General features: G+C 68.9%; 53 protein-coding genes and 1 tRNA gene (2 of these 54 only partly in view). 32 read left to right on the forward strand and 22 right to left on the reverse strand.

The genetic code is table 11. The features are described 5' to 3' along the window. From ACYQZ5_RS05325 to ACYQZ5_RS05335, 3 genes are all read left to right on the forward strand, one after another. Positions 1 to 679 carry the 3' portion of an ABC transporter ATP-binding protein gene (locus ACYQZ5_RS05325; protein WP_459845400.1) on the forward strand. 263 nt of this gene lie to the left of the window's left edge, so only the last 679 of its 942 coding nucleotides appear in the window; the start codon falls outside the window, past its left edge; it ends in the stop codon at positions 677 to 679. Then, positions 676 to 1,467, forward strand: coding sequence for an ABC transporter permease (locus tag ACYQZ5_RS05330; RefSeq protein ID WP_379730819.1), 792 nt, complete (start codon positions 676 to 678; stop codon positions 1,465 to 1,467). The genes ACYQZ5_RS05325 and ACYQZ5_RS05330 overlap by 4 nt, the downstream gene beginning before the upstream one ends. Positions 1,468 to 1,556: 89 nt before the next feature. Beyond that, a complete protein-coding gene (locus tag ACYQZ5_RS05335) occupies positions 1,557 to 1,934 on the forward strand; it encodes a VOC family protein (RefSeq protein WP_379730820.1) in 378 nt (125 codons plus the stop codon). Positions 1,935 to 2,000: 66 nt separating this feature from the next. Here the strand turns inward: ACYQZ5_RS05335 and ACYQZ5_RS05340 are convergent, their stop codons facing one another. The 3 genes from ACYQZ5_RS05340 to ACYQZ5_RS05350 form a co-directional block, all read right to left on the reverse strand. Further along, entirely contained in the window at positions 2,001 to 2,705 is a 705-nt protein-coding gene (locus tag ACYQZ5_RS05340; protein WP_379730821.1) for a DnaJ domain-containing protein, read from the reverse strand. Beyond that, positions 2,702 to 3,841, reverse strand: coding sequence for an HNH endonuclease (locus ACYQZ5_RS05345; RefSeq protein ID WP_379730822.1), 1,140 nt, complete (start codon positions 3,839 to 3,841; stop codon positions 2,702 to 2,704). Before ACYQZ5_RS05345 ends, ACYQZ5_RS05340 begins: the two co-directional genes overlap by 4 nt. A gap of 117 nt (positions 3,842 to 3,958) precedes the next feature. Next, positions 3,959 to 4,714, reverse strand: coding sequence for a YqjF family protein (locus ACYQZ5_RS05350; RefSeq protein ID WP_379730823.1), 756 nt, complete (start codon positions 4,712 to 4,714; stop codon positions 3,959 to 3,961). A 148-nt stretch (positions 4,715 to 4,862) separates the two neighbouring features. Here ACYQZ5_RS05350 and hpt point away from each other — a divergent pair, with 148 nt between their 5' ends. Both hpt and ACYQZ5_RS05360 read left to right on the forward strand, forming a co-directional pair. After that, on the forward strand, positions 4,863 to 5,426 hold the full coding sequence (gene hpt, locus ACYQZ5_RS05355) for a hypoxanthine/guanine phosphoribosyltransferase (RefSeq protein WP_379730824.1): 564 nt from the start codon (positions 4,863 to 4,865) through the stop codon (positions 5,424 to 5,426). Positions 5,427 to 5,469: 43 nt separating this feature from the next. Continuing rightward, positions 5,470 to 5,913, forward strand: coding sequence for a hypothetical protein (locus ACYQZ5_RS05360; RefSeq protein ID WP_459845405.1), 444 nt, complete (start codon positions 5,470 to 5,472; stop codon positions 5,911 to 5,913). 1 nt (position 5,914) lies between these two features. On the opposite strand, the gene ACYQZ5_RS05365 is transcribed toward ACYQZ5_RS05360, so the two are convergent. The 5 genes from ACYQZ5_RS05365 to ACYQZ5_RS05385 form a co-directional block, all read right to left on the reverse strand. Beyond that, positions 5,915 to 6,109 (reverse strand): DUF8145 family protein, encoded by a 195-nt coding sequence (locus ACYQZ5_RS05365; protein WP_379730826.1) that lies wholly within the window; start codon positions 6,107 to 6,109, stop codon positions 5,915 to 5,917. 31 nt (positions 6,110 to 6,140) lie between these two features. Next, entirely contained in the window at positions 6,141 to 8,279 is a 2,139-nt protein-coding gene (locus ACYQZ5_RS05370; protein ID WP_379730827.1) for an alpha/beta hydrolase family protein, read from the reverse strand. Positions 8,280 to 8,336: 57 nt separating this feature from the next. Beyond that, positions 8,337 to 9,272: a DUF4349 domain-containing protein gene (locus ACYQZ5_RS05375; RefSeq protein ID WP_379730828.1), complete on the reverse strand. Its 936-nt coding sequence runs from the start codon at positions 9,270 to 9,272 to the stop codon at positions 8,337 to 8,339. 165 nt (positions 9,273 to 9,437) lie between these two features. Beyond that, entirely contained in the window at positions 9,438 to 10,229 is a 792-nt protein-coding gene (locus ACYQZ5_RS05380; protein ID WP_379730829.1) for an NAD(P)/FAD-dependent oxidoreductase, read from the reverse strand. A gap of 25 nt (positions 10,230 to 10,254) precedes the next feature. Beyond that, positions 10,255 to 10,545: a hypothetical protein gene (locus ACYQZ5_RS05385; RefSeq protein WP_379730830.1), complete on the reverse strand. Its 291-nt coding sequence runs from the start codon at positions 10,543 to 10,545 to the stop codon at positions 10,255 to 10,257. Positions 10,546 to 10,860: 315 nt separating this feature from the next. Here ACYQZ5_RS05385 and ACYQZ5_RS05390 point away from each other — a divergent pair, with 315 nt between their 5' ends. Continuing rightward, positions 10,861 to 11,553: a DUF1028 domain-containing protein gene (locus tag ACYQZ5_RS05390; RefSeq protein ID WP_459845408.1), complete on the forward strand. Its 693-nt coding sequence runs from the start codon at positions 10,861 to 10,863 to the stop codon at positions 11,551 to 11,553. Positions 11,554 to 11,559: 6 nt separating this feature from the next. On the opposite strand, the gene ACYQZ5_RS05395 is transcribed toward ACYQZ5_RS05390, so the two are convergent. The 7 genes from ACYQZ5_RS05395 to ACYQZ5_RS05425 form a co-directional block, all read right to left on the reverse strand. Beyond that, entirely contained in the window at positions 11,560 to 12,771 is a 1,212-nt protein-coding gene (locus tag ACYQZ5_RS05395; RefSeq protein ID WP_379730644.1) for a M24 family metallopeptidase, read from the reverse strand. A gap of 120 nt (positions 12,772 to 12,891) precedes the next feature. Further along, entirely contained in the window at positions 12,892 to 13,905 is a 1,014-nt protein-coding gene (locus tag ACYQZ5_RS05400) for an ABC transporter ATP-binding protein (protein WP_379730645.1), read from the reverse strand. Continuing rightward, positions 13,902 to 15,029: an ABC transporter ATP-binding protein gene (locus ACYQZ5_RS05405; RefSeq protein WP_459845410.1), complete on the reverse strand. Its 1,128-nt coding sequence runs from the start codon at positions 15,027 to 15,029 to the stop codon at positions 13,902 to 13,904. The genes ACYQZ5_RS05400 and ACYQZ5_RS05405 overlap by 4 nt, the downstream gene beginning before the upstream one ends. Positions 15,030 to 15,031: 2 nt before the next feature. Continuing rightward, complete coding sequence (locus tag ACYQZ5_RS05410) at positions 15,032 to 15,988, reverse strand: ABC transporter permease (protein ID WP_379730647.1); 957 nt, start codon at positions 15,986 to 15,988, stop codon at positions 15,032 to 15,034. A gap of 3 nt (positions 15,989 to 15,991) precedes the next feature. Beyond that, positions 15,992 to 16,933: an ABC transporter permease gene (locus ACYQZ5_RS05415; protein WP_379730648.1), complete on the reverse strand. Its 942-nt coding sequence runs from the start codon at positions 16,931 to 16,933 to the stop codon at positions 15,992 to 15,994. A gap of 19 nt (positions 16,934 to 16,952) precedes the next feature. Then, positions 16,953 to 18,644: an ABC transporter substrate-binding protein gene (locus ACYQZ5_RS05420; protein WP_379730649.1), complete on the reverse strand. Its 1,692-nt coding sequence runs from the start codon at positions 18,642 to 18,644 to the stop codon at positions 16,953 to 16,955. A 193-nt stretch (positions 18,645 to 18,837) separates the two neighbouring features. Then, a complete protein-coding gene (locus tag ACYQZ5_RS05425) occupies positions 18,838 to 20,787 on the reverse strand; it encodes an ABC transporter ATP-binding protein (protein ID WP_379730650.1) in 1,950 nt (649 codons plus the stop codon). Positions 20,788 to 20,957: 170 nt separating this feature from the next. Between ACYQZ5_RS05425 and ACYQZ5_RS05430 the strand changes: the two genes are divergently transcribed. The 3 genes from ACYQZ5_RS05430 (at position 20,958) to ACYQZ5_RS05440 (ending at position 24,585) form a co-directional block, all read left to right on the forward strand. Next, positions 20,958 to 21,521, forward strand: coding sequence for an SRPBCC family protein (locus ACYQZ5_RS05430; protein WP_379730651.1), 564 nt, complete (start codon positions 20,958 to 20,960; stop codon positions 21,519 to 21,521). A 45-nt stretch (positions 21,522 to 21,566) separates the two neighbouring features. Continuing rightward, on the forward strand, positions 21,567 to 22,901 hold the full coding sequence (gene trkA / locus ACYQZ5_RS05435; protein WP_379730652.1) for a Trk system potassium transporter TrkA: 1,335 nt from the start codon (positions 21,567 to 21,569) through the stop codon (positions 22,899 to 22,901). Between the two features lie 79 nt (positions 22,902 to 22,980). Next, on the forward strand, positions 22,981 to 24,585 hold the full coding sequence (locus ACYQZ5_RS05440; protein ID WP_379730653.1) for a TrkH family potassium uptake protein: 1,605 nt from the start codon (positions 22,981 to 22,983) through the stop codon (positions 24,583 to 24,585). A gap of 6 nt (positions 24,586 to 24,591) precedes the next feature. Here the strand turns inward: ACYQZ5_RS05440 and ACYQZ5_RS05445 are convergent, their stop codons facing one another. Both ACYQZ5_RS05445 and ACYQZ5_RS05450 read right to left on the reverse strand, forming a co-directional pair. After that, positions 24,592 to 26,268: a YegP family protein gene (locus tag ACYQZ5_RS05445; RefSeq protein ID WP_459845420.1), complete on the reverse strand. Its 1,677-nt coding sequence runs from the start codon at positions 26,266 to 26,268 to the stop codon at positions 24,592 to 24,594. A gap of 153 nt (positions 26,269 to 26,421) precedes the next feature. Beyond that, positions 26,422 to 26,832, reverse strand: coding sequence for a CBS domain-containing protein (locus ACYQZ5_RS05450; protein ID WP_379730656.1), 411 nt, complete (start codon positions 26,830 to 26,832; stop codon positions 26,422 to 26,424). A 123-nt stretch (positions 26,833 to 26,955) separates the two neighbouring features. Between ACYQZ5_RS05450 and ACYQZ5_RS05455 the strand changes: the two genes are divergently transcribed. From ACYQZ5_RS05455 to ACYQZ5_RS05465, 3 genes are read left to right on the forward strand one after another with little or no spacing between them, the layout of a single operon-like run. Then, complete coding sequence (locus ACYQZ5_RS05455; RefSeq protein ID WP_459845422.1) at positions 26,956 to 27,720, forward strand: ABC transporter ATP-binding protein; 765 nt, start codon at positions 26,956 to 26,958, stop codon at positions 27,718 to 27,720. Then, positions 27,713 to 29,461: a hypothetical protein gene (locus ACYQZ5_RS05460; RefSeq protein WP_459845424.1), complete on the forward strand. Its 1,749-nt coding sequence runs from the start codon at positions 27,713 to 27,715 to the stop codon at positions 29,459 to 29,461. The genes ACYQZ5_RS05455 and ACYQZ5_RS05460 overlap by 8 nt, the downstream gene beginning before the upstream one ends. Further along, positions 29,461 to 30,747, forward strand: coding sequence for a DUF6498-containing protein (locus ACYQZ5_RS05465; RefSeq protein WP_379818470.1), 1,287 nt, complete (start codon positions 29,461 to 29,463; stop codon positions 30,745 to 30,747). The genes ACYQZ5_RS05460 and ACYQZ5_RS05465 overlap by 1 nt, the downstream gene beginning before the upstream one ends. Positions 30,748 to 30,836: 89 nt before the next feature. On the opposite strand, the gene ACYQZ5_RS05470 is transcribed toward ACYQZ5_RS05465, so the two are convergent. Beyond that, the gene (locus tag ACYQZ5_RS05470) at positions 30,837 to 31,802 is read right to left on the reverse strand and encodes a metallophosphoesterase family protein (RefSeq protein ID WP_379731070.1); all 966 of its coding nucleotides are present in this window, start codon (positions 31,800 to 31,802) and stop codon (positions 30,837 to 30,839) included. Positions 31,803 to 31,973: 171 nt separating this feature from the next. On the opposite strand from ACYQZ5_RS05470, the gene ACYQZ5_RS05475 reads away from it, so the two are divergent. From ACYQZ5_RS05475 to ACYQZ5_RS05500, 6 genes are all read left to right on the forward strand, one after another. Then, positions 31,974 to 33,878, forward strand: coding sequence for an ABC transporter substrate-binding protein (locus tag ACYQZ5_RS05475; protein ID WP_379731071.1), 1,905 nt, complete (start codon positions 31,974 to 31,976; stop codon positions 33,876 to 33,878). A 126-nt stretch (positions 33,879 to 34,004) separates the two neighbouring features. Continuing rightward, on the forward strand, positions 34,005 to 35,051 hold the full coding sequence (locus tag ACYQZ5_RS05480) for an ABC transporter permease (RefSeq protein ID WP_379731072.1): 1,047 nt from the start codon (positions 34,005 to 34,007) through the stop codon (positions 35,049 to 35,051). 1 nt (position 35,052) lies between these two features. Further along, complete coding sequence (locus ACYQZ5_RS05485) at positions 35,053 to 36,477, forward strand: ABC transporter permease (RefSeq protein WP_379731073.1); 1,425 nt, start codon at positions 35,053 to 35,055, stop codon at positions 36,475 to 36,477. Then, on the forward strand, positions 36,474 to 37,496 hold the full coding sequence (locus ACYQZ5_RS05490) for an ABC transporter ATP-binding protein (RefSeq protein WP_379731074.1): 1,023 nt from the start codon (positions 36,474 to 36,476) through the stop codon (positions 37,494 to 37,496). The genes ACYQZ5_RS05485 and ACYQZ5_RS05490 overlap by 4 nt, the downstream gene beginning before the upstream one ends. A gap of 74 nt (positions 37,497 to 37,570) precedes the next feature. Continuing rightward, positions 37,571 to 38,998 (forward strand): ABC transporter ATP-binding protein, encoded by a 1,428-nt coding sequence (locus tag ACYQZ5_RS05495; protein ID WP_459846594.1) that lies wholly within the window; start codon positions 37,571 to 37,573, stop codon positions 38,996 to 38,998. A gap of 51 nt (positions 38,999 to 39,049) precedes the next feature. Next, positions 39,050 to 41,383: a heavy metal translocating P-type ATPase gene (locus tag ACYQZ5_RS05500; protein ID WP_459845428.1), complete on the forward strand. Its 2,334-nt coding sequence runs from the start codon at positions 39,050 to 39,052 to the stop codon at positions 41,381 to 41,383. On the opposite strand, the gene ACYQZ5_RS05505 is transcribed toward ACYQZ5_RS05500, so the two are convergent. Beyond that, entirely contained in the window at positions 41,380 to 41,562 is a 183-nt protein-coding gene (locus ACYQZ5_RS05505; RefSeq protein WP_379732371.1) for a hypothetical protein, read from the reverse strand. The genes ACYQZ5_RS05500 and ACYQZ5_RS05505 overlap by 4 nt on opposite strands. An 88-nt stretch (positions 41,563 to 41,650) precedes the next feature. Here ACYQZ5_RS05505 and ACYQZ5_RS05510 point away from each other — a divergent pair, with 88 nt between their 5' ends. The 5 genes from ACYQZ5_RS05510 to ACYQZ5_RS05530 all read left to right on the forward strand — a co-directional run bounded on the left by ACYQZ5_RS05510 (position 41,651) and on the right by ACYQZ5_RS05530 (position 47,034). Further along, positions 41,651 to 42,790, forward strand: a complete 1,140-nt coding sequence (locus ACYQZ5_RS05510) for an LEA/WHy family protein (RefSeq protein ID WP_379732370.1) — start codon at positions 41,651 to 41,653, stop codon at positions 42,788 to 42,790. Between the two features lie 167 nt (positions 42,791 to 42,957). Next, positions 42,958 to 43,302, forward strand: a complete 345-nt coding sequence (locus ACYQZ5_RS05515) for a DUF7528 family protein (protein ID WP_459077189.1) — start codon at positions 42,958 to 42,960, stop codon at positions 43,300 to 43,302. 48 nt (positions 43,303 to 43,350) lie between these two features. Next, positions 43,351 to 44,370, forward strand: a complete 1,020-nt coding sequence (locus ACYQZ5_RS05520; protein WP_459845431.1) for an AIR synthase family protein — start codon at positions 43,351 to 43,353, stop codon at positions 44,368 to 44,370. Positions 44,371 to 44,438: 68 nt separating this feature from the next. Beyond that, positions 44,439 to 45,779: a kynureninase gene (gene kynU, locus ACYQZ5_RS05525; RefSeq protein WP_379732435.1), complete on the forward strand. Its 1,341-nt coding sequence runs from the start codon at positions 44,439 to 44,441 to the stop codon at positions 45,777 to 45,779. A 64-nt stretch (positions 45,780 to 45,843) separates the two neighbouring features. Next, a complete protein-coding gene (locus ACYQZ5_RS05530; protein WP_459845433.1) occupies positions 45,844 to 47,034 on the forward strand; it encodes an NAD(P)/FAD-dependent oxidoreductase in 1,191 nt (396 codons plus the stop codon). A 63-nt stretch (positions 47,035 to 47,097) separates the two neighbouring features. Here ACYQZ5_RS05530 and ACYQZ5_RS05535 read toward each other — a convergent pair whose 3' ends face one another. Then, positions 47,098 to 47,280 (reverse strand): DUF5786 family protein, encoded by a 183-nt coding sequence (locus ACYQZ5_RS05535; RefSeq protein ID WP_379731125.1) that lies wholly within the window; start codon positions 47,278 to 47,280, stop codon positions 47,098 to 47,100. A 125-nt stretch (positions 47,281 to 47,405) separates the two neighbouring features. Between ACYQZ5_RS05535 and ACYQZ5_RS05540 the strand changes: the two genes are divergently transcribed. Together ACYQZ5_RS05540 and ACYQZ5_RS05545 are read left to right on the forward strand one after the other, a co-directional pair. After that, complete coding sequence (locus ACYQZ5_RS05540) at positions 47,406 to 47,630, forward strand: DUF5795 family protein (RefSeq protein WP_379731124.1); 225 nt, start codon at positions 47,406 to 47,408, stop codon at positions 47,628 to 47,630. A 48-nt stretch (positions 47,631 to 47,678) separates the two neighbouring features. Next, positions 47,679 to 47,855 (forward strand) — tRNA-Trp (locus ACYQZ5_RS05545). A 128-nt stretch (positions 47,856 to 47,983) separates the two neighbouring features. Here ACYQZ5_RS05545 and fdhF read toward each other — a convergent pair. Continuing rightward, on the reverse strand, positions 47,984 to 50,116 hold the full coding sequence (fdhF, locus tag ACYQZ5_RS05550; RefSeq protein WP_379731123.1) for a formate dehydrogenase subunit alpha: 2,133 nt from the start codon (positions 50,114 to 50,116) through the stop codon (positions 47,984 to 47,986). Positions 50,117 to 50,232: 116 nt separating this feature from the next. On the opposite strand from fdhF, the gene ACYQZ5_RS05555 reads away from it, so the two are divergent. Continuing rightward, entirely contained in the window at positions 50,233 to 50,466 is a 234-nt protein-coding gene (locus ACYQZ5_RS05555) for a hypothetical protein (protein WP_379731121.1), read from the forward strand. 107 nt (positions 50,467 to 50,573) lie between these two features. Beyond that, positions 50,574 to 50,846 carry a DUF2249 domain-containing protein gene (locus ACYQZ5_RS05560; protein ID WP_379731120.1) on the forward strand — a complete coding sequence of 91 codons (273 nt, stop codon included), beginning with the start codon at positions 50,574 to 50,576 and terminating at the stop codon, positions 50,844 to 50,846. Between the two features lies 1 nt (position 50,847). Here ACYQZ5_RS05560 and ACYQZ5_RS05565 read toward each other — a convergent pair whose 3' ends face one another. After that, complete coding sequence (locus ACYQZ5_RS05565; RefSeq protein ID WP_379731118.1) at positions 50,848 to 51,063, reverse strand: DUF2249 domain-containing protein; 216 nt, start codon at positions 51,061 to 51,063, stop codon at positions 50,848 to 50,850. Between the two features lie 143 nt (positions 51,064 to 51,206). Here ACYQZ5_RS05565 and ACYQZ5_RS05570 point away from each other — a divergent pair, with 143 nt between their 5' ends. The 5 genes from ACYQZ5_RS05570 to nosD form a co-directional block, all read left to right on the forward strand. Further along, positions 51,207 to 51,866 carry a helix-turn-helix domain-containing protein gene (locus tag ACYQZ5_RS05570; protein WP_379731117.1) on the forward strand — a complete coding sequence of 220 codons (660 nt, stop codon included), beginning with the start codon at positions 51,207 to 51,209 and terminating at the stop codon, positions 51,864 to 51,866. A gap of 212 nt (positions 51,867 to 52,078) precedes the next feature. Further along, on the forward strand, positions 52,079 to 52,561 hold the full coding sequence (locus tag ACYQZ5_RS05575; protein ID WP_379731115.1) for a plastocyanin/azurin family copper-binding protein: 483 nt from the start codon (positions 52,079 to 52,081) through the stop codon (positions 52,559 to 52,561). A gap of 1 nt (position 52,562) precedes the next feature. After that, positions 52,563 to 54,587, forward strand: coding sequence for a TAT-dependent nitrous-oxide reductase (gene nosZ / locus ACYQZ5_RS05580; protein ID WP_379731114.1), 2,025 nt, complete (start codon positions 52,563 to 52,565; stop codon positions 54,585 to 54,587). A 4-nt stretch (positions 54,588 to 54,591) separates the two neighbouring features. Then, positions 54,592 to 55,311, forward strand: coding sequence for a hypothetical protein (locus ACYQZ5_RS05585; RefSeq protein WP_379818186.1), 720 nt, complete (start codon positions 54,592 to 54,594; stop codon positions 55,309 to 55,311). Continuing rightward, positions 55,311 to 56,317, forward strand: the 5' portion of a protein-coding gene (gene nosD, locus ACYQZ5_RS05590; protein WP_459845438.1) for a nitrous oxide reductase family maturation protein NosD. It continues 376 nt past the right edge of the window; the window shows 1,007 of its 1,383 coding nt (coding positions 1-1,007); its start codon is at positions 55,311 to 55,313; the stop codon falls past the right edge of the window. The genes ACYQZ5_RS05585 and nosD overlap by 1 nt, the downstream gene beginning before the upstream one ends.

Genomic DNA, 56,317 nt, shown 5'->3' on the forward strand with positions numbered 1-56,317 from the left:
CACCGTCCGGGAGCTGCTGGGCTACTACGCCGAGCTCTACGACGAGGCCCGCGACGTGTCGTCGGTAATCGCCGAGGTCGGCCTCGAGGACTCGGCGGACACGTGGTACGAGGAGCTCTCCGGCGGCCAGCAGCGCCGGGCCTGCGTGGGGATCACGCTCGTCAACGACCCGGACGTGCTGTTCCTCGACGAGCCGACCACCGGGATCGACCCCGCGGGCCGCCGGGACCTGTGGACGCTGATCGAGAAGCTCGCGGCGGCGGGGACGACGGTCGTCCTCACCAGTCACTCGATGGACGAGGTCGAACGGCTCGCCGACCGGGTGGCGATGCTGGCCGACGGCGAAGTCGTGGCCGAGGGGTCGCCGGCCGCGCTGATCGCGGAACACGGCGGCGAGTCGCGGCTCGAGATCCGGACCGAGGCCGACGCCGACCTGCTCGCGGATCGCGGATTCCGCGTCGAGGCCTCCGCCGGCCGGCTCACCCTCCACGACGTGGACGCCGCGGATATCGACGACGCGGTCGACGCGCTCGCGGCCGCTGGGATCGCCTACGAGTCGTTCACCTGGACGGAACCGACGCTGGAGGACGTGTACCTCGAACTCACGGGCGAGTCGTTCCGTGAGAGCGGCGTCGCAGGCCCCACGAAGGCGCCCGCCGACGCGGAGGTGGAGCGATGAGCCGCCTCGGTCGGATCGGCAGCGAGTGCCGCGCGGGTGCAAAGGCGTTCCTGCGTCGACGGACGGCCGTCTTCTTCACGTTCTTCTTCCCGGTGATCATCGTGCTGATCTTCGGCGTGCTCGTGGGCACCCAGCCTACCGGCGGCGGACTGTTCGCGGAGCCGCCGGGCTACTACCTCCCCGGCTACCTCGCCGTCGTCGTGCTGTTCACGCCGCTGTCGCGGGTCGGCAGCGAGTTCGCGCGCCACCGCGAGGGGAGCCGCTTCGAGAAGCTGGCGACGACGCCGCTGCGCCGCTGGGAGTGGCTGCTCGCGCACACCCTCGTGAACGTGTTCGTGATCGGCGCCGCCTCGCTGCTGATCTTCGGGCTCGTGGTCGCGCTCGTCGACGCCGAGATCGCCGTCGGCCCGCACCTGCTGCTGCTGATCCCGTTCGTCGCGCTCGGCGTGGCGCTGTTCTGCGGGCTGGGGGCGATCCTCGGCCGGCTGGCGGACTCACAGGACGGCGTCATCGCCGCGAGCAACTCCGTGGCACTCCCGCTGCTGTTCCTCTCGGAGACGTTCGTCACCCCGGAGCTACTGCCGGCGTGGTTCCGGCCGATCACAAACCTCTCGCCGCTGACGTACTTCGCCCGCGGCGTGCGCTATCTGACCTACGAGCGCGTCTCGATCCCCGTCGTGGGCGCGACCGATCCGACGACGCTCGCCCTGGTGAATCTGGGCGTTCTCGCGGTGCTCGCGGCGGTGTTCTTCCTCCTCGGCGCGTACGCGGTGCCGCGCGGCGACTGACAGTTGTCGCTGGCACCGCACCCCCCGCGGGGACTGACTCCCTCGGCGACGCCGCCCGGATTTATGCCCCGCCGGCGAGCAGTCGGGGTATGGCCGACGCTGATCCTCCCGAGGGAACCGGCGGCATCGTCTTCTTCCGAACCGAGAACCGCGAAACGGTCGTCGACTGGTACCGTGAGGTCGTCGGCGCCGAGACGTGGCTCGAACAGCCGGGCTGTACGATCCTGTCTTTCGAGGGGTTCCGCTTTGGCTTCTGTGACGGTGAGGAGACGGAGTCAGAGGGGATCCTGACGTTCGTCTACGACACGACCGAGGCTGTCGACGAACTCCATCAGCGACTCGGGGAGGCGACGCGCGAGACGCCCCGCGAGAACGAACAGTATCGGATTTACCAGTTCTTTGCTGACGATCCCGACGGCCGGACTGTGGAGGTTCAGTCGTTCCTCCACGAGACACCGTCGGTGTAGCCGACGGGCTGTCGTCGGCAGTGCTGTCGCCGGTGCGGTCGAAGTTTCTCTGTCCGTCCCCGCTCCTCACTCGCTTCCACTCACCGACGACCACCCGCTCCGGAGCCACGCCGCGCAGTTGGTACCGAACTCGGAGATGCTCTCCCAGAGACGGCGCTCCGTGTCGAGCAGCCGTTCGGAGACGATCACGGCGAGCAGCGAGAGCGGGAGCACTGCGATCAGGAGGAGGTCCCCCGTCACACCGACGCTCGCGAGGTACTCCGTGGTGCCTCCCTCCGCGCCGAAGAAGAGGATGTAGGTCAGCACCGCCGGAACGCCGAAGGAGAGCCCGTACGCGGCGACGCGCTCCGAGGTCTCGGCGTCCGAGGTGTCGTGCGGCGGCGCTGTGTCCGCCGTCGGACCGGAGCCCGGTTCCCAGACGTGCTCTGCGGCCTCGTGTCCGCGCGTGTTGGCTCGCCAGTCGACGCCCCCTTCGTTTCCGGATCGATCCGACGACCGATCGCGCTGATACGCTTCCTCGGTTTCGGAGGACGACTCGTGGCCGCTCTCGCCGACGAACGCGTCGTGGCCTAACTCGTCGTATCGCTGGCGCGTTTCGGGGTCCGAGAGGGCTTCGTACGCCTCCTTCAGTCGAATGAACTGCTGTTGGGCGTCGGGATCGTCGCTCTGGTCGGGGTGTTTCTCCTTGACGGCGCGTTTCCACGCCGCCTCGATCTCTTCCTGTGTCGCCGTCTCGTCGATCCCGAGTCGGTCGTAGTAGTTCGTCGTCATTGGTTCGAGAATTTTCGTCCGTGTCTCGCCTCGTGACACCCGCGACAGAGCGTCCGGAGGTTCTTCGGGTGGTCCGCGCCGCCCCTGCTCCGGGGCATCGCGTGGTCGACGTGCAGTTCGGCCGAGCCACCGCGGGGACCACCGAGGGCGCCGCAGTTGCGGCACTCGTAGCCGTCGCGCTGTCGGACCGACCGGGCGATCGCGCCCCAGTTATCCGGCAGCGGCGGCGTTTGTGTCGTCCGATCGACTTTCGTCGGCGTCCTCCCGACGAACCAGGGGAGCAGCCCCGTCGGCGTCGCGATCGGTGACCGACGGACGTACAGCTGCGCCCGCTGAATCGGTGTGAGAAGCGTCACGTGCTTCAGGTGCCCGTACGCGGTCCGCAGCGTCAGCGCGATCAGCCTCCCGACGGACGTGTACTTGTTCACCCCGAGCCATCGGAAGTACTTGAGCGCGCGGTAGACCCAGAAGAACACCGACGCGATCGCGAGCGGGACCCACAGGAGGCCCGTGAGCGCGGCGCGGGCCGGCTTGCTGATCTTCGTCCGCAGCCCTGTCGGCGCGAGGTCGTCCTCGAGCACCCGGCTCGGCATGTCGCCCCCTTCGAGCGCCTGGATCGCGCCGTCGAAGATCTCCGAATCGCCGTGGGACATCTCGACCTCGTCGATGTTCTCGACCGCGATTCGCATCTCGAGGTACTCTTTGGCTTCCTCCCGCGGCGTGACCAGATCGGGCCGGTAGTACGCGATCTTCGACAGCGCCGACCCCGCGGCGACCCGTTCGTCGAACTGGTCGGCGTTGAGCGATTCGACCATCAGGTCCGTCCCGTCCCCGAAGTCCTGCGGAAACCACGTGGCCAGATTCGAGATGGTGAGGAGGATGTTCTGTCTCACGAGCGTGTGCTCGTCGTCGAGCCGTGCGAGTATCGCGTCGCTGATGCTGCGTAGCTGTTCGGGGTAGTCGATGCTGAGGGGAACGAGCACGCGCGTCGCGTCGACTCTCGTTTCCACGTCGTCGGCGACAAGCAGGGGCGGGAGATCGGGTAAGTGGGTCACCGCGCTCGCCGGATCGGTTTCGGCGAGCTGCGCCAACCGCTTCGCCTGTTCGCGCCCGTCCGTCGTCGAGCTGTCTGGCATCTCTTCGCAAACATCACGTGAAGCACCTTTTGTCTACCGGATGTCACAGATGCGGCCGATATATCGAGTATCGGCGTGTCTACCGAATGAACCTCGGAGTTACAGATATTTCGCTTATCAGTCAACTTTCCTGATCCGGTCGGCCCGCACCGGGACGCCCGGCGAGTAGTGCGCCAGCGGCTCGGTGTCGGGGCGCTCGAACCCGTTTGCCTCGAAGAAGTTCGTCGAGCGGAGGTCGAGGTCCGCCTCGTAGACGTCCCACGGCGGGTGGGAAACGTCGCCGTAGAAGAGGCTCGGATCGGTTCCGTCCCCGCGCTCGCCCACGTCTCCCTCGGCGAGGTAGAACCGGTAGTTCTCGACGAGGAACTGTTCGAGCGTCCCCTCCTCGGGGCGGAACCGTTCGCCCGCGGGACCGTAGGTAGCGTCGAGGTAGGCGTCCGGAACGCCGGTGTGGGCGCGGTGGCTGGTCAAATCGACCGTTCGCTCGTGGGGGCCGGTTTCGCCGGGGAACTCGCCCCTCCGGTCGATCTCCATGTGGGCGGTGTAGTAGGGGAGCTGGTAGAACTGTCGGGCGATCCCGACGCTCAGCCGGTCGGCGGCGTCGAGGTTGAAGAAGTAGATCCCCTCCCCGCCCTCGGGCCTCTCGACGTACGTCCGGAGGTTCGCCTCGCCGAAGGTGAGCCCGAGCGGTGCCGGGACCCCCCGTGGCCGGATGTCCTCCATCACGAACGCGATGATCCCCAGCCACGCGCTGCCGTCGTGGGTCCGGGCGGTGATCCCGGCCGGGAGCCGGTCGTCGACGACCCCGGCGTCGACGGGCCAGTGAGCGAACAGCGCGTCCCGCCAGCCCATCGAGAGGTAGTGACGCTCCATACTCGGCGTTCGGCGGCCACCCCCTTCCCGGTGTCGGCCGTCGGCGTGCGACCGGTACGCCGGCCTGTGGCGGCCCAGACCGTGCAACTCGCCCCCACCCCCCGTCGCAGACCGCCACGTTTTACCGGCCACCTGCGGAACGGGCGACATGGATCAACTCCGCCGGTCGCTTCTGGAAGCGCCGATCATCGAGAAAGGCGAGTACCAGTACTTCGTCCACCCGATCAGCGACGGCGTTCCGACGCTGAAGCCGGGGCTGCTCCGAGAGATCGTGATCAAGATCTGCCGGAAGGTCGAACTCGAGGACGTGGACAAGATCGTCACCCCCGCGGCGATGGGGATCCACATCTCCACCGCGCTCTCGCTGATGACCGACGTGCCGATCGTGGTGATCCGCAAGCGCGAGTACGGGCTGGACGGCGAGGTGTCGCTCTCCCAGCAGACCGGCTACTCGGAGTCGGAGATGTACATCAACGACGTACAGCCCGGCGACTCCGTGCTGGTGATCGACGACGTGCTCTCGACGGGCGGTACGCTCTCGGCGATCTGCGAGGCGCTCGACGGCATCGGCGCCGACGTGACCGACGTGGTGGCAGTGATCAAGAAGGCCGGCGAGAACGAACTCGACGGGCGGATCGACTACAAGACGCTCATCAACGTCCGCGTCGAGGACGGCGAGGTCGTGATCGTCGACGAGAATGGCGACGGGTAGAACGACAGTCACGCTTTAGGCGCTGCTCGCCCAGCACTCCGACGTGTCGAGAGCCCCCGACTGGGCGGATCGCTGGCTGACCGTCGAGCGGCCGGTGACCTACTGGTCGTTCTGGGCGGCGCTCCTGCGGCTCGTCCCGTTTCTGGGGATCCTCTTCGTGCTCGTGCTGCTCGCGACGAGCCTCTCCTTCGCGCTCCGTTCGTTCGCGCCGCTGCCGTTCGTGTTCGTGGCCGCGACGTTCGGCTACGCCGTGCGCGCGTTCGACGGCGTCGGCGCCCTGATCTCCGCGCTCTCTGCCGCCGTGTACGGTTTCCTCCTCGCGCTCGACGGGATCGGCGCGACGCTGCTGCGTCAGCCGACGCCGCTGCTCTCGGTGCTCGCGGTGCTGACGTTCCTCGCGCTGCTCGCGGGCTTCGGCTCGCCGACGCTGCACGGCCAGCGCGGCGACGACGAACTCGCGGCCGCCCGGCGCCGCCGGAACAACTGAGTCAGGCCTGTTCGTGGGTGTGGTGGTAGAAGTCGATCCGGGCCTCGCCGTCGACCGTCACGGGATCGAAGCAGACCCGCCCGTAGCGTTCGGTCTCCTGCAGCGACACCATCAGCCCCTCGGCGTGCCGGGAGACCGAGTCGTACGCCGCGGCACAGACCGGACAGTTCTCGGGAGCGTCGTCGGGAACCTCCACGGCCCCTGTTCGGGGCCCCGGCTACTTCGCTCTACTCCTCGGATTCCCGGCCGTGGGGGTCGTCGGCGTCGGGGTCGGTGACCTCGGGGTCGTGTCGTCGGTACCACGCCGTGATCTCCTCCAGTCGGTGGATCGCACGATCGGGGTCGCCGATGTTGTGGTGTTCGTCCTCGTAGACGACCAGTCGACACTCCGCGCCGGCCTGCTGGGCGGCGACGTAGAGCTGTTCGGACTGGGACGGCGGGCAGCGCCAGTCCTGCCCGCCTGCGGCGACGAGCAGCGGCGTCTCGACGTTCCCGATGTCCGTGATCGCGGAGGAGGCGTCGATCGCCTCGGCGTTCTCCCACGGGTAGCCGTACTCGTTCTCCATCCAGATGTGGGAGTCGTCCGTGCCGTACGCCGAGCGCAGGTCGTAGATGCCGTGCTCGGGCGCTGCGGCGGTGAGCAGGTCGGGGTACTGCGTCACCAGATACCCCTGTGCGATCCCGCCGTAGGAGAAGCCGTAGCCGAACACGCGATCGGGGTCGGTCCAGCCGCGGTCGACCAGCGACTCGATCCCGGCCGCGATGTCGCTGGCCTCGACGGTGCCCCACTGGCCGTGGAGCGTCTCGCAGAACTTCCGACCGAACGAGGAGCCGCCGCGGTAGTTCGGCCGGAACACCAGGTAGCCGCGGGAGGTGAGCGCCGCGTGGGCGAAGCTGAACGTGGGCTCGTCGTAGGACACCGGCCCGCCGTGGATCGCACACACCGTCGGCGCCGGATCTGACTCGCCGGGCTCGTACTCCGGCGGGTGGTACAGCACGCCCGAGATCTCCCAGCCGTCGTTCTCGAACGTCACGCGACGGACCTCGGGCATCTCGTACTCGTCGGTGAGTTCGGCGTTCACCTCGGCCAGCCGCGTGAGCGAGTCGGGTTCCTCGTCGGCCGCGAGGTCGTCGACGGGCAGCGCGTAGGGATCGTGCCCCTTGCTGGGGTGAGCGAACCCCATCGCCGCCGTGTCACCGCCGATAGCCAGCCCCGTCACGGCGCGGTCGTCGCCCTGTGCCTCGAAGGTTCGTTCCCAGTCGGCGTCGGCGGCGTCGCACCGAACCAGTCGCGTCCGGGCTTCGTCGCCGACCAGCGTGTAGAAGGTCTCGTCGTCGACCCACTCGAACGACGCGCCGCGAGCGAGCGTGCGGTCGAGGTCGCCCGTGACCGAGACGTGCTCCTCGCCCTCCCACACGCGGGCTTCGGTCGGGATACACCAGTTCTCGTCGTCGCCCGCCGAGAACGCGAGCCGTTCCCCGCTGGGGGACCACGTCGGACTGTTGCAGTTCAGGCCGCCCTCGGTGACCGCAGTCGCGTCACCTCCATCCGGCGATACCGTGAACACGTCGGTCTCGAGCGTGCTGTCTGGGTCGTCCCCGCGGTAGGAGACGAACGCGATCTCGCCGCTTTCGCCCCAGTCGGGCTGAAGCCCGCTCAGCCCCTCGAACGCGCCGCGGCCGTAGGCGTCCTCGAGCTTCCGTGCGGAGTCGGTATCCGCGGCGTCGTCGCCGAGTACCGCGTCCTCGCCCACCACGAACAGGTAGCTGGTGACGGTGTCGAGGTAGCCGGCGCCGTCGAGTTTGTGCTGGATGCGCTCGGTCTCGACGGGACCGCCGTCGCGGCGCTCCTCGAGGTAGGCCGACTCGGCGTCGGTCGGGTCGCGCGCGGTGACGACGACGCGCTCGCCGTCGGGCGCCCAGTCGAACTCGCGGACGCCCTCCGCGAAGTCGGTGACTTGCCGGGCGTCGCCGCCGAGCGCGAGGTCGAACACCCATACTTGGGACTTCGGCTCCTCGTCACCGTTGCCGCCTGCCCCGTTCGGTCCGGCTTCCTCGTCGTCTTCCTCCTCTTCCTCGTCTTCGTCGCGGCCGACCCGGAGGTCGCTGTCCTCGTCGCGGGCCGCAAGGAAGCCGAGGCGGTCGCCGTCGGGCGACCACGTCGGTGAACTGGCGCCGGAGACGCGGGTCAGTCGGTGGGGATCGCGGCTGCCGTCGGTGGGGACGACGAACAGCGACGACACCGACTCGTCGGCGTCGGGGTCGGACTCGTTGGTGGTGAACGCGGCGCGGTCGCCGTCGGGAGAGACGGCGATCTCGCCGATCTGCGTGAGGTCGTAGTACGCGTCGAGCGGGAGCTCGCTCATCACCCGCGAGGTTTCCCGGCACTGCGAAAAGCGTTCGGCAAGCGGAAGTGCGGGCGGCTACTCTTCGGCGTCGCCCGGCGATTCGTCGCCTTCCTCGACCGGTGGTTCCCTGCCGCCGCCACGTATCGACCTGTCACCGACGACGTAGCGCTTGAACACCAGCCCGAGGCCGAACAGCGGCACGCCGAACGCGATGAGGTACGGCAGGGCGTACGCGATCCCGACCACCGCGGCCCGGAGCGCGACGACCGCGCCGTCGACCGATTCGAGGAACGCGGCGACGACACCGGTGTCGTACCAGTGGTCCTCCTCGACCGGATCGTCGGGGCGCTCCTCGCGGAGTTCGACGGTCACCGTGGCGTAGGCCACGCGGTTCTCCAGCGACTCCAGCCGGGCCTCGATCGACTCGATCTCGCCTTGCACGTCCGAGAGTTCGCGCTGGACCGCCAGCACGTCCTCGGTGTCGTTGGCCTGCTCGTACAGTTCGCGGAGGCGTTCACGCTCCGCACGGAGGTTCGAGAGCCGGGCTTCGAGGTCGGCGTGCTGCCCGGTCACGTCGTCGACGTTCTCCTCCTCGCGGAGGACGGCGCCCTCGCTCCGAACGGTCTGGAGGAACTCGGTGTAGTTCTCCGCGGGCACCCGGTAGGTGAACTGCCCGTTGCGGTAGGTCGTGTTGTCGAACTCGTTCGCCGTGATCTCCGAGTTCCCCACGTAGCCGCCGTGGGACTCGACGGCGGCCGAGAGGTTCGACCGGCTCGGCTCGAACTCGTCGACGCGGACGGTGAGGCGGGCGGTGTAGATCCGCATCCGCTCGCCTGTCGTGCTCCCGTCGTCGGCCTCCGCGGGCGTTCCGGTGGCCTGTTCGTACTCGGGTTCGTCGCCGCTCAGCGCCGCCTGCGTGGCGCCGTCGCCGGCGTTCCCCCCGCCCGCACAGCCCGCGAGCACGAGCAGGAGCGCGATCCCGACTGCGACGAGCGGTCGGTTCCTTCGCATACCCGTCTCTCTCGGCGGAACTCGGTAAAGGGTTGGCTAGCCACAAAGAGCCGTTTGAGTTATCCACGACGGCTCGTATGCCGTCGACTGGGCTCTACACGATCACGGCATTGGCTCCGTGCGACCGACATAGCGTCGGTCGCCGGTCACCCGCCGTGATCGGTATTACTTCCCGTCGAGCCGCCCCTTCTCGTCGTCGACGAGGCTCGGGTGGGTCCGCTGGCGTTCCTCGTGCTCTTCGGCGAAGTACTCCCGCATCGCCGCGCGGGACTCGGCCCGCCGAGCCGCGCGCTCGGTCTCGTCGATCTCCTCACAGCCCGGCGGGACCTCGCGGCCGCGGTCGGTGAAGTACCCCTCCGGCGTGACCCAGTCGTGGTAGAACGGCGTGTCGGAGTCGTGGATCAGCGTGATCGCCGTCCGGGCGCCGTCGCCGGCCGCGACGACTGCCTGGTGGTAGCGCTCGGCGAGCCGGCCCGCCGCGTAGAGCCCGTCGACGCTGGTCCGGCCGTCCTCGTCGTCCTCGAGGAACTGCTTGCTGCCGGCCGAGCGGATCTCGGGGTCGACCGGGTCGAGGTAGTCGGTGTTCGACCACGAGGCCGCGATCACCCTGTCGGCGCGAACCTCGTCGCCGTCCTCGGCGACCGCGACGAACCCGTCGTCTTCGGCCTCTCTGAGCTCCGTGATCCGGCCGGCGACCAGATCGACGCCGTTTCGCGTCGCCTGTGCGTGGAGCATGTCGGCGAACAGTCGGGGGTTGACGCCCGCGGGGAACCCCGGGAAGTTCTCCAAGTGGGCGTTCCGGCGCAGGATCGACTCGCCGCCGTCGTACACCAACGTGTCAAGCCCCGCGCGGGCGGTAAACAGCGCGGCGGTCAGGCCGGCGATCCCGCCGCCGACGATCAGCACTTCACGGCGCTGTGTCTCCTCGTCGCTCGCCGTCTCGGTCGAATCGGACATGCCCGCTCAGAGCCTCCACACGGGGTTAGGAACTTCGGAGTTCCGGGAGGCCGTTCCGCCCGAGCCAGAGCACGACGTTCGCGCCGACCAGCGCGTGGATGAGGTAGCCGTCGCTCAGGAGACCCATGCAGACTAGCGCCCCGGCCACCAGCACCGGGAACGCGGAGAGACTCCCGTCGCGGCTGTGTGTGATGGCGGCCCAGACCACCGTTGCGGCCGCGACGGCGCCCAGAACCGGCTTGTCGAGGACCACCACGCTCGGTAGGAAGATGGCGAGCGCGGCGGCCGCGACGAGCCACTTGGTCGTGGTCTCCACTGCCACGACGTACCGGATTCGCGGAGGTAAGGGTTCCTACTCACCTCCCCGGTAGCGAACAGGGGGTGCTTTCCACCCGGAGCGACACACCCCACGACCGCTCAACGCTCCGGGCCAGTGTCAGACCACGGGACGGGTGGTCGCCCGATCGTACTTGAAAAGGAGGCTCGCCGGGCTGGCGAGATCGGTCGCCTCGGCCGGCCGATCGTCGCCGGCCCAGCCAGTCGTCGAGGTCGATACTGCCGGACCAAAGAGTGATACGCGCCCGACCGAACTCCGGGGTATGGTACCAGCCGCCTACAGAGGGGGAGCGTCGTGACGTTCTCGATCACCGCCGCCGACCCGTCGACCGGTGCCACCGGCGTCGCTATCGCGTCGGTGTTCCCCTCGGTCGGCGCCGTCTGCCCGTGGGCGAGCGAACACGTCGCGCTGGCGACGCAGGCGTGGGACTCCGGCGCCGATTACGGGGAGCCGCTGTTGGAGATGGCGGCACGGGACATCGGACTGGAGAGCGCCGCGAGGGCGGTGCTGGAGAACCGCCCCGGCAGCCGCGGGACCCAGCTCCACGGCACGGAAGCCGACGGGGAGACGTACGCCTACACCGGCGAGAAGGCGACCGACTGGGCGGGCCACGTCGTCGGCGATGCCCACACCGCGGCGGGGAACACGCTGGCCGGCGAGGCCGTGGTGACCGAGATGCACGACGCGTACGTCGACGCCGAGGGGCCGCTGACCGAGCGGCTCCTGACCGCCTTGACCGCCGGGGAGGACGCGGGCGGCGACAAGCGCGGCGACAACCTCAGCGCGGCGGTGCTGGTCAACGCGCCCGAGTCGGCGCTGTCTCACAACATGCGCGTTGATCAGCCCGGCGACCCCATCGAGGGGCTGTGGGACGCCTACGAGGCGGCCCGGGAGCACGCCGACGCGACCGCCGACACCGACGAGTTCGCGGCGGAGTGGGGCGAGGGGTTCGACGAGGCGATCGTCGACTTCGGGATCAAGTACTGACGCCGGCTACCAGCGGATGATGTTCGACTCCAGATCCCGCGGGTAGTAGGTGATCTGCTCGACGCCGTCCTCGGTGATCAGGATGGTGTCGGAGTGCCGGTAGCCCGCCTCGCCCGGGTAGTAGATGCCGGGTTCGATCGAGTAGGCGTGTCCCGGCTGCATCACCTCGTCGCTCCCGCGGTCGATGAACTCCCGCTCGTGGGCCTCCATCCCGAGGTTGTGGCCGGTGTGGTGCTGGGCGTACTCCAGCACGCCCTGCTCGCGCATGTAGTCGTGGACCGCCTGATCGACCGCCGAGCAGGGGACGCCCGGGCCGCTCTCCTCGATCCCGATCGTCTGGGCTTCGAGCATGATCTCGAAGCGGTTGCGCTGCTCGTCGGTCGGTTCGCCCACGAACATCGTCCGTTCGAGTTCGCTCTTGTAGCCGCCGACGTTGGCGCTGGCGCCGGTGACGAGCACGTCACCCTCCGCCAGCCGGCGGTTCTCCGTCAGCCCGTGGGGCAGCGCCGTGTTCGGCCCCGAGAGGAACCCACAGCTCGCGGGGAACCCGCCCCGGAGGTGGGAGTCGTAGCGGTCGCCCAGCGCGTCGAGCATCGACATCGAGGCGTCGAGGCTCGCGCGTTTGGCCACCCAGAGCTCGTGTTTCCCCGGCTCGGCGTACTCCGCCAGCTTCCGGTGGGCGAGGTTCCCCCACTCTGCGGAGTGACGCATCAGGTCGAACTCCACCGACGATTTCTCCTTGCGCATCTCCGTGATCCACTCGCCGGTGTCGACTTCGACGTCGGCGAGTTCGTCGAGGCTGGGTCCCGAGTAGCCCCAGAACCCCGGCGCGCCGTTGGCGTCGGCGGCGACCGACTCGACCCCGAGATCGTCGAGCATCAGCGCGATGGTGTCCTCCGGGGTCCGGCCGGGGTTGACGTAGTACTCGCCGCCGTCGTCGCCGGGGTAGTCGAAGTAGGTGTGTACGCGCTCGATCAGCGGGAACGCCTCGCTCTCGGCGCGGTCGGCTTCGAGCCGCGGCACCGTCACCTCGACGGCGTCCTGCGTGACGGCCAGACAGACCGGGCGCTCGGTCTGGAGGTGGTGGAACCCCGAGAGCCACTCGATGCTCGTCCCGGAGAACAGACAGAGCGCGTCGTAGCTCCCCGCGGCCAGCTCGTCGCGGACGGTCTCGATCCGAGCCTCGAACTCCTCGGTCGGTACGGTAGTGAGTACCATGGGGGCGAGTAACGAATTTCCCCACATAACGTTACGGTAACGGGCAAAACCACGCCCGTCGGCCGCTCCGAGTCGGTCACGGGACGCCGGCGGCGACGACCGGCGTCGTCGCTCGCCGACTCAGTCCGTGTAGTGGTGACAGGCGCAGACGTGATTCTCGGCCAGTTCGCGGAGCTCCGGATCGTCGGTCTCGCAGACCTCGCCGATGTACTCCTGACAGCGCGTGTGGAACCGACAGCCGGAGGGCGGGTCCTCCGGGCTCGGTACGTCGCCTTCGAGGATGATCCGGTCGGTCATCGGCTCCGGCGACGCCCGGGGCAGCCCCGACAGCAGCGCGCGGGTGTAGGGGTGTTTGGGATCCGCGAACAGCTCGTCGGCGGGCGCGACTTCGGCGAGTTCGCCGAGGTACATCACCGCGACGCGGTCGCAGATGTGCCGGATGACGCTCAGGTCGTGGCTGATGAACAGGTACGTGAGGTCGTACGTGTCCTGCAGGTCGTCCATCAGGTTCAGGATCTTCGCCTGCACGCTCACGTCGAGCGCGCTCGTGGGCTCGTCGGCGACGATCAGTTTCGGGTTCACCGACAGCGCCCGCGCGATGGCGATGCGCTGTTGCTGGCCGCCGGAGAACTCGTGGGGCGCGCGCTCGAGGTGGTTCTCCTGTAAGTCGACCTCGTCGACGAGCTCCTGCAGCCGGGCCCGTCGCTTCTCGCGGTCCCAGTCGGTCAGCGCCCGCATCGGCTCGGTGATGAGGTCGGCGACCGTCATCCGGGGGTTCAGCGACGAGCCGGGGTCCTGGAAGATGATCTGGATGTTCCGTCTGAGTTCCCGCAGCCGGCCTTTCGAGGCGTCGGTGATCTCCTCGCCGTCGAAGTAGATCTCGCCGTCGGTGGCGTCGTGGAGTTGGACCAGCGTCTTGCCCAGCGTCGACTTCCCGCAGCCGGACTCCCCGACCAGCCCGAGCGTCTCGCCGCGCTCCATGCTGAAGCTCACGCCGTCGACGGCTTTCACGTCGCCGACGCGGCGCCGGAGGATCCCGCCGGTGACGGGGAAGTACTTGCGTACCTCGTCGGCGACCAGCAGGCCGTCGTCCGGGGCCACGTCGTCGGCGAGTTCGGGCGTGTGGGTGCTCACGAGCCGTCCACCCCCGTTCGGCCCGCGTCGTCCGTGCCGCCGGCGGCCTCACCGTCGGCCGTCGGTCCGACCGGCCACGGTGGGTCCTCCTCGCGCTCCTCGTCGTAGAGGTGGCAGGCGACTTTCTGGTCGCCCTCGACCCGGCTCGGCGTCTCCAGCTCCGGTTCGACCGTGTCACAGACCTCGCCGATGTACTGCGGACACCGCCCCGCGAACCGACAGCCAGACGGCGGGTCGATCAGTTCGGGGACCGTCCCCTCGATGGTGGGGAGACGGTCGGTTTCGCCCTCCAGCGACGGGATGCTCTCCGCCAGCTTCCGAGTGTATGGGTGCAGCGGCGACTCGAACAGCGTCCGCATGTCGCACTGTTCGACGACGTTGCCCGCGTACATCACGCCGATCCGGTCGGCGATCTCGGAGATCACTGCGAGGTCGTGGCTGATGAACAGCACGCTCATCTCGAACTCCTCGCGGAGGTCGGTCAGCAGGTCCATGATCTGGGCCTGAATGGTCACGTCGAGGGCGGTCGTCGGCTCGTCGGCGATCAGCAGTTTCGGCTCGGTGATCAGCGCCATCGCGATCACCACGCGCTGGCGCATCCCGCCGGAGAGCGCGTCGGGGTACTCGGTCATCAGCCGCTCGGCGTCGGCCAGCCCCACCGACTCGAGCATCTCGACGGCGCGCTCGTGGGCCGCCTCCTCGCTCACGTCGCGGTGGGCGAGCAGCGGCTCCTTCACCTGCCGGCCGATCGTCAACACCGGGTTCAGCGACGACATCGGATCCTGATAGATCATCGTGATCTCGTCGCCGCGGATCTCGTTGAGTTCCTCGTCGGAGAGATCGAGTAGCTCCGTGCCGTCGTAGGTGATCGAGCCGCCGACGATCTCGGCCGGCGGCGACTGCAACAGCCCCATCGTCGAGAGCGCGGTGACGGACTTGCCACAGCCGCTCTCGCCGATGACGCCGAGCACTTCGTCGTGGCCGATGCTGAGCGAGACGCCGTCGAGCGCCTCGACGGTCCCCCCTTCGGTGTTGAAGTGGACCTGGAGGTCGTCGATCGAGAGCAGCGGCTCGGTGTCGGTACGTGTGGCGGCCGGGTCCATCGGGGTTCGTTGTTCGGACATTGTTAGCGGACCTGTCGTGGGTCGAGGGCGTCTCTGAGGCCGTCGCCGAGCCCGTTGAAGCCGATGACCGTCACCATGATGGCGAGGCCGGGGAACGTCGCGATCCACCACGCGGAGTCGATCTCCCCGCGGCCGGCCGCGAGGATCGCCCCCCACTCCGGCTTCGGCGGCTGGACGCCCATCCCGAGGAAGGAGAGCCCGGCGCTCCAGAGGATGACCGTCGGGATCGTCAGCGTGGCGTAGACGATGATGCTCGACGCGGCGTTGGGGAGGACGTAGCGCGTGATGGTCCGGAAGTCGCTGAGTCCGGCGGCCTCCGCGGAGTCGATGTACTCCTCCTCCATGACGCTCTTCACGTCCCCCCGGACCAGCCGGGCGAACCCGCGCCAGCCGACGAGGCTGACCGCGACGATGAGGGGGAACAGCCCACCCCCGAGCATCCCGGCGATCGCGAGCGCGAGGACGAGCGCGGGCATCGACAGCGCGATGTCGACGACCCGCATGATCGTCGACTCGACCAGCCCGCCGTAGTAGCCGGCGACCAGCCCCAGCGTCACGCCGAGCAGCATCTCGATCCCGACGATGACGACGCCGAGGAACACGGCGTAGCGGGAGCCGTACACCACGCGGGAGAACACGTCACGGCCGTACTGGTCGGTCCCGAACGGGTGTGCGAGGCTCGGCGGCTGTTTGAGCGCGCTGTAGTTCTGCTCGGCGGGCGCGTACGGGGCGATGAAGTCGGCGAAGATCGCCGTGAACAGCAACAGGAGGACGACGACGAGGCCGAACATCGCGAAGCGGTTCTGCATCACCCGCCAGAAGACGACTTTCGCGCGGGCGACCCGACCCGTCGCCGGCCCGGACATCGAGGGGGTTTCCGAGCCCGCGTCGTCGGCCGTCGCTGTTCCGCCGTCGGTTCTCGCGTCGTCGGTCGTGTCGTCGTGTGTGTCTGTCGTCATCTGTCAGTCGTACTCGATCCGCGGGTCGAAGTAGCCGTACATGATGTCCACGAACAGGTTCGAGAGGATCACGATCACCGCGTACACCAACACGAGTCCCTGGACGATCGGGTAGTCGCGCTGCAACACCGAGTTCACCAACAGCCGCCCCATCCCGGGCCAGGAGAACACCGTCTCGATGATGACCGATCCCGAGAAGATGAAGGGGATCTGGAGGCCGATCAGCGTGATGATCGGGATCATCGCGTTCTTCATCGCGTGGGTGTAGATCACCGCCTGCTCGCCGATACCTTTCCCCCGGGCGGTGCGGATGTAGTCCTCGTTGAGTATCTCCAGCATCGACGACCGGGTCATCCGCGTGAGTAGCCCCGCGCGCCGCGTCCCGGTGGCGACCGCCGGCAGGATCAGCGACGAGAGCCACGTCATCGTCAACACCGGCGTCCCCCTGCCCGATATCGGGAACATGTTCCACCGGACCGAGAACAGCAGCAGGAGGATCAGCGCGAGCCAGAACGAGGGCATCGACAGCCAGAAGATGGCGAACAGCATCGACGTGGTGTCGATCCACGAGTACTGTTTGACCGCGCTGACGACGCCCAGCGGGAGCGCGATGATCAGCGTCAGGAACATCGAGCCGACCGCGAGTTCGAGCGTCGGGGGGAGCCGCCGGGCGATCATCGCCGACACCGGGCGCCCGGTCCGCACCGACTCGCCGAGTTCGAGGTGCAGGACGCCCCAGAGCCACTCGAGGTAGCGGATCCACGGCGGTTGGTTCAGCCCCATCTGTCGTTCGAGCTCCCGGACCGCCTCGGGCTGGGCGTTCATCCCCAGCGCGATCCGTGCGGGGTTCCCGGGGGCGAGGTAGATGATCAGCGAGATGGCGATCGTCACGCCGATCAGGACGGGGATCGTTACGAGTAGCCGTCTCGCGACGTACTTGAGCATTGATGTGGAGGGGGACCGCTTAGAGGCCGAGTTCGAGGCGGTTCATCCACTCCTGGTCGGGCCACCAGGGGTGTTCGGTCCACGCGTCCATCCCGGCCACCTCGTTCTTGTAGCCGTAGATCTTGTTGAACGCACAGATCGGCGTCACCGGCGCCTCCTCGATGATCAGCTCTTGGGCCTGCGTGATCGCTTCCTGCCGGGCCTCCTCGTCGGGGCTGGTCTTGGCCTGGTTCAGGAGCTCGTCGAACTCGTCGTTCTCCCACAGCGAGTAGTTGGTCCCGCCCTCGGTCGCGGTGTTCTCGCCGAGCAGGATCGGCTCGATCGCGTTCACCGCCCAGTTGCCGCCGTAGGCCATCGTGGTGATGTGGTGGTTCCCGGACTCGAGGTTGTTGTACAGCGTCCCCGCCTCCAGCACTTCGAGCTCGGCGTTGATCCCGACTTCGCCGAGCATCGGGGCGATCACCTCGCCCATCTGTGCGTACCGCGGGATGGTGAACGCGTAGAACGTCAGCGTCAGCTCCTCGCCGTCTTTCGTCCGTGTCTCACCCTGCGAGGAGTTGGTCCACCCCTCCTGTTCGAGCAGTTCCCGGGCACGGCTCTGGTTGTACTGCTCGCCCAGCTCTTTGGCCCGCTCCTCCGAGAGTCCGTTGACGGCGATGGGCGGGACGATGCTCCAGATCGGGTACCCCTCGCCGCCCAGCGCGGCCTCGATCACCGGCTGCTTGTTGACCGCGTGGTTGATCGCCCGGCGGACGTTGACGTTGTCGGTGGGCGCCTTCTGGGTGTTGATCGCGAGGTATCCCGGCCGGGTGTACTCCTTGCGGACGAGGCTCGCGCCGTCCGAGTTCTCGACCTCGCCGGTGTCCGTGAGCGTGATGTACGAGGAGCCGTGGACGCCGCCGTCGGTCAGTTCGTTCAGCAGCGTCGTCGCCTCGGGGTGGTGTTCGAAGCGGAACTCTTCGGGGTACCCCGGCCCCTGGTTCGAGACGAACTCCGGCGCCCAGTTGTAGTCCTCGTACCGGGAGACGGTGACGGCGGTCCCACGCTCCCAGCTCTCCCACTGGTAGGGGCCGGTGCCGACCGCGATGTTCTGCCCGTAGTTCTCGGACTCCTCGACCGCAGACCGGGAGACGAACCCGGTCAGGGGGTTGGTGAGGTAGCGCGGGAGCAGGGGGTATGGGTCACTGAAGCTGACGGTGACCTCGTAGTCGCCGGTCGCCTCGAAGGAGTCCGCGGGGGCGAGCAGGTACGACTGCGGGGAGTTCTCGACGAACCGCTCCCAGCTCCAGACTACCTCCTCGGCGGTGAGTTCGTCGCCGTTGTGGAACGTGATTCCCTCCTCGAGGGTGAACACGTACTCCGTGGCGTCCTCGTTCGAGGACCAGTCCGCGGCGAGGTGGGCCTCCGGATCCAGATCCGGGTTCATCCGGAACATCGGCTCGTGGATCGCCGAGAGGATCGTCTGTTCGGGGCGCCGCGTGGCCTTGTGGAGGTCGAGCGTCGACGCCTTGCTGGAGCTGCCGACTACGAACGTCCCGCCAGAGGAGGGCGTGTCGCCCCCGCTCATCCCGCCGTCGGTGCCGGTACCCTCGGTCGTCGGGGTGCCGGAGCCGGAGGTACAGCCCGCGAGGGCCGCCCCAGCCCCGGTGACGCCGATCGTCTCGAGGTATCGGCGGCGGCTGATCTGTTTTTGTATGTCTTTATCTGTCATGGTGTTCATCCACATGGGTTGACTGGCCACTAATAGTTCTTTGGTTGCCGGCGACGGCGAATACGGCGGCGGCGGGGCCGCGAACGCTTTTGAGCCGTTGGCCGGCGGCTACTCTACTCGGGGTCGTACTGGGCGGTGCCGCGAGAACGGGCGGTCGTGGGTCGTCGACGGCGTCGGGCGCGGTCTGTGCCCGTCAGTCGTCGTCGATCTCCTCTTCCAGCATGTCCGTGCGCTGCGCGGCGCGCTGGCGCGCGCGCTCGACGAACTCCTCGGGGAGGTCGTCGATCTCCCCGGCCTGCACGCCCCAGAGCTTCGCGTAGAGACCGTCGGCCTCGAGCAGTTCCTCGTGGTCGCCGCGCTCGACGATCTCCCCGTCCTCCAGCACGAGGATCGTGTCGGCGTCCCGCACCGTCGAGAGCCGGTGGGCGATCTCGAAGGTGGTACAGTCCTCGCTCAGGCGGTCGAGGCTGCGCTGGATCAGCATCTCCGTCTCCGTGTCGACCGCGCTGGTGGCCTCGTCGAGCACGAGCACGTCGGGGTCCTGCAGCATCGTCCGGGCGATCGAGAGCCGCTGCTGCTGCCCGCCGGAGAGCTTCACGCCGCGCTCGCCGATCCGGGTGTCGTACCCCTTCGGCAGCGACTCGATGAACGCGTGGGCCTCGGCGGCCTTCGCCGCCTCGACGATCTCCTCGCGGTCGGCGTCGAACCGGCCGTAGCGGATGTTCTCCGCGACGGTGCCGTCGAACAGGAACGTCGACTGGGAGACGTAGCCGACGTGGCCCCGCAGCGTCTCGAGCGAGAGCTCCCGCAGGTCGTGGCCGTCGATGCGGACCTCGCCCTCGACGGGGTCGTACAGACGCAACAGCAGCTTGAGCAGCGTCGACTTCCCGGCGCCGGTCGGGCCGACCAGCGCCACGTCCTCCCCGGGCTCGGCCTCGAAGTCGACGTTCTCGAGCACCATCTCCTCGGGCGCGTCCTGCTCCACGTCGGCGTAGCCGAAGCTCACGTCGTCGTACTCGACGCGGCCCTCGACCTCGTCGAGTTCGATCGGGTCGTCGGACTCGGTGATCTGGGAGGGGATGTCCATCAGTCCGAAGATGCGCTCGGAGGACGCCTTGGCGTTCTCGTACTGGTCGATGATGTTCGACACCTGTGCCAGCGGCGTGACGATCCGCTGGGTCATCAGGACGAACGTGACCAGCTCCCCGCCGGTGAGATCGCCCGTGAAGAACCAAGGCGCCCCCTGGAACACCCACAGCCCGCCGACGATGAACGTCACGGCGAAGGAGAGCCCCGCCAGCAGCTCCATCCCGGGGCGGTAGATGTAGCTCAGCCGGAGCACCGCCATCGTGTCCCGGAAGTAGCGCCACGACGCGTTCTCGACGCGGTCGCTCTCGTAGGACTCGGTGCCGCTGGTCTTGACCAGTTCGACGCCGGCCAGCGCGTTCTCCAGCCGGGTGTTGAGGTTCCCGACGCTCGCCCGTCGGTCGACGTACCGGGGTTCGACGGCGCGCATGAACCACATCGTAAGCCCGACGATGGCGGGGACGACCACCAGCGTCACGAGCGCGAGCTGCCAGTTCAGCGAGAACAGGATCATCGCGATCCCGACGATCATCACCGTCAGCCGGACCGAGTTCTGCAGCCCGTTGTCGAGGAAGTTCTCGAGGTTGTTGGCGTCGTTGTTCAGCACGGACATGACCTCCCCCGTCTGCTTGTCGTCGAAGAACGTCATGTCCAGCCGCTGCATCGTCTCGAAGCTGTCCGTCCGGACCGCGTGCATCACGCGGTGGGCGTAGTTGTTGGCGGCGATGCCGTACAGCGTGGTGAACACCGCGGTCACGACGAACGAGCCGACCATCAGCTCCGCGGAGAACCAGAACTGCGCGGTGTCCGTCTCCGGGATCCACGCCGCCGGGAAGAACGGGATCGTGTACGCCCCGGCGTCCTGGAACACGCTGTCGAGGGCGGCGCCGAGGATCACCGGGGGCAGCAGGCTCGCCGACCGGGCGAGGATGTTGCCCAGCATCCCGAGGATCAGCCACCGTATCCGGCCCGCGCTGTACTCCGTGAAAAGCCGGTAGAGCGGCCGTTCGACGCGCTCCCGGTACACGTCGAACACGCTCCCCTCCTCCGCACTCATTACGAACCGAAACCTCGCGCCACCGGAAGAACCCATCGAAGCCGGCCGGTGCCACCGGCAGCGACTGCCGGTTTCGGTCGGCAGGGCGGGGCAACGTCGCCGATCCGCGGCGGCGACCGCGCCGGTTCCACGACCACCGGAGCTATACTCCTCCCGCTGCGTGGTCGGGTATGGAGCGGCTCGCCGTCGAGACGGTCGTCTATCGACCAGTCGGGGAGGTGTACGACTTCCTCGAGGCGTTTCCGGGGTACGCGGACTACTCCGAGCATCTCGACCGCGTCGACGAGCTCGACCCCGGGCCGGGCGAGCGCGCACGCTACGCGCTGCGGTTCTCGTGGTGGAAACTGGAGTACACCGCGCGCTCGGCGGTGACCGAGACGGTCGAGAACGAACGTATCGAGTGGACGCTGCTGGGCGATTTCGACGCCAGCGGGCGCTGGCTGGTCGGTGAGCGCCCCCTCTCCGAGGGCGCCCCCGACTGGGCGGAGACCGCGACCGCGGTCCGGTTCGAGGTGGCGTACGCCCCCGAGAGCGCCCACAGCGGCCTCGTCGACCTCCCGACGCTGGTGTCGCTGGACTGGGTCGTCGAGAAGGTGACGCCGAAGATCGAGGCCGAGGCCCGAACCGTCGTCGAGCGGGCGGTCGCCGACCTCGAAGGCCGGCAGCGGTCGGTCGAACTCGCCGTCGAGACCGGGGCCGACGCGGAACGCTCGGCGTTCCCGGCCGAAGAGTAAACGTGATACGGTGGGGAGCAATGGCTTTCGACAAGTGACCTACTCGTGCGTGTAATCATCGTCGGCGCCGGTCAGGTCGGTGAGAGCATCGCCGCCGACCTGAGCGACGCCCACGACGTCGTGATCGTGGAACGGGACCCCGACCGCGTCGAGGAGATCAACTACAGCCTCGACGTGCTCGCGGTCGAGGGCGACGGCACCAGCCTCACCGCGCTCGAGGAGGCCAACGTGGCCGACGCGGACATGGTGATCGCCTCCACCGACGACGACGAGACCAACATCGTCGTCTCCTCGACGGTGAAGGCCCTCTCGGACGCGTTCACCATCGCCCGGGTGAAGAACACCGAGTACCTCCGGACGTGGCAGCGCTCCCGGACCGCCTTCGGCGTCGACTTCATGGTCTGTACGTACCTGCTGGCCGCGGAGTCGATCGTCCGGGTCGTCGGCCTGCCCGCCGCGCGCGACGCGGACACGTTCGCCGACGGGCGCGTCGAGATGGCGGAGTTCGACGTCGGCGCGGAGTCGCCGATATCGGGACAGACGGTCGCGGAGGCGGACACGTACGACTCGCTGACGTTCGCGGCACTCATCAGGGACGAGGAGCTGTTGATCCCGACCGGGACGACCGCCATCCGCGCCGACGACCGGCTCGTGGTGATCGGGACGCCCCGGAGCGTCCGGCAGTTCGCCGGCGACGTGGCGCCCGAGGAAGCCGCCCTCTCCGGCGAGGTGGTGATCGTCGGCGGCAGCGAGATCGGCTACCACGTCGCCCGACTGCTCTCCGATCGCGGCGTCTCCGCGCGCCTGCTCGAACAGGACGCCGACCGGGCCCGCTGGCTGGCAGAGGAGCTCCCGGACACGATGGTGATGGAGACCGACGCCACCGACATCGAGTTCCTCGAACGCGAACACATCGGCGACGCCGAGGTGATCGTCTCCGCGCTCGACTCCGACGAGAAGAACCTCCTCGCCTCGCTGCTGGCCGAACGGGTCGGCACCGAGCGCAGCGTCGCCGTGATCGACCAGTCGGAGTACGTCGACCTGTTCGAGGCGGTGGGCATCGACGTGGGCATCAACCCCCGCGAGGTGGTCGCCGAGGAGATCACCCGGTTCACCCGGGCCGGCGGCGCCGAGAACGTCGCGCTGGTCGAGAACGGGCTGGCGGAGGTGCTGGAAGTCGAGGTCGACGAGGACAGCCCGCTGGTGGGCAAGCCGATCCGGGAGTCGATCCACTCGCTGCCCGCCGACGTGGTGATCGGCGCCATCACCCGCGGCGGGGAGTACGTCGTCCCCCGCGGAGGGACCGAACTCGAAGCCGGCGACCACGTCGTGCTGTTCGTCGAGACCGAGCACGCTGACGAGGTCTCCGCGGCGCTGTGACGGCGACGGCCTTCCCCGCTTGAGGCCGCTCCCGAAACAGTAGCTTGAAGCGCCGAACGCCTCACACTCCGAAACAACCGTGTCGATACGCGTCGATTACCGCGCCAGCCTGAGCCTCGTCGGGACGGTGCTGAAGTACCTCTCGGTCCCGCTGCTGCTTCCGGTGGTCGTCGCGCTGGTCTACGGCGAGACCCTCGCCCCGTTCCTGCCCACCATCGCGATCACGCTCGCGGTCGGGTTGGGGCTTGAACGGCTCGCCCCGGAGCCGGACATCGGGAGCCGCGAGGGGTTCCTGATGGTGGCGACCACGTGGATCGCGGTCGCCCTCGTCGGGACGATCCCGTACCTGATCGAGGCCCACGGCATCCCGCTGCTCGTGGAGCCGATCCACCCCGGATCGACGCTCGGCAACCCCGTGAACGCGCTGTTCGAGTCGATGTCGGGGTTCACCACCACCGGCGCGACGGTGCTGGGGAGCATCAACGTCACCGATCACACCCGGGGGGTGATGATCTGGCGCCAGCTCACCCAGTGGCTCGGCGGGATGGGGATCGTCGTGCTCGCGGTCGCGATCCTGCCGGAGCTCTCCGTCGGCGGCGCACAGCTGATGGACGCCGAGGCGCCCGGCCCGGGGATCGAGAAGCTGACGCCGAAGATCGCCGAGACCGCCCGCGTGCTCTGGGGCGCCTACCTCGCGATCACGGTGGTCGAGATCCTGCTGCTGTACGGGCTCGACCTCGCCGGGATGGCCGGTCCGAACATGGACGCGTACAACGCCGTCGCCCACGGGCTGACGACGATGCCGACCGGCGGATTCTCGCCGCAGGCCCGCAGCATCGAGGCGTTCTCGGCGGCGGTCCAGTGGGTCATCATCCCCTTCATGGTGATCGCGGGCACCAACTTCGCGCTGATCTGGCAGGCGATCGCCGGCTCCCCCCGCGAGCTGTTCGATGACACCGAGTTCCGCGGCTTCCTCGGCGTGATGGCGGTGCTGACGGCCATCGTCAGCGGGCTGCTGTTCACCGGCGGGTTCGCGTCGGGCGTCCCCGAGGGCGCGACGTTCGACGCCGCCTACCTGTCGGAGACCGTCGCCACGATCAGCGGCAACCTCGAACCGACGGTCCGGCACGCGCTGTTCCAGACCGTCTCGATCGTCACCACCACCGGCTACGCCAGCATGGACTTCGACACCTGGGCGCCGCCGGCGCAGTACGCCCTGCTGTTCGCGATGTTCGTCGGCGGCTCCGCGGGCTCGACCGGCGGGTCGATCAAGGTCGTCCGCTGGATCGTCGTCGCAAAGGTGCTCCGCCGCGAACTGTTCACGACCGCCCACCCCGAGGCGGTCCGCCCCGTCCGACTGGGCGGGACCGCGCTCGACGACCGCGCTATCCGTGGAATCATGGCGTTTACGCTGCTGTACGTCGTGATCTTCTTCCTCGGGGCGCTGGTCCTGTTCCTCGACGTCGCCCGCGCGGGCGTCGACTTCACCGTGTTCGAAGTGATCTCGGGGACGGCCTCCACGCTCGGGAACGTGGGGCCGGCGTTCTACCGCCTCGGCCCGATGGGCGGCTACATCGGCTTCCCCAACAGCTCGAAGCTGTTCATGGTGGCGCTGATGTGGGCCGGCCGGCTGGAGATCATCCCGCTGCTGGTCTGTCTGATGCCGGAGTACTGGCGGCGCTGAGGGGCGCTACTCCCCGTCGCCGGCGTCCTCTTCGGCGGCGTCGCCGCTCTCCTCGCTCTCGTCGCTCGTTTCCGCCGCCTCGGCGGCGTCCAGATCCTCGATCTCCGAGCCGGGCGCGTTCAGCTTGAACCGATCGACCGCGTCCTCGGCCTTGGACTTCTCCGCGTAGCCCTCGCTGCCGGTCGCGACGATCTGGCCGTTGCGGTGGCGGAGCCGCCAGCGGAACTCGCCGCCGTTGTCCTCGTACACCTCGAACGCCGCGCGGCCGATGTCCAGCACGTCGGCCTCGGGCGCGTACTGCCGCACCCGTTCGACGGCGTCCTCGACGCTGGCGTTCCGGCTGTACCCCTCGCCGCTGTCGGCGACGAACTGCCCGTTTCCGGACTTGAGCCGCCAGCGGTGCTCGCCGGCACTGTCCTCGTACGTCTCGAACGTCAGCTCGTCGAGTCCTTCGCGGACGCGGTCGACCGCGCGGCGGGCGTCGCGGCGCCGGGTGTACCCCTCGCCCCCGTCGGCGAGAACGTTCCCGTTCCGGTGGACGAGCCGCCAGCGCCACTCGCCGGCGCCGTCGCGGTAGATCTCGAACCCCGTCGGGTCGAGCCGCAGATACTCCGCGGGACCGGCGTACTCCTGGACGCGCTCGATCGCGTCGCGGGCGGCCGACCGCCGGCTGTACCCCTCGCCGCCGTCACCGACGATGTTGCCGTTGTCGTGGCGGAGCCGCCAGCGGAACTCTTCGCCCTCGTCCTCGTACAGCTCGAACGTCGTCTGACTCTCGACGACCTCCGGCGGCTCGAACGTCTCGCCCGGCTCGGCGAGTTCCTCCTCGGACTCGATGCGAAGCAGCGTCGCCCCGAGCGCGTTGCGCCGGACGCTCTCGAGTCCCTTCTGTGCGTTGTGCCGCCGGGTGTACCCCTCGCCGCTGGTCGCGACGATGTTGCCGTTGCGGTGGCGGAGTCGCCAACGGAACTCACCGCCGTTGTCCTCGTACAGCTCGAACCGGGCCTGACTCTGGCGGAGCGACCAGAGCCGCGCGGCGAGGTCGGCCTCGTCGGATTCGGCGTCGGCGAGATCTTCCGACATCGCCGTGACGGCCCGCCCCAGTGACGCCGCGGCGTCCTTCGACGCGGACAGTTCGCCCCGGAGCGCCGCGACCCGTGCGGCGAGGTCGGCCTCGTCGGCCGCGCTGTCCTCGAGCACGTCGTCGAGCTCGGCCAGCTCACGCCGGAGATCGGCGGCTTCCTCGCCTCGCCCGGAGAGTAGCGGGACGAGCACGCCGCCGGCACCGACGAGCAGCAGGCCGAGCCCGTAGAGCCCGATCACGGTCGTGTTCCCGTTCCGGATGGACCATCCGCCCGGGAACACCGCGACGAAGTAGGCGACGCCGATCGCCGCGACGGTGGCGCCGACGGCGACCAGCGTCGTCGCCCGCGAGTCGAGCGGGAGCCGGATCACCGGCCCCACCAGCAGCAGGATCAGCCCGAGGCTGATCCCGACCAGCGAGAGCTGTCTGAGGTCGCCTTGCGGCTCGCTCCCGAGGAAGAGCAACACCCCCGCCACCGCGAGCACCAGCCCGACCACGAACAGCCAGTACCCCCGAACCTCGTCGTTAGTGGTCGGATTGCCGATTCGCCGTCGGTACACCGATCGCAGCGCCCCCTCGTCGGCTCGTTCGGTTGACATCGTCGGCTACCTGTTTCGCCTCTGAGTGCTTATAGGTATGCCAGCGTCTCCCACAGTTCGCTTTAGGGGAGCCGACCGGTCGGTACTGCCGGCGCTCGTGGTACTACGGGTGCTCGTGGATCGGTTCGCGCACGGAGTATGGTCGGTCGAATGCTACGGGCTCGGTGTCTGCACCGTCGAGAGGTACGCGGTGAGGTCGGAGGTGGTGATCATGCCGATCAGCCCTTCGGTGTCGTCGATCACCGGCATGTGGTGGAAGCCGGCCTCGACCATCCGGTCGGCGACCGTCCGGATCGAGTCGCCGGCTTTCGCGGTTTGAACGTCCCGAGTCATGTACTCACTCACGGGCGTCTGGTCTTTCGGCTGCTGCCCCGCCACGATCGACACGAAGTCCGTTCGCGTGAGGATCCCCTCGAGGGTGCCGTCGTCGTCGACGACGACGACCGATCCGATCTGGTTGTCGAGCATCAGTTCGGCGGCGTCCTCGACCAGCGTGTCCCGCGTGACGGTTTTGACCTCGGTGCTCATCAGGCTCGCGACGAAGAGGTCGTCGGTCTCGTCCATGTGAATACACAGCACGACACAGCGGATAACCCTTCCCCTCTCGGGCGATCACCCCCGCCACGCCGACGCCCGGTCGGTACGCCTATGGGACAGCGCCGTCAGACGCCGGTGTCCCGCGCTCCCATGCCCGCCATCGAGACCACCGACCTGACCAAGCAGTACGGCGACACCGTCGCCGTCGCGGATCTCGACCTCGCAGTCGAGTCCGGTAGCGTGTTCGGCTTCCTCGGCCCCAACGGCGCCGGGAAGACGACGACGATGCGGATGCTGACCGGGCTGGTCCGGCCCACACGCGGCCGCGCGACGGTCGCCGGCGCCGACGCCACCGACCGCGACGCCCTCCGCCCCCGGATCGGCTACCTGCCCGAGACACCGCCGCTGTACGATCACGCGACAGCGTACGAACAGCTCGATTACGCCGCCGGCCTGCGCGACCTCGACCCCGAGCGGGCCCGCGAGCGCGTCGACGACCTGTTCGACCGCCTCGACCTCCCGCCCGAGGACGCCTCGGGCCGAATCGCCGACTACTCGAAGGGGATGCGACAGAAGGTCGCCTACGTGCAGGCGGTGCTTCACCAGCCCGAGGTAGTGTTCCTCGACGAGCCGACCTCCGGGCTCGACCCGCGTGCGGCCCGGACGCTCCGGGAGCTGATCGTCGAACTCGCCGACGGCGGAACGACCGTGTTCCTCTCGACGCACATCCTCCCGGTGGTCGAGGCGGTCGCCGACGCGGTGGGGATCCTCTACGACGGCGAACTGGTGGCCGAGGGCGCACCCGCCGAACTGCAGCGCCGCGCCGAGACCGGTGAGGCGCGCTCGCTGGAGGACGCGTTCCTCGAACTCACCACCGACGGCGCCGACGCGGCACCGAGCGAGGGAGATGGCTGAGCCGAACTGGCTCCGGCACGCGCTCCGGGCGGGCGCCTTCGAGTACCGTCGCTCGGTCCGGGCGGTCCGTGAGGACACGGGCCGGCTGGTGTTGCTGGCGCTCAGCGTCCTGTTCCCGACGCTGATGCTCGGCGGGATGGCCGCGCTGTTCACGCCGATCATCCGGGAGAGCGCGCCGGCCGGGACCGCGGTCCCGCCCGCACTGCGCGGCGGCGCGACGCTGTTCTGGCTGTTCGGCGTCTTTCTGTTGGGCCAGCGGGCGTCGTCGGCCCACAGCGAGCCCGTGGCCGCGCCGTTCGTGCTGACGACCGTCTCCCCCCGGACTGCCGTCCTCGGCGGCGTCATTGCGGAGTCGCTGCGCGTGCTGACGTACGTGCTCCCGACCGCGGCGCTCGTGACCGTCGTCGGCGCCTACGCGTTCGGATCGCCGGCACCGCTGCTCACGGTGCCGCTGGTCGGCTGCCTGTTCGTCGCCAGCGCGGTCGTCGCTGGCCGGCTCGCGGGCTACACGACGGCGTGGCTCGTCGCCCGAGTGCCGTTCGTCGCCCGCCACCGGACCGGGCTGAGCGCGCTGGTCGCCGTCGTCTTCTTCGGGCTGTACATGCTGTTCCAGCTCCCGTCGATCCCCTACTCGCTCGACCCCGCGCTGCTGAGCGCCGTCCCGCTGGGCTGGATCGTCGAGGTACTGGCGGTGGGGACGCCGATCCGGTTCTCGCCCGTCCACGCCGCGGGCGGGCTGCTCACCGTCGGCGCGGTGCTGGCCGGCGGCGGCTGGGCCGCGGAGCGGATCGCGGGCTCGCTGTGGTTCGGCGACGAGGTCGATCCGACCGACGACGGCGACACGGCGACGACCCGCGAGCGCTCGGCGGCCCGCGCGCTTGAACGCGCAATCGCTCCGCTGACGGTGCCGCTGGTGGCGGGGCCGGTCCGGCAGGTCGCCCGGTGGACGCTGCTGCGGGCGAGACGCGAGCCGCAGCGGCTGAACTTCCTGATGGTGCCGGTGTTCGGCGGCCTGTCGGGGCTTGGGAGCATGGTTTTGCAGGACGCGGTCTCCCCGTCGGCGTTCGGCCCCGCGATCGCGCTGATCGCGGGCTGGGTCGGCGGCGCCGCGTTCGCGCTCAACCCGCTCGGCGACGAGGGGCCGGTGCTGCCGATGACGCTGACGACGATCCCCGGCCGGACGTACGTCCGGGGGCTGATCGCGCCGGCGCTGCTCACCGCCCCGGTCGTCGCCGCGCTCACGCTCGCGGTCGCGCTCGTCGGCGGCCACGGGCTCGGGTCGGCGCTGGCGCTTTCGGCCGTCGGCTGCCTGCTGACGGCCGTCGGCGCCGCGCTGGCGCCGGCGATCGGCATCTGGCTCCCGCGCTACAGCGCGATCCGGATCGGCAACAGCGACGAGGTCCGGCCGCCGCGGCTGCTCGCCGGCGCGCTCCACACCGCGCTGGTGTTCGTTCCCGGCGCGATGCTGGTTGGCGTCGTCGTCGCGCCGGGAATTGTCCGGCTCGTCGTTTCGGGAGTCGGCGCAGTCCCCGGCTTCCTGCTCGGCCTCGTGGCCGGGGAGTCGGGCGGACTCGCCGCGATCGCGTCGTCGTTCGACGGGATCGGCGCCAGTATCCGGTCGCTGCCGCTGGGCGTCGTCCAGTTCGGCGTCGGCGCGGCGCTCGTCGCCGGCGGCCTGCTGGCGGGCTGGATCGCCTACCGTGCGGCAGTTCGGCGGTTCGACGAGCACGAGCCGTACTGATGGCCGGGGACACGCCCGATCTCGACGCCGTCGCCGTCGTGATCGCCTCGAACCTCGTGGTACCGGCGGGGGTGCTGCTGCTCGACTGGTCGATCGCGGTGCTGTTCGGCGTGCTGGTCGCCGAACTCGCCGTCGTGTTCGGTTGGGCGCTGGTGAAGATCCCGTTCGCGGCCAAGCGCTCCCGCGGCACCGTCGATCGCTCCCGGCTCGCCGGGCTGTTCTACCGGCTCAGGGGGTCGATCCCGATGCCCGGGCCGATCCCCGGAGTCTACCCGCGCAATCTCCCGCCGCTGTTCGGCGGCGCCGTGATCGGCTCGGTCCTGCTGCTGTTCGTGGTCGCACTGTTCGGATTCGTCGCCGGCGGCGGCGTGACCGACGACGAGGCGGCCGCGATCGGCCTCGGCCTGCTGACGGTGTTGGTCCTCCGTAGCGGAGAGGAGTTCCTCGAGTACTTCGTCCGCGGCGGCTACCGCGAGCACTCCGCGCAGTCGACGTTCGCGCCGCCGTTCACGAGCCTGCTCGGGGTCGGATCGCTCCTCGTGGCCGGGGTGGCCGTCGACACCTCGGGGATCGCTGCCGACCGCGGCGAGGTCGTCCTCGCGCTGCTTGTCGGCGGGAAGCTACTCCTCGACCTGTGGGGGCTTCGGATCGAGGCCGACGAGGACCGCCACGGCGTGCTCGCCCGAATGTTCGGGAGCACGGCGACCGCTGTCGACCCCGAGTCGATCGACGAACCCGAAGCGGAGCCGAGGATCACACAGCGACCACCGCGGGGGGCCGCGCTCGTGGACGCGCTCCTCCGGGGGCTGGTGTACGGCGTGACCAGCCCGATCGCGTTCGTCGCGTTCGTCGGTGGTGGGTTCGGCCTCCTCGCGGGCGGGTTCCCGGCGGCCGCGCTGGCCGCGGCGGTCGTGCTCGCGCCGTTCGTGGCCGCCCGGGCCGTCGCGCGCTACCTCACGTACGGCGCTGTCGAGTACCGCTGTTACGACGGGCTGCTCGTCGTCGACAGCACGCTGCTCGACGCGGCACAGGCACGGCTACGCCGACAGGCTGTCGACGGCGTGGCGATCGACCGCGATCTCGTCGACCGCGCATTCGACACCGAGACGCTCGATTTGGAGGCCGACGGGCCGGACACGACGCCCGACTTCGGGCTGCCCGACCCCGACGAGCAGCCGGACGACGGCGTGAACGCGGATCGCCCGCGGACGCTCGCACACCTGTCCGAGGCGGGGACCGTCGTCGACGTGCTCGGGGTTCGGTGGATTCTGGAGCGGGACGGATAGCTCAGTCGCGGCGAAACCAGAACGCGGCGGGCGCGACGAGGGAGAGCGGGGCGAACTCCGACGCTCGACCCGACCTCACACGGACCGCGTCAGGACTCGTCGACCAGCGGGAACTGCGCCAGTCGGATCGCGGCCATGTCGGTCAGCCCCTTCCCGGTGACGGAGTCCTGATGGCGCTCGTAGTGGCCCAGCATCATCCCCTCGTGGTCGGCGACGGGGACGAGTCGGACCTCGGTGCCGTCGGGACCAACGTCGAACAGCAGATAGGACTGCGGGAACGAGCACGTCGTCGGCGACATGACCTCGCGGACGCCGCGCTCCTTCGTCGCCGAGGGGAGGTGGAGGTGGCCGGTGACGACGAGCGGCGCGTCGTGGGCTTCGAGCGTGTCGAGGAACGGCTCGGGGTTGCGCATCGTCGGCGGGATCGCCATCTCCGGCTCGTTGTTGTCGCGGTGCTGGACCAACTGCTCGGACATCGTCGGGAGGTTGTGGTGGACAGCGACCAGCGGCGTGTCGAGTTCGGGCAGCGTCTCGTCGAGCCACTCGAGCTGGTCGTCGGTGACCAGCCCGTCGTGGGAGTCGGTGAGCCAGTCGTCGCCGCCGGCGCTGTTGAGGCCGACCACGTCGACGCCGCCGACGCGCTCGTGGAACGGCAGCCCGTCCGGCGTGTAGCGCTCCTCGAACTCGCTCAGGGGGAGGTTCTCGTGGTCGTACCCCTCCTTCAGCACGTCGTGGTTGCCGGGCACCGAGCGGAACGGGGCGTCGAGGTCGGCGAGGATCTCGTCGGCGGCGTCGTAGTTCCAGCGCTCGCCGTCCTTGGTGATGTCGCCGACACAGAGCGTGTAGTCCACGTCGCGGTCGTTGATGTCCGCGACCGCGCTCTCGAGGTGGGCCTCGGTGTGCTCGAACAGCTTCGAAGTGCCTTCCTCGCGCGCGGAGACGTGCGGGTCCGCGACGACGGCGATACGGGTCCGCTCGTCGCTGCGCGGGCGCCGGAGGCGCGCCATCACGTTCCCGGGTGCGCTACCGTTGTGGTCGACTGGATCGACGGCCATACGGGGTGTGTGGCCACCCCGTTGATAAGCCCACGGAGGTCCGACGACGCGGGGGTCAGTATATATCTATATATAGGGAAACAGTCTCGAACCCTCGATTTTGGGAACTACAGTCCCAAACGCATACGCAGAGGGCAAACTATTTTTACGGTCGGTAATCCTGTTGAGGTGATGCCCGAGGAGAGCACTCGGCGATCGTTCTTGGCGGCGGCAGGCACCGGCGTTGCGGCGGCGCTCGCCGGCTGTGGCGGCAATGCACCCGATCAAACAGCGACGGAATCGCCCACCGACGAACCGATGGGCGGCTCCGACGACACCGACACCGACACCGAGGAGGGGACGCCCCAGTCCGGCGGCACCCTCCAGATGATGGCGACCGGCTCGATCCAGACGCTCGACCCCATCAACGCGAAGGGGTCCGGCGCCGGATACAACCAGTACAACCAGCAGCTGATGATGTTCCCGGACGGGGAGTACCCGCCGGAGGCGGCGCTCGCGACGGACTACGAGCTGTCCGACGACGGCCTGACGTACACGTTCACGCTGCGCGAGGACGCGACGTTCCACAACGGCGACGACGTGACCGCGGAGGACGTGGTCTACTCCTACCGCCGGCTCGCGGAGTCGGAGAACTCCCGGAACCGCGACGACATCGTCGGCGACACGATGACCGTCGCTCACGAGAAGGACGCGAGCCGCGCGTCCCCGGAGGACGAGACGACGCTCGCCGACGTGGTCCCGAACTCGCTGCAGGTCGAGGCCGTCGACGACTACACGTTCGAGATGACTCTCGCGAGCGAGTTCCAGTGGACGCTGTTCCAGATCGCGGGCGGCGCGTTCGCGATCCTCCCGGCGAACTCGGTCGGCGACATCGAGGGGTACGACGGCGAGTACTCCTACAACGAGTTCTTCAGCACGCAGGGCGACGGCCCGACGTTCGCCGGCGCCGGCGCCTTCCAGGTCGACTCCTGGAGCAAGGGTGACGCGATCACGCTGTCGGCGTTCGACGACTACTACGGCACCCAGCCCCAGATCGACGAGATCGTCTTCACGGTCGTCCCCGACGGCAACACCCGACTCAACCGCTTCGAGAACGGCAACGCCGACATCCTCGAGGGGATGCCGACGGCGTCGTTCACGCCGAGCAACGTCTCCATCGAGGAGGAGGACGGCAACAAGTCTCTCGGGACGTACGACCTCGGCGGCCAGACGGTCAACTACGGCCAGATCCCGTCGCTGACCACGGAGTACCTCGTGTTCAACACGCTCGAGGTTCCGATCCCGGTCCGGAAGGCGTTCGCCTACGCGCTGGACCAGCACTCCGTCGCGGAGAACGTCTACAAGGGCACCGCCACGCCGGCGTACCACATCACGCCGCCGGCGGCCTACCCCACGTTCGAGGAGGGCGTCGACTCGAACGACACGTACACCCGTCACGCGGAGAACGGCTACCAGTCCAACCTCGAGGGCGCGTCCGACGGCTACCCGTACGGCTACGGCGAGACCGACCTCGAGTCCGCGACGCAGGTGATGGAGGAGGCCGGCTACAGCTCCGACAACACCTTCGAGATCACGGCGACGACCATCTCGGGCAACAGCGCCTACCAGCGCGTGTTCACCCGCCTGCAGTCCAAGCTCCGGCAGGCCCACATCGAGATGGAGATCACCGAGGCGGAGTTCGGGACGATCATCAGTCAGGCGATCAGCGGCAGCATGGAAGTGTTCGCGCTCGGCGACGGGATGGAGTACCCCGGTCCGGAGAACTTCCTGCGGTTCCTCTACGGCGAGAGTCCCTCGGGGCAGTTCACCCGCTGGGGCGCCGAGGGGAGCTACCACAACGAGGAGCTCCGACAGACCGCCCTCGACGCGTGGGCGGAGAACTACGCGGGTGAGGATAGCACCGACCAGTCGGAGGCCGAGGCGTTCCAGACGATCGAGGAAGTCAACTGGCTCTCGATGCAGGAGCTGCCGATCGTCAACCCGGCCAGCCAGCGCTTCTGGCACCAGCACGTCGACGTGGAGATGTACGGCGTGATGGAGAACCAGACGTTCACCGACCTGACGCTCAGCCGGTAGAGCGCTAACCGGCCGGCTTTTCAATACCCCCTTCTTATCCCTGATCGAACGCACACGAATGCACGAAACACGCGGTCTCGACCTCCGGAACGCGCGTACTGAACAGTCGACTGACGGAGGCCAGACGTGAGCAGAGCCCGCTATCTCGCGAAACGCCTGCTCATGGCGATCCCGGTCGTGTGGCTCGGGACGTCGATGACGTGGTTCATCATCTTCATGGGGCCGATCGACCCCGCCGCACGCCTGCTGAGCGAGGGGCAGGTCCGGAACCCGGCCGCGTATCAGGCTGCACAGACCCAGCTCGGGTTGAACCAGCCCCCGCTCCAACACTACGTGGACTGGCTCTCGAACCTGCTGATGTTCGACCTCGGCCGTACGTGGCTGCTGTACCAGGGGTCGAACGTGAACGCGCTGATCCTCGATTTCCTCCCTCGGACGCTCTGGCTGGGGTTCTGGTCGGTGCTGATCGCGATCTTCATCGGCGTCCCGCTGGGGTTCTACGCGGGGATGCGGTCGAACACCGTCGCCGACTACGTCGCCTCGATGGGCGGAATCGTCTGGCGCGCGATGCCGAACTTCTGGCTCGGCATCATGCTGCTCGCGGTGCTTGGAAGCTCCCAAGCGATCTTCGGGTTCAGCTGGGAGACCCTCGGCCCGAACCTCACCTCCGGGATCTCCGGGAATCCCGATCTGAGCTATCTCTCCGGCAACCCGCTGGCCTTCTTCACCAATCCGAACGCGACGCTGCAGGCGATCAAGAAGGTGGCCCCGGCCGCGATCGTCCTCGGCTCGGCGTCGATGGGCAACGAGATGCGTATCGGCCGGACAGCCGTACTGGAAGTGAAGAATCAGGACTACGTCGAGCTCGCGAAAGTCAAGGGCGTCTCCGACCGCGCGCTCGTGTACAAACACATCCTCCGGAACGCGCTGGTGCCGCTGGTCCCGATCATCACCAGCGAGGCGTTCCTGCTGATCGGCGGCAGCGTGCTCGTCGAGTCCGTGTTCGGGATCAACGGGATCGGCTACCTGTTCTTCCAGGCGGCCATCCAGGGCGACCTCCCGCTCGTCGGGACACTGATGTACGTGTTCATCCTCATGATCGTCGGAATCAACCTCATACAGGACGTGCTGTACACGCTGATAGACCCGCGCGTCGGGCTGGAGGGCGAGTGAGATGGCGGTACGAACCTCTCACGTCACGGATACGCTCACCGACGGGCGGACGGCAGTGTGGGCCGCCGTCGGCGTCTTCCTGTTCGTGCTGGAGGCCGGCGCGCTCGCGAACTTCGTCGTCAGCCTCACCGTCGACGGACTGCTCGCGCTGCCGGGCGTCGATTCGATCGGCTTCCTGACCAGTCTGGAGAACGCGGCCCAGTCGATCCCCACGCTGCTCTCCCGGGAGACGATCCCCAACGGCGGCTACTACAACGGGAGCGGCTACGAGGGAACGTTCCTCGGCCTCTCGCCCGCGATGGCGTGGGCGCTGCGTGCGACGCTGATCTACCTCTACGCGTTCGCGGCGTTCGGGTGGGCCGTCTGGGGACTGCGCATCTACCGGCAGGAGTACCGCGCCGCCGACTGGACCCCCCGCGACGACATGCTCGACCGCTTCCGCGGCCACAAGTGGGGGATCTTCGGGCTGGTGATCGTGTTCATGTTCGTGACGATGGCGGTGTTCGCGCCCGCACTGGGGCCGACGACCGTCGACCAGAACATGCGTAACACGTACGGCAACGAGATCAGCTACTGGGACAGCGACACCAACTCCGTGGAGACGATCGTCGTCGGACAGGCGAACCTCAACTCCCTCTCACAGGGGAACGACCGGAACATCGGCCCGTGGCAGTACGACGACTTCGGGCGCTTCCACCCGTTCGGGACGATGCAGGACGGCAGCGACCTGTTCACCTTCTTGGTGGTCGGGTCGCGCATCTCCTTGGTGATCGGCGTGCTCTCGGTCGCGCTGAGCGCGTCGATCGCCGCCTCGCTCGCGCTCACCTCGGCGTACTACAAGGGCCGAGTGGACCTGAGCATGGTGCTGATCTCCGACGCCGTGATGGCGATGCCCCAACTGCTGCTGCTGATCATGCTCACGACCGTCCTCAAGGAGACGTGGGTCAGCGAGGTGTACAGCGGTGGGTTCCTGCTCGCGCTGATCTTCGCGTTCACCGGCTGGACGTACATGTGGCGGTCGATCCGCGGCCCGGCGCTGCAGATCGCCGAGCGCGAGTGGATCGACGCCGCCCGGAGCTTCGGGCAGACACCGATCACGATCATGCGAAAACATATGCTCCCTTACGTGACTGGCTACCTGTTGATCTACGGCTCGATGACGCTCGGCGGGGCGATCATCTCCATCGCGGGGCTGTCCTACCTCGGGCTGGGCGTCCAGCCGCCGACGCCGGAGTGGGGTCGCGCGGTCAACCTCGGACAGGACTACGTCCGGACCGGATCGTGGCACATCTCGCTGATCCCCGGCATCCTGATCACGCTGGTCGTGACCGGGTTCAACGCGCTGGGTGACGGCATCCGCGACGCGATCGACCCGCAGTCCGACAGCGCCGGCAGTGAGACCGCCGGGGCGGGGGGTGGCGCATGAGCGACACGCTGCTCTCCGTCGAGAACCTTCGCACCGTCTTCCACACCGACAAGGAGACGATCCGCGCGGTCGACGGCGTGAGCTTCGACGTCCAGCGCGGCGAGACCGTCGGGCTGGTCGGCGAGTCCGGCTCGGGCAAGTCCGTCACCGCCCGCTCGGTGCTCGGGCTGGTCGAGGAGCCGGGCGTGATCGAGGAGGGGTCGATCGAGTTCCGCGGCGACGAGCTCGTCGGCGGCAACTGGGACGAACACCGCGGCGACATCGCGATCGTGTTCCAGGACCCGATGAACTCGCTCAACCCCGTCTACACCGTCGGGAACCAGATCAAGGAGGCCCTCCGTATCCACCAGGGACTCCGCGGGCAGGAGGCGACCGACGCCGCGATCGAACTGCTGGAGGACGTTGGGATCCCCGACGCCGCCCGCCGCGTGTCGGAGTACCCCCACCAGTTCTCCGGCGGGATGCGCCAGCGCGCGGTCATCGCGATCGCGCTGGCCTGTGACCCGGACCTGCTGGTCTGTGACGAGCCGACGACCGCACTCGACGTGACGATTCAGGCCCAGATCCTCGAACTGCTGGACGAGCTTCAGCGCGAGGAGAACCTGGGCGTGCTGTTCATCACCCACGACATGGGCGTTATCGAGGAGACGACCGACCGCGTGAACGTGATGTACGCCGGCGAGTTCGTCGAGAGCGCGCCGGTCGACGAGCTGTTCGACAACCCCCGCCACCCCTACACCCGGGGGCTGCTCGCGAGCATTCCCGGCCGGACCGCCGGCGACGAACGGCTGCCGACGATCGAGGGCGAGGTGCCGACCTCGACGAGCAAACCCACGAGCTGTCGGTTCGCGCCGCGGTGTCCCCACGCGTTCGAGGACTGCGAGCAGGTCCATCCCGAGCGGAAGGACGTGGGCGACGGCACGGTCGACCACGAGGCGGCGTGTCTCCTCTACGACGACCGGTTCGAGGAGTCGGCGCCCGAGGAGAAGTTCGCGGACGACGGAGGTGAGCGCGCGTGAGCGCCGAACCGTTCCTCGAAGTCCGGAACCTGAAGAAGTACTACGACGACGGCGGCCTGTTCGGCGGCGATCCCGTGAAAGCCGTCGACGGCGTCAGCTTCGACATCCGCGAGGGCGAGACGCTCGGGCTCGTCGGCGAGTCCGGCTGTGGGAAGACCACGCTGGGGCGGACGATCCTCAACCTCGAGAAGGCGACCGAGGGGGAGGTCGTCGCCGACGACACCGACGTGACCAGCATCTCGGGGCGGGAGCTCCGGGAGTGGCAGAGTCAGGCCCAGATGGTGTTTCAAGACCCCGAGGCCAGCCTGAACGAGCGGATGACCGTCGGCGAGATCATCCGCGAGCCGCTCGACGCCCACGACTGGCCGGATCTCGCGGTGTCGGTCAGCGACGACCGCGAGGTGTCGGGCAAGCTCGTCCACCGCGCCGAGGAGGGCGAGCGACCCGACATCACCGTCGGCGTCGACGACAGCGTCACCGTCCGCGAGGACGCCCCGCTGTCGATCGACGACGTGGACGTCGAGACCGACGAGGCCGAGGTGCGCGTCGAGGTGACCAAACACGCCTCGGAGATGCGCGAGGACCGCGTGCGCTACCTGCTCGAACAGGTGGGGCTGCAGGAGGAGCACTTCTACCGCTACCCCCACCAGTTCTCCGGCGGGCAGAGTCAGCGCGTCGGCATCGCCCGCGCGCTCGCGCTCGAGCCGCGGTTCCTCGTGCTCGACGAGCCTGTCAGCGCGCTGGACGTGAGCGTGCAGGCCCGGATCATCAACCTCCTCGAGGACCTCCAAGAGGAGCTCGGTCTCACCTTCCTGTTCATCGCCCACGACCTGAGCGTCGTCCGACACATCGCCGACCGCGTGGCGGTGATGTATCTGGGCGAGGTGATGGAGCTGGGGCCGACCGAGGAGGTGTTCCAGGATCCCGCCCACCCGTACACCGAGTCGCTGCTGTCGGCGATCCCCGGCTCGTTGGTCGAGACCGGCGAGCGCATCACGCTGCGCGGGACGCCGCCCAGCCCGCGTGACCCGCCGACCGGCTGTCGGTTCTCCACGCGCTGCCCGGCGAAGATCCGCCCCGACGAGTACAGCGTCTCCGGCGAGCACTGGGAGGCGCTCGACCAGCTCCACTCGGTGCTCCGGGCCCGCGCCAACGCCGAGAAGAGCATCGTCGACGTGGTCAAAGAGCGCCTGGGGATCCAGGACGTGTCGACGGTCGACGAGCTCTTACTCGAACTGTTCGACGCCGAGGAGACCGCCGACGGCGTCTCGCTGAACATGCCCGACGACGCGGCGTCGGTCGTGTACGAGGCCGTGGAGATGGCCCGCGCCGGCGACGAGGACGGCGCCGCGACGCGGCTGGACGAGGCGTTCGGCAGCGTCTGCACCGAGGAACATCCCGACGCCAACGCGGTCGGCACGGAGCGGGAGAGCCGGTGTCTCCGCCACCGCGAGGGGTACGAGGACCCCGGCCCGGTGATCGAGCAGCGCTACCGGAGCTAACCCTCGTCCCCGAACCGACAGGGCTTACGCCACGGGGACGTACCCTCGCCCGTGTCCGATCCGTCCGTCTGCGACCTCTGTGACAGCCCCGTCCCCGAGCACCGCGAGGGGGCGTTCTGCTCGCCGGGCTGTCGGTCGGTCGCCGAGACCCTCCCCGAGCCTGCCGACGGCGACGCCGAGACGGCCGACGCCGCGGCCGAGGGGACCACGTCGGCGTTCTTCGCGGTCGAAGGGATGCACTCAGCGACGTGTGAGGCGTACCTCGAAGCCGTCGCGACCGGCGTCGAGGGCGTCGTCGCCGCCGACGCCAGCTACGTCACCGAGTCGGTCCGGGTCGACTGCGACGGCGAGCCGCCGACCGAGGCGCTGACGGAGGCGCTCTCCGGCCTCGGCTACGACGCCACGCCCCGCGAGGAGCGCGAGCCCGGCAGTTCGGTCGACACCGACGGCGGCATCGTCGACGGCGCGCTGGGCTACCGCTACGCCGCGGGGGTGGTGTTCGCCTCGTTCCTGCTGATCCCCTACGCCGTCGTGTTCTACCCCTCCCACCTCGCGGCGCTGCTGGGCTTCGCCGACCCGTTGGGCGGCGGTGCGAGCATCACGACGGTCGTGCCCGTCTTCCTCGTGTTGACGTTCGTCGTCATCGTCGTCACCGGCGCGCCCGTGCTCCGGGACGCCTACATCGCGATCGTGCTCCGGACGCCCAACACGGGGCTGCTCGTCACGCTGACCGCCGTCGCGGCGTACCTGTTCGGGATCGCGGGCTACTTCGCGGGGACGTTCGGCGCCTACTACGACCTCGCCGTCGTCGCGGTCGCGGGCGTCACCGGCGCGACGTTCTACGAGTCGCTCGCGAAGCGCAACGCCGCGAGCGCGCTGACCGACCTCACCGTCTCCCGCGTCGCGGACGCGACCCGCGAAACCGACGCCGGGACCGAGACCGTCCCGGTCGACGCGCTCGAACCGGGCGACCGCGTGCTCGTCCCCGAGGGCGAGCGCGTGCCCGTGGACGGCACGCTGGCCGAGGGCGAGTGTACCGTCGACGAGGCGGTCGTCACCGGCGAGTCGACGCCCGTCCGGAAGCGGGCGGGCGACGAACTGATCGGCGGCTCGATAGTCACCACGGGCGCGGCGACGATGACCGTCGGCGACGACGTGGCCAGCAGCGTCGACCGTCTCGCGGCGTCGGTCTGGGGGTTCCAGAGCGCGGCCCACGGCGGGCAGCGCCGCGCGAACCGGATCGCCGAGCGCGTGACGCCGCCGCTGCTGGCGGTCGCGCTGCTCGCCGGCGTCGGCGCGTTCGCCCTGAGCGGCGGGCGCGTCGCGGTCGGCGTCGTCGGCCTGCTCACGGCCCTCATCGCCGCGTCGCCGTGGGCGCTGGGCTTTTCGACGCCGCTGTCGGCGGGGACGAGCGTCGCCCGCGCGCTCGAGGACGGCGTCGCGGTGTTCGACGAGACGACGTTCGAGCGACTGCGCGGCGTCGAGACGGTCGTGTTCGACAAGACCGGGACGCTCACCACCGGCCGGATGGAGGTGCTCGACCACGACGCCTCCGCCGACCTGCTCGCGGCCGCGGCCGAACTCGAACGACGGGCCGCCCACCCTGCTGCCGCGGCGATCGTCGAGGCGTTCGGCGACGACACCCCCGAAGTCGAGTCGTTCACCAGCCACCCGACCGGCGTCGAGGGAACCGTCGACGGCCGGCAGGTGCTCGTCGGGAACCCGGACCTGTTCGCGGAGCGCGGCTGGTCGGTGCCCGAAGGCGTCGCGTCTCGGGCGGCTGAGGCGCGGGAGGCCGGGAAACTGCCGGTGCTCGTCGGCGAGGACGGCGCGGCGTCGGGGATCGTGATCGTCGGCGACGAGGCCCGACCCGACTGGGAGTCGACCCTCGAACGCCTCGCCGACCGGGGGCTGGACGTGGTCGTGCTCACGGGCGACGACGAGTCCGCGGCCGCCGAGTTCGCCGCCAGCCCGCACGTCACGCACGTGTTCGCGGGGGTCCCCCCGGCCGGGAAGTCGGCGGCGGTTAGGCGCCTGCGCGCCGACGGGCCGGTCGCGATGGTCGGCGACGGCACCAACGACGCGCCGGCGCTGGCCGCGGCGGATCTGGGGATCTCACTGGGCAGCGGAACCGCGCTCGCGGCCGAGGCCTCGGATTTGGCCGTGGTCGAGGACGACCTCTCGGGCGTCGCCGCGGCGTTCGACCACTCGGCGGAGAGCTACGGGCGGCGGCGCTGGAACGATCGGCTCGCGCTGCTGTACAACGCCGTCGCGATCCCGCTGGCGATCGGGGGGCTGCTCAACCCCCTGCTGACGATGGGGGCGGCGGTGCTGTGCTGTGGGCTGATCGCGGGCAACTCGTTCCGGGCGTCCCGCGCCGCTTAGTCGGGGAGTTCGAACTCCCCGAGGGTGAGAAAGCCCAGCGCGAAGCCGGCGACGATCAGGCCGCCGGCGAGCAGCTGCGAACGGGGCGTGCTCGGGAGGTAGCCGGTCGCGAGCGTCCCCCCCACGACGAGCACCGCCGCGGCTGCCAGCCCGACTGCGGTCCGTGCGCGTTCGTCCATACCGAATGTAGGGTCTCGGACAGCATGAGCGACACGCTTCCGGCCCGTGCCCGATGCGTCTAAGGGGAAGCGACGTTCATGGCCGCCCATGTTGGGTGGGAAGCTCGCGGCGGCGTCGACGCTGAAGATCGCCGCCGCAGTGCTCGGAGTGCTGTCGCTCTCGATCGGTGGAGCGTGGGCCGTCGGGATCATCGGCGCGCCCTCGGTCGTCGGCGTCGACAACGCGTTCGGCCCGGTGAACGAGTCCACGACGACGATCGAGTCCGAGATCGTCGTCAACAACCCCAACCCGTTCGGGGTGCGGCTGGGCGGGCTCACGATCGACTACGCCGTCGAGATGAACGACGTGCGGATGGCCACCGGCGGGCGCGAGGGGCTGGGCGTGAACGCCAGCGGCAACACCTCGATCCCGCTTACGACGCTGATGAACAACGACCGCATCCCGGCGTGGTGGGTCAGCCACGTCGAGAACGACGAGAACACCACGCTGACCGTCGACGCCTCGATCCACTCGGACCTGCTCGGCCAGTCGTTCGAACCCCAGATCGAGCGCTCGGTGAACACCAACGTCATCGGCGGCTTCAACAGCGACGAGGACCGCCCGATCAACGTGGATCGGCCGTTCGCTCCCGAGCCAGTGCTCTGGCTCAACAGCACCAGCGGCCAGTGGGGCGCGGTGAGCAACGAGACCACCGAGATCGACACCGCGTTCGAGCTGTACAACCCCAATCTCAACCCCGTCGCGATCTCGGAGATTGGCTACGTGATCGAGATGAACAACGTCACGATGGGCGAGGGCGCGACCGACAGCGCGGTCAGCATCCCCCCCGGGGAGACGGAGACCGTCCGCGCGACCACGGCGCTGCAGAACGAGAACCTCGACGAGTGGTGGGTGAGCCACCTCCAGAACGACCAGACGACGCAACTGGAGGTGACGTTCTACGCCCGGATCGACCTCTCCTCGTTCGGCGGCGACACCGTGGAGATACGGCTGGACTCCATCCAGCGCACCATCGAGACCGACATCTTCGGTAACAAGGACGGATCGGGCGACGGCAGCGAGACCGAGGGAACGCCGACACCCGGTGGAACCGCGACGCCCGCTTCCGGCACGGCGACGCCCGAATCCGGGGAGGACACGCCGACTCCAACGCCGACCTCGACGCCGACACCGACGCCCACGCCGACCGACGACGGACTCCTCGCAGTCGACGGCCCCGTGGCGTGACAACGCCTCACTGACAGCCGACACGTTCTTCGCGGTCGCGGTACTTCGATCGGCTATGCGGAGTCAGCACGCTCCTGATCGGGTTCTTCTCGGACGACGAGACCGCGGTCGCGGTCGAGAGTGAGGACGGTGCGGTCCGGCTGACCGTCGACGGCGAGACGTACCGGCTGCCCCGGGAGGCCGCGCTCGCGCTGCGGGAGTCCGTCGGCGACGCGCTGGAGCGCCGGCTGGAACTGTTCCGGACGGTCGGCCAGTACCGACGGGACGGGAGCTACGCAGTCGCTCGCCGGGGCGCCGATACGCCCGGGAACGAGCAGGTGTTCGACTCCTTCGGCGAACTGTGTGAGCTGTTCGAGTCGCTGCCTCCCGAGTTCGGCGCCGAGGCGGTCGGCGACGCGGGGATCACCGGCTCGCGGCGCCACCTGATCGTGCGTCACTTCGCGGAGCACCCGCGGTTCGACTGTCGGCTGACGGGCGAGCGCCCGTTGCGGGCCGAGAAAGTCGAGGAGTGACGGCCGTCGGTCGGCAGGCATACGTCCTCGCCGGTCCCAGCCGGAGGCATGACCGACCGCGGCAAGATCGATCGGCGCTTCTTCGCCGAGCGGATCGCCCCCCGACTCGGCGCCGAGCGCGACGACGTGGCGCTGGGGCCGACTGCGGGCGTGGACTTCGGACTGCTCGACCTCGACGGAACCGGGCTGGCGGTCGCGACCGACCCGATCTCGGTGCTCCCGGCGCTGGGGTTCGAGCGCGCGGGCCGGTTTGCGGTCCACATCGCGCTCTCGGACGTGGCCGTCGCCGGCGTGCTCCCGAGCCACCTCGCGATCTCCTTCTCGCTGCCCGAGTCCATCACCGACGAGGGGTTCGACGCGCTCTGGGGCGCGATCCACGAGGAGTGTCGTGATCTGGGGATCAGCGTGCTCACGGGCCACACCGCGCGCTACCCCGGCGCCGAGTTCCCGTGGGTCGGCGCCGCGACGGCGATGGGCGTCTGCGACCCCGGGGCGGTCGTGCGCCCTGACGGCGCGCGCCCGGGCGACCGCCTGCTCGTGACTCGCGGGCCGGCCGTCGAGACCGCGGGCCTGTTCGCGTCGCTGTACCCCGAGGAACTCGGGGAACGCGGGCTGGACCCGGAGACGGTCGCCGACGCCGCCGCGGGGCTGGACGAGGCTCGATTGGTCCGCGACGCCGTGGCCGCCGCCGAAGGGGGAGAAGTGTCCGCGATGCACGACGCCACCGAGGGCGGCCTGCTCGGGGCGTTCTGCGAGATGGCCGGCAGCGCGGGCGTCCGGTTCGAGATCGGCCACGAGGCGGCGCCGATGCGGTCGGGCGTCGAGGCGGTCTGTGACGCGCTGGGGATCGACCCGTGGAAGGCCACCAGTTCGGGGACGCTCGTTCTCGCCGTCGCGCCCGAGGACGCCGACGCGGTCCGGGCGGCGATCGAGCGCCGGGGGACGCCCGTCGCCGAGGTCGGGAAAGTCGTAGCGGGATCGGGCGTCCGGTTCCGAGGCGAGGAGTGGACCGAGCCGCCGCGGGACCCGTCGTGGGACGCCTACGCCGAGTTGGCCGGCGAGGAGTGAGCGGGTGGGGAGGGATCGACGGCGGCCGGTGTGATAACGCCTTTGTCGGGCGGGACGGAGAACCGTGCATGAGCAGCCCCTTCTCGATCGCCCGCGAGGACGCCGCCGCGCGGGACGCCGACGACCCGCTGTCGGCGTTCCGGGACCGCTTCGACGTGCCGAGCGAGCTCTACATGGACGGGAACTCGCTGGGACCGATCAGCGACGACGCCGAACGGACGCTGGACCGCGTGGTCGACGAGTGGCGCGAGCGCGGCATCGAGGGGTGGACCGAGGGCGAGCAGCCGTGGTGGGAGTACGCCGAGCACCTCGGCGAGCGCCTCGCGCCGTACGTCGGCGCCGATCCCGAGGAGGTGGTCGTCGCCAACTCCACCACCGTCAACATCCACAGCCTGATCGGGACGTTCCTCGATCACGTCGCCGACGTGCCGGCACGGGAGATGGACGCCCCCGACGCCCTCGACGACTCGCCGGTCGACGCCTCCGGCAACGTCGTCGTCGCGAACGAACTCGACTTCCCGACCGACCACTACGCGATCCGGGCGCAGTTCCGCCAGCGCGGGCTGGACCCCGACGAACACCTCCGGCTGGTCGAGAGCCGCGACGGCCGGACGATCGAGTACGAGGATATCGCGGCGGCGATGGACGACGACGTGGGAATCCTGTTCATGCCGACCGTCCTCTACCGCTCGGGTCAGTTGTTCGATGTCGAGAGGCTGACCGAACTCGCCCACGACTACGACGCGCTCGCGGGGTTCGACGCGGCCCACTCCGTCGGCGCGGTGCCTCACGAGTTCTCGGCGGCCGACGTGGACTTCGCGGTCTGGTGTTCCTACAAGTACCTCAACGCCGGCCCCGGATCGATCGCGGGGCTGTACGTGAACGAGCGCTACCACGGGCTGACGCCCGCGCTCCCCGGGTGGTGGGGCAACGAGAAGGCCAGCCAGTTCGATCTCGAACTCACCTACACGCCTGAGCAGTCGGCCGGCGCGTGGCAGATCGGCACCGTGCCGATGCTGTCGGCGGCGCCGCTGGAGGGGTCGCTCGACCTGCTCGACGAGGCCGGGATCGACCGCGTTCGGGCGAAGTCGCTCGAACTCACGGAACTGCTCGCGACGCTGGTCGAGGATCTGTCCGAGGCGGGCTACGACTACTCGGTCGGCACGCCCGCCGAGAGCGACCGTCGCGGGGGCCACGTCGCCGTCGAGCACCCCGACGCCGACCGCGTGAGTCAGGCGCTCCGCGAGCGCGGGGTGGTCGTCGACTACCGCCCACCGAACGTGATCCGGATCTGCCCGGCGCCGCTGTACGTCGGCTACGCGGACGTGTACGACGTGGCCGAACAGCTCCGGGCCGTGATCGACAAGGGCGACTACGAGGCGTTCACCGCGAGCGAGGGCGTCTCGTAGCCGCCGCGAACGCGATAACTCCGGCGTGAACACCGTTTTGTCGCCGGAGGCCCAAGATTCGGCCATGGACGTTCTGGTGCTCGGCGGCGGCTACGCCGGCCTCACGGTGACACGGAAACTGGAGCGGCGGCTCCCGGCGTCGGCGACGCTCACGCTGGTCGACGACACGGGGAGCCACCTCGTCCAGCACGAGCTCCACCGGGCGGTCCGGGAGCCTGACTACGTCGACGACATCTCGGTGCCGCTGGAGGAGATCCTCGACCGGGCGACGCTGCGGGAGGCGGAAGTGACGGACGTGGACCGCGACGCGCGGACCGTCTCGCTGGCCGACGGCGACACGCTCGACTACGACTACTGCGTGGTCGCGTTCGGGGCCGAGACGGCGTACTACGGCATCCCGGGCGTCGAGGAGCACGCGACGCCGCTGAAGCGGCTGGAACACGCCGCGACGATCCGCCGGGAGTTCGAGGCGGTCGTCGACCAACTGGGTCACGACGATCCCGTGACCGATGCCGACCGGGCGGGCACTGTCGTCGTCGGCGGCGCGGGCCTCTCGGGCGTGCAAGTCGCGGGCGAACTGGCCGCGATGGCCCGCGAGCGGGATGTCGCCGACAGCGTCGAGATCGTCCTGCTCGAACAGGAGCTGACCGTCGCGCCCGGTTTCCCCGAGCAGTTCCAGCGCGCGACCCGGGAACTCCTCGACGAGCAGGGCGTCGATGTGCGGACGGGGACCACCGTGACCGCGGCCGACGACGCGAGGATCACGACCGAGGGCGGGACGATCGACTACGACCAGTTCGTCTGGACCGGCGGCATCCGCGGGAACGAGGCGATGGGCGGCGATCGCCCGGAGGTCCGCGGTGATCTCCGCCTCGACGAGCGGACGTTCGCACTCGGTGACGCGGTCCGGATCGTCGACGCCGACGGCGAGCCGGTGCCCGCCAGCGCCTCTGCAGCCGTGCGGGCCTCGGCGACGGCGGCGCGGAACGTCGTCGCCGCGGCGACCGCCGACGGCGGCTTCGTCGACCTCCAGCAGTGGCACTGGGAGAGCCCGGGCTGGCTGATCTCGGTCGGCGACGACGCCGTCGCACAGCTCGGGCCGACGGTGGTGACCGGCGGCACCGCCAACGCGCTCAAGTCGGCGGTGGGGGTCACCTACCTCGCGGAGCACGGCTCGCTCCGGCGCGCGCTGGGCGTGTTGCGGAAGGAGATGGACGACATCGAGGAGTTCGCGGAGCTACTCGAGCGGCTCTGAGCCGGGGCTGTTCGGTCGTTCGATCAAGAACGAAGTGGGGCTCGTGACGCGGGGGTCACGGGCCTATTCGTCGTCTTCGTCGTCGCGCATCTCGTCGAGCTTGCCGACCAGCTCGTCGGTCGACTCGGTGGACTCGAAGGAGAGGTCGCCCTCCTCGCCGCCGTCGATGTCGACGCCCTCGGCCTGATCGTTGGTGTCCTGGTTCTGGTTCTCCTGCTCAGACTCGTCGTACGATCCAAATCCCATACCCGAGCCGACGTGGCCGAGGGCAAAAACCCTGTGGGCCTATCCGCCCCGTGGGGGTAGTTCCCGCGGGACTCTCCCGCGGCGGACCGACAGGGCTTACGGCCCCGGAGGCCGAGAGGTGGGACATGAGCAACCGCGTCGTGCAGGGACGGATGGTAACGCCGGAATCGCTGGCCGAACAGGTCGAGGGCGACGACGTGCTGGAGGCCGAACCGATCGAGGACGCCGACCGGGACTGCCCGGAGTGCGGCGGCGACGTGATCAGCGTCGGCTACATGCCCAGTGTGACGGAGTTCGTCACGGCGTACAAGTGCCAGGAGTGCGACTGGGCCGAGATCGACCGGGACTGAATCGGATCGAAATCCCTTTACACCGAACGGATGTAGCGAGGAGTGCAAGGGGACGTGGCCAAGCCCGGGATGGCGACTGACTCCAGAGGCCACGCGCCCGGTGACGAACTCCAGACTGATATACCGAGTCGGCGACTGATCATCGCTCGGCGACGACGACCCTCTGGAGGACCGAGGCGCACCGGAGATATCAGTCGACCGGGGGTTCAAATCCCTCCGTCCCCATTTCTCCGCCGCGAGCAACGGTCGCGAGCGGCTGATCTGTGATCGGTCGAAGAGATTTGAAGCAGGGATAGAGCGTAGCGGAACGACCGTGGTTCCCAACCCCTCCGTGCCCACTTTCTTGTCGGCGCTCAGTCGTCCGCGGACGCCCCACCCGTTGACTCGATCTCCACCTCGATCTCCGCGGCGGCCGCCTTGTACTCCGGAATCTTCGACCGCTCGTCGAGCACGTCGTTCGTCAGCCGGTTCGCCGAGGCGGCCGCGAAGTGCGGGGTCGTCCAGACCACACCCTCCTTGATGGCCTCGGTCACGTCCGCCCGGACCGTGATCTCCCCGCGGCGGGAGCGCAGCCGCACCTCGTCGCCGTCCTCGATCCCGTAGCGCTCGGCGTCGTTGGGATGGACGTCGACGAAGTTCTCCGGCTGCTGGCGGGAGAGCGTCGGCGAGCGACGGCTCATCGTCCCCGTGTTGTACTGCTCCTCCAGTCGCGCCGTCGTGAGCACGAGGGGGTACTCCTCGTCCGGCGTCTCCTTGGGCTCCTGGTGGACGACGCCCTCGATCCGGCCGAGGCCGTCCTCGGTCTCGAACTCCTCCTCGTAGAGGAAGGGATCGCCCTCGTCGCCCGGCTCGTAGCAGGGCCAGTGCAGCCCCTCCTCCCCGAGCGCGTCGTAGCTCATCCCGTGCATGATCGGACACACCTCGCGGAGTTCCTCGAACACCGTCTCCGGCCCGTCGAAGTCGAACCCCTCGTCGAACAGGCGCGTTCCGACCTCCGAGAGGATGTCGAGGTCGTGGCGCGTGTTCTCGTGGACTTTGTGGACGCCGCGCATCCGCTGGACACGGCGGTCGGTGTTGGTGACCGTCCCGTCGCGTTCGGCCCACGTCGTCGCCGGCAGCACTACGTCCGCGAGCTCGGCCGTCTCGGTCATGAAGATGTCCTGCACCACGAGGAAGCCCAGATCCTCGCGGAACCGCTGCTCGGTCGCGTTGCCGTCCGGCTCGCTCATGATGGGGTTCTCGCCCATCACGTACAGGCCGTGGACCGTGTCGCCGATCGCGTGGGAGATCTCGACGTTCGTCAGCCCCGGTTCGGCCGGGATCTCGAACCCCCACACCTCCTCGACGGACTCGCGGGCCTCGTCGTCGTCGACCAGTTGGTACCCCGGGAGCACGTTCGGCATTGCGCCCACGTCGCAGGTTCCCTGGACGTTGTTCTGCCCGCGCAGGGGGTTCACACCCGCGCCGGGCTTGCCGAGGTTCCCCGTGAGCAGCGCGAGGTTGATCTCGTTCTGGACGTTGTCGACGCCGCAGGTGTGCTGGGACATCCCCATCCCGGTGAAGATGGCGGCGTCGGTCCCCATCGCGTACTTCTCGGCGGCACGCTCGATATCTTCGAGCGGGACGCCGCACTCCTCGGCGGCCGCCTCCTTGTCGAAGTCGGCGAGCGTCTGCTTCAGGTCCTCGAACCCCTTCGTGCGCTCTTCGACGAATTCCTCGTCGATCCACCCTGCATCCGGCTCTTCCTCGTGGCGTTCGAGGATCGTCTTCAGTACGACGTTGAGCAGCGGGATGTCCGTCCCCGGCTCCAACTGGAGATGCATGTGGCGCTCGGTGCCCTCGATATCGAACGACTCGGTGGTCTTGTTCGCGTGGGGATCGACCTGGATCACCGTCGCGCCCTCCAGCACCGCCTGCCGGAAGTACTGGCTGTTGGCGATGGGATGCTGCTCGCCGGGGTTGGCGCCCTGAATCCACAGCACGTCCGCGGAGTCCTCCAGATCGGCCATGCTGTTGGTCATCGCCCCCATTCCGAGACTGGTCCGCAGCGCCCAGACCGTCGAGGCGTGGCACATCCGGGTGCAGTTGTCGATCTGGTTCGTCCCGTACCGCCGTGCCAGCTTCTGGAGCAGGTAGTTCTCCTCGTTGAACGTCTTCGAGGAGCCGAAAAAGCCCATCCCGTCGGGACCGTGCCGTTCGCGGATCGACTCCATCTCGTCGACGACTCGGCTCAGCGCCTCGTCCCACGTCGCCTCTCGGAACTCCCCGTCCTCCTTGATCAGCGGTTCGGTCAGCCGGTCCTCGTGATCGACGACCTGCGTCGCCGCGCCGCCCTTGATGCAGACGCTCCCCTCGTTGACCGGCGCGTCGCCCCACGGCATGAAACTCATCTCCCCCCGTTCCTCGCCCTCGCGGACACGAATCCCGCAGCCGACGCCGCAGTACGGGCAGATCGTCTTCACCGGCTCGTCCGCCTCACTGGACATCGTCGTCACCGTGCGTGTGCATGCCTCCCGATCGGGCGTGTCAATCCATGAGTGTGTCGGTGGGGGCGACGAGGGGCGGCGCGGGAACTAAGTGGTCGGACGTAGCCCAGACCGGTATGACGGACGGAACGCTCCGCTGTCCCGAGTGCGGGATCACCTCGCCGGAATCGACGACCGAGCTTCGGCCGGGCGATATCTGCCCCGACTGCCGGCGGGGGTATCTGGAGACGACCGAAGCGGCGCTCCGCTGTCCCGAGTGTGGAATCACCTCGTCGGAATCGACGAGGGACCTTCGCCCGGGCGACATCTGCCCCGACTGTCACCGGGGCTATCTCGAACTCGACGAGTAGCGCGGCCTGGAGATCCACTGCTCGGGCCGGCGCCGTGCCACGGCGACGCCGACATCCCGAACCAGTTCGGCACAACCCTCCCGCCGACGCCACACCGAGGGACACCCATGGCCACGGACCAGCTACCGGACCTCGAGGGCCGATTCGACGACGCCCCCCTGGATCGACCCCAGCACCACCTCGACGCCAGCGACCTGCCGCCGCCGAAGCCGCTCCGGAACACGCTCGAACGGCTCGAAGAGCTGGACGACGACGCCGTACTCGTGCAGACGAACGACCGCCGCCCCCAGCACCTCTACCCGCGGCTCGAGGAGCGCGGGTACAGCTACGAGACCGTCGAGGACGGCGACGGCGCGATCACCGTGATCTGGCAGGACTGACTCAGGCGTGCTCGATCACGACGCGCCACTCGTCCTCGGCGACCTGTTCGGTCTCGTGATCGAAGCCGCGCTGGTCGAGCACGCCGTACAGCGGTTCGGGCTCGAAGCTGTTGAGTAGCTCCAGCTGCTCGGCCTCGCCGAGCGCCTCCAGTTCGTCGACGATCCGGCCGAACGGTTCCCCGTCGATCTCCCGAGCGTCGAGCGTCTTGTCGGGCATACCTCCAACTCCCCGGCCGTGGGGGAGGCAGTTGTGCCGAACGAGTTCGGCAGTCGCGGCACCGACCGCCGTCGGATGAAGATTCTACGAACATGTTCGGGAGTATCGACTGGGTTATCCGTGCCCGACTCAGTTGTAGAGCCATGCCCGAAGCCAAGCTCACGCTCACGATCCCCGAACGGACCTGGCCCGGGGAGATCACCCGTGCTCACGGCGACGCGACGATCCGGATCCTGGCTGCGATGACCGAGTCCGACGGCGGCGTCGGTCTGGCGGAGGTCACCGCCCGCGACCCCGAGTCGGTCGTCGCGGACGTGTCGGCCCACGACTCCGTCGACGACGTGGAGGTGCTCCAGCGCGGGAACCGGGAGTGTCTGATCCAGTTCCGGACGCGGCTCCCGCTGTTGCTGCTGGCCGCGCGCGACTCCGGGCTCCCGCTGGAGATGCCGTTCGAGATCAGCGACGGCGAGGCGACGTGGACGCTGACCGCCTCACAGGACGCCATCTCCGATCTGGGCGACCAGCTCTCGGCGCTCGGCATCTCCTTCACCGTCGACTACCTCCAGCAGGAGGTCGCCGGTTCCGAGGCGCTACTGACCGACCGCCAGCGGTCGATCGTCAGCGAGGCGATCGAGCAGGGGTACTACGACACGCCCCGGGAGTGCTCCCTGACCGAACTCGCCGACGCGGTGGGCCTGGCGAAGTCGACAGTCAGCGAGACGCTCCACCGCGCGGAGGAGCGCGTGATGAAGGAGTTCGCGGCCGGACTGGAGGAGGAGCCGCAGCCGGTCATCGAGGGGTAGCCCGGCCGAGACCGCGCACGAGACCCGTCTGCTCGTGGTCGCCCGGGGTAACGAGGTTGTTTTTCGCAAAAAGATCCAGAAACCGAACGGACGACGCGGTCGCGCCGGATCTGTTTATATACTCACGGCCGAACACTTTCGGAAGTTCTGACGGCGTGGGAATTCGCTGGACCGTTCTAATGGTGTCGTCCCCAACGTCGACCTGTCGAACCATGACTGAGGACATGACGCGGCGACGGTACGTGGTCGCACTGGCGTCGACGGGCATCGGGCTGGGGCTCGCCGGCTGTTCCGGCGGCAGCAGCACCGACTCTCCGACCGACACGCCGACGTCCACGGACTCGGGCGGCAGCGGCGAGTCGTGGGAGCAGACGAGTACGGTGGAGATGAACGACCAGCTGGCGTTCGCCCCCAAGCGGATCGAGGTGGAGGCCGGGACGACGGTCACCTGGGAGAACGTCGGCTCGATCGGTCACTCGGTGACCGCCTACGAGGACAACATCCCCGACGGCGCCGAGTACTTCGCCTCCGGCGGCTTCGACAGTCAGGACGCCGCCGTGGAGGCGTACCCCGACGAGGGGAACATCACCGAGGGCGGGACGTACGAGCACACGTTCGAGACGACGGGGGAGTACGAGTACTACTGCATCCCCCACGAGATGAACGGGATGGTCGGCTACGTGCGGGTGATTTGATATGAGCACAGACGAGATCGACACCCCGGCCGAAGAACAGGGCGAGGAAGAACGAGAGCACAAGACCGAGGAGGAGCTGTTCGCGGAGCACGAACAGCAGCTCGACGAACTGCTCGCCGATGTGGAGGGGCCGGAGGCTCCGGATCCGGAGCCGACGCTCCCCTCGCTGGGCGGCGGCGTCACCCGCCGCGACGTGATGAAGGCGGGGGCGGCCGTCGGCGCGGTCGGCGGGCTCGCGGGCTGTGCGGGGACGAACAGCCTCGGCAACAGCTCGGACACGGAGACCGACAACGGCGGCGGCGACGTGCCCGACCACAAGGTGCCGCCGGGCGAACACGACGAGTACTACGGCTTCTGGTCCGGCGGGCACGCCGGCGACATCCGGGTGTACGGCATCCCGTCGATGCGCCAGCTCACCCGGATCCCGGTGTTCAACCGCGAGCCGGCCAAGGGGTACGGCTTCGACGACGGCACCGATCAGATGCTGGAGGAGGCCGGCGACTACACGTGGGGTGACTCCCACCACCCGAACCTCTCGGAGACCGACGGGAAGTACGACGGGGAGTACATCTTCGTCAACGACAAGGCCAACGGTCGGGTCGCCCGGGTGAACCTCACCTACTTCGAGACCGACGCCATCGTCGACATCCCGAACGTCCAGTCGGTCCACGGCTGCTGTATCCAGAGCCCGGACACCGATTACGTGTTCGCGAACAGCGAGTTCCGGACGCCGATCCCCAACGACGGCCGGGACGTGAACAACCCCGAGGAGTACGTCTCGGTGTTCACCGCGCTCGACCCCGAGAGCATGGACGTGCTCTGGCAGGTCGAGGTCGACGGCCAGCTCGACATCGTCGACTCCGACAAGGACGGCCGCTGGGTGCTCGCCTCCTCCTACAACGACGAGGAGGGCGTCGAGATCGAGGAGATGACCAAGAACGACCGGGACGACCTGAAGGCGTTCGACGTGCCCGCGATCCAGGAGCTCGTCGACGCCGGCGAGTACGAGGAGATCAACGGCGTTCCGGTCGTCGACGGGACGAAATCCAGCCCGCACAACGAGGGCGACAACCCGATCGTGCGGTACATCCCGACGCCGAAGTCGCCCCACTGCGTCGAGGTGACGCCGGACGGGAAGTACGGGATGGTCGCCGGGAAGCTCTCGCCGACCGTGTCGATCGTCGACATCGAGAAGCTCGGGACCGCCGACGACCCCGCGGACACGATCGTCGGCCAGCCGAAGGTGGGGCTGGGGCCGCTGCACACCACCTACGACGGCCGCGGGCACGCGTACACCTCGCTGTTCATCGACTCACAGGTCGTGAAGTGGGACATCGAGGCGGCCGTCGAAGCCGAGAAGGGTTCCGAGGAGCCGATCCTCGGCAAGATCGACGTCCACTACAACCCCGGCCACATCCAGGCGGTGCAGGGGATGTCGACCGAGCCGACCGGCGACTGGCTGGTCGCGCTCAACAAGCTCTCGAAGGACCGCTTCCTCCCGGTCGGCCCGATCTACCCCGACAACGACCAGCTGATCTACATCGGGAACGACGAGGACAACGAGACCGGCGGGATGGAGCTGGTCGCGGACCACCCCGTCTACCCCGAACCGCACGACGCGATCTTCGCCCACAAGGACAAGATCGAGCCGGCGAAGACGTGGAACAAGGAGGACTACGACGAGGAGTACGTCACACAGGAGAACTCCCGGGTCGAGCGCGTCGACGACTCCACCGTCGAGGTGTACGCCTCGGTCAAGCGCAGCGAGTACGGCCTGCGTGACTTCACGGTCCAGGAGGGCGACGAGGTCACCCTGACCGCGACCAACATCGAGGGGACCCAGGACATCGTCCACGGGCTGGCGATCCCCGAACACGACGTGAACCTCGCGCTCGCGCCGCAGGACACCCGGCAGGTGACGTTCACCGCCGACGAGCCGGGCGTGTACTGGATCTACTGCACGTACTTCTGCAGCGCGCTCCACCTGGAGATGCGCTCGCGAATGATCGTGGAACCGTCCGAGTAGGACCATGGAACGCCCGCAACCGAGCCAGTTCGGCGAGATCAGGCGGCTGTTGCCGCTCGTAGCGGCAGTGCTGCTCGTGGCGGCGCTCGCCTTCCCGATGTGGCACATCCGGATGGACGCCGTCCAGTACCCCAGCGAGACGCTGTCGCTGGGGCTGTACGCCTACCCGCGGATCAGCGGCGACTACGTCGAGATCGCTCGCCTGAACCACTACGTCGGGTTCTACTACCCGGACCCGGTGTTCTGGCCGCCGAACTACGAGCCCCACCCCGACGCGATCGACGTGCCGGAGTGGTCGCTCGGGCCGCTGGCGTTCGTCGGCGTGGCGGCGACCAGCCTGTTCGTCGCGGTCGCGCCGACGGCGCGGAAGCTCCGTCGCGGGCTCACCGCACAGCTGGTCGGCTCGGTGCTGGTGTTCGGGATCCTGCTTGCGGACATCCAGTACCGCCTCTACCAGGCGGGCCACACGCTCGACCCCGACGCGCCGGTGGTGGGCGTCGACCCGTTCACGCCGCCGCTGTGGGGGAAGTACGCGGTCGCGAACATCACCAGCTACTCCCGGTTCGGCGTCGGCGCCTACCTGACGGTGGTCGCCATCGGCCTGCTGGTGGTCGCGTGGCTGGCCCGGGACTCGACCGCGACGGTGGGTGACCTGCCCCGGCTGATCCGGGCGGTGCCGGACCGCCTGCGGAAGCGGGTCGGCCGAACGGAGGGACAGCACTGATGGACGACGCCGGACTCGAACGCGCGTTCGTCGCGCTCGTGGTCGTCGTAGCCGCCGCGCTCGCGGGGGTGACCGTCGCCCCCACGTCGTCGGCGGCGCCGACGCCCGACGCGGACGCGGAGCGCCCCGACGGCTTCGCGTTCGACCCCGTGACCGAGTCCGGCGTCGCCACCGTCGGCGACGAGTCGTTCGACTCCGTCCAGCGCGCCGTCGACGCCGCCGAGCCGGGCGAGACGGTGTACCTCCGCGGCCGCTTCGACGAGCGCGTCGTCGTGAACACCACGGGGGTGACCGTCACGACGGCGCCCGACGCCCGCGCGGTGATCGACGGCGGGCAGGAGGGTGACGTGCTCACGGTCGCGGCCGCGAACGTCACGGTTCGGGATCTCTGGATCCGCAACTCCGGGATGGACACCTCGACCAACGACGCCGGGGTCTGGATCGACGCGCCAAACGTCACCGTCGCCGACAGCCGACTGACCGAGATCACGTTCGGCGTCTGGGTCGACGGCGTCGACGACGCGGCCCTGCGCAACAACACGATCGTCGGCCGGGAGTCGGTGACGCCGCGGTCCTACCGCGGGAACGGCATCCAGCTCTGGAAGACCACCGGCACGCTGGTCGAGGACAACCGGATCACCGATGCCCGGGACGGCATCTACTACTCGTGGGCGTCGAACGTGACCGCCCGGGGGAACACGCTCTGGGACCTGCGCTACGGCGTCCACTACATGTACTCCCACCGCAACCGCCTCGTGAACAACACCGCCGTCGACAACGACGTGGGGTACGCGCTGATGCTCTCCGAGGAGATCGAGGTGGTGAACAACACCGCCGCGAACAACACCGGGACCAGCGGCCACGGGCTGCTGCTCAAGCGCATCGACTACTCGATGATCCGGGGCAACACGCTCGTCGACAACCAACGCGGGATCTACTCGCTGAACTCCGCGGACAACGAGATCACGGACAACCTCCTGTTGGGGAACCAGATCGGCTTCCACCT

The sequence above is a fragment of the Halolamina salina genome, assembly GCF_054653455.1.

Bases quoted from the DNA above. Each gene is read 5' to 3' on its own strand.
- ACYQZ5_RS05330 (WP_379730819.1), top strand. From the start codon at position 676: ATGAGCCGCCTCGGTCGGATCGGCAGCGAGTGCCGCGCGGGTGCAAAG.
- ACYQZ5_RS05335 (WP_379730820.1), top strand. From the start codon at position 1,557: ATGGCCGACGCTGATCCTCCCGAGGGAACCGGCGGCATCGTCTTCTTC.
- ACYQZ5_RS05340 (WP_379730821.1), bottom strand. From the start codon at position 2,705: ATGACGACGAACTACTACGACCGACTCGGGATCGACGAGACGGCGACA.
- ACYQZ5_RS05345 (WP_379730822.1), bottom strand. From the start codon at position 3,841: ATGCCAGACAGCTCGACGACGGACGGGCGCGAACAGGCGAAGCGGTTG.
- ACYQZ5_RS05350 (WP_379730823.1), bottom strand. From the start codon at position 4,714: ATGGAGCGTCACTACCTCTCGATGGGCTGGCGGGACGCGCTGTTCGCT.
- hpt (WP_379730824.1), top strand. From the start codon at position 4,863: ATGGATCAACTCCGCCGGTCGCTTCTGGAAGCGCCGATCATCGAGAAA.
- ACYQZ5_RS05370 (WP_379730827.1), bottom strand. From the start codon at position 8,279: ATGAGCGAGCTCCCGCTCGACGCGTACTACGACCTCACGCAGATCGGC.
- ACYQZ5_RS05375 (WP_379730828.1), bottom strand. From the start codon at position 9,272: ATGCGAAGGAACCGACCGCTCGTCGCAGTCGGGATCGCGCTCCTGCTC.
- ACYQZ5_RS05380 (WP_379730829.1), bottom strand. From the start codon at position 10,229: ATGTCCGATTCGACCGAGACGGCGAGCGACGAGGAGACACAGCGCCGT.
- ACYQZ5_RS05395 (WP_379730644.1), bottom strand. From the start codon at position 12,771: ATGGTACTCACTACCGTACCGACCGAGGAGTTCGAGGCTCGGATCGAG.
- ACYQZ5_RS05405 (WP_459845410.1), bottom strand. From the start codon at position 15,029: ATGTCCGAACAACGAACCCCGATGGACCCGGCCGCCACACGTACCGAC.
- ACYQZ5_RS05410 (WP_379730647.1), bottom strand. From the start codon at position 15,988: ATGACGACAGACACACACGACGACACGACCGACGACGCGAGAACCGAC.
- ACYQZ5_RS05415 (WP_379730648.1), bottom strand. From the start codon at position 16,933: ATGCTCAAGTACGTCGCGAGACGGCTACTCGTAACGATCCCCGTCCTG.
- ACYQZ5_RS05420 (WP_379730649.1), bottom strand. From the start codon at position 18,644: ATGACAGATAAAGACATACAAAAACAGATCAGCCGCCGCCGATACCTC.
- ACYQZ5_RS05425 (WP_379730650.1), bottom strand. From the start codon at position 20,787: ATGAGTGCGGAGGAGGGGAGCGTGTTCGACGTGTACCGGGAGCGCGTC.
- ACYQZ5_RS05430 (WP_379730651.1), top strand. From the start codon at position 20,958: ATGGAGCGGCTCGCCGTCGAGACGGTCGTCTATCGACCAGTCGGGGAG.
- ACYQZ5_RS05445 (WP_459845420.1), bottom strand. From the start codon at position 26,268: ATGTCAACCGAACGAGCCGACGAGGGGGCGCTGCGATCGGTGTACCGA.
- ACYQZ5_RS05450 (WP_379730656.1), bottom strand. From the start codon at position 26,832: ATGGACGAGACCGACGACCTCTTCGTCGCGAGCCTGATGAGCACCGAG.
- ACYQZ5_RS05455 (WP_459845422.1), top strand. From the start codon at position 26,956: ATGCCCGCCATCGAGACCACCGACCTGACCAAGCAGTACGGCGACACC.
- ACYQZ5_RS05460 (WP_459845424.1), top strand. From the start codon at position 27,713: ATGGCTGAGCCGAACTGGCTCCGGCACGCGCTCCGGGCGGGCGCCTTC.
- ACYQZ5_RS05465 (WP_379818470.1), top strand. From the start codon at position 29,461: ATGGCCGGGGACACGCCCGATCTCGACGCCGTCGCCGTCGTGATCGCC.
- ACYQZ5_RS05470 (WP_379731070.1), bottom strand. From the start codon at position 31,802: ATGGCCGTCGATCCAGTCGACCACAACGGTAGCGCACCCGGGAACGTG.
- ACYQZ5_RS05475 (WP_379731071.1), top strand. From the start codon at position 31,974: ATGCCCGAGGAGAGCACTCGGCGATCGTTCTTGGCGGCGGCAGGCACC.
- ACYQZ5_RS05485 (WP_379731073.1), top strand. From the start codon at position 35,053: ATGGCGGTACGAACCTCTCACGTCACGGATACGCTCACCGACGGGCGG.
- ACYQZ5_RS05490 (WP_379731074.1), top strand. From the start codon at position 36,474: ATGAGCGACACGCTGCTCTCCGTCGAGAACCTTCGCACCGTCTTCCAC.
- ACYQZ5_RS05505 (WP_379732371.1), bottom strand. From the start codon at position 41,562: ATGGACGAACGCGCACGGACCGCAGTCGGGCTGGCAGCCGCGGCGGTG.
- ACYQZ5_RS05510 (WP_379732370.1), top strand. From the start codon at position 41,651: ATGTTGGGTGGGAAGCTCGCGGCGGCGTCGACGCTGAAGATCGCCGCC.
- ACYQZ5_RS05520 (WP_459845431.1), top strand. From the start codon at position 43,351: ATGACCGACCGCGGCAAGATCGATCGGCGCTTCTTCGCCGAGCGGATC.
- kynU (WP_379732435.1), top strand. From the start codon at position 44,439: ATGAGCAGCCCCTTCTCGATCGCCCGCGAGGACGCCGCCGCGCGGGAC.
- ACYQZ5_RS05530 (WP_459845433.1), top strand. From the start codon at position 45,844: ATGGACGTTCTGGTGCTCGGCGGCGGCTACGCCGGCCTCACGGTGACA.
- ACYQZ5_RS05535 (WP_379731125.1), bottom strand. From the start codon at position 47,280: ATGGGATTTGGATCGTACGACGAGTCTGAGCAGGAGAACCAGAACCAG.
- ACYQZ5_RS05540 (WP_379731124.1), top strand. From the start codon at position 47,406: ATGAGCAACCGCGTCGTGCAGGGACGGATGGTAACGCCGGAATCGCTG.
- fdhF (WP_379731123.1), bottom strand. From the start codon at position 50,116: ATGTCCAGTGAGGCGGACGAGCCGGTGAAGACGATCTGCCCGTACTGC.
- ACYQZ5_RS05555 (WP_379731121.1), top strand. From the start codon at position 50,233: ATGACGGACGGAACGCTCCGCTGTCCCGAGTGCGGGATCACCTCGCCG.
- ACYQZ5_RS05560 (WP_379731120.1), top strand. From the start codon at position 50,574: ATGGCCACGGACCAGCTACCGGACCTCGAGGGCCGATTCGACGACGCC.
- ACYQZ5_RS05565 (WP_379731118.1), bottom strand. From the start codon at position 51,063: ATGCCCGACAAGACGCTCGACGCTCGGGAGATCGACGGGGAACCGTTC.
- ACYQZ5_RS05570 (WP_379731117.1), top strand. From the start codon at position 51,207: ATGCCCGAAGCCAAGCTCACGCTCACGATCCCCGAACGGACCTGGCCC.
- ACYQZ5_RS05575 (WP_379731115.1), top strand. From the start codon at position 52,079: ATGACTGAGGACATGACGCGGCGACGGTACGTGGTCGCACTGGCGTCG.
- nosZ (WP_379731114.1), top strand. From the start codon at position 52,563: ATGAGCACAGACGAGATCGACACCCCGGCCGAAGAACAGGGCGAGGAA.
- ACYQZ5_RS05585 (WP_379818186.1), top strand. From the start codon at position 54,592: ATGGAACGCCCGCAACCGAGCCAGTTCGGCGAGATCAGGCGGCTGTTG.